We start from the raw sequence: 56,071 nt of genomic DNA on the forward strand, positions 1-56,071 counted from the left end.
GTGGACGAAGAAAAGCATGCCATGGATGTGGTGGTGGACGAGGAAAACCTCGCGATCGCCATTGGCCGTGGTGGTCAGAATGTGCGTCTTGCCTCCGATCTGACGGGGTGGAAGATCAACATCATGGACGCGGCCGAATCGGCCCAGAAGCAGGAAGAAGAAACCAGCACTTCCCGCAAGCTGTTCATGGAAAAGCTGGATGTGGATGAAGAAATCGCTGACATCCTGATCGAAGAAGGTTTCTCCAGCCTGGAAGAAGTGGCCTATGTGCCGCTGCAGGAAATGCTGGAAATCGAGAGCTTCGACGAAGAGACCGTCAATGAGCTTCGCACGCGCGCCAAAGATGCGCTGCTGACGATGGAAATCGTCCACGAAGAGAGTGTTGCCCGTGTTTCCCAAGCGTTGCGTGATCTGGAAGGGATGACGCCTGAGTTGGTAGCCCAGCTGGAAGCTGGTGGAATCCACACGCGTGACGACCTGGCCGATTTGGCCATTGATGAATTGACCGAGCTGACCGGACAGTCTGCCGATGACGCAAAAGCCTTGATCATGAAGGCTCGCGAACATTGGTTTGATGGACAGGAATAAGGTCAGGAGGCACGGAACAAGATATGTCGAGTAATACTGTCGCCGAGTTCGCTGTTGAACTCAAGAAATCACCGGATACATTGCTGGAACAACTGCAAGCCGCAGGCGTGTCCAAGCACGATGCATCCGATGCACTGACTGAAACGGACAAACAAGCGCTGTTGTCCCATCTGCAGGCCGCCCACGGCGCTGCAGACCGCAAGAAGATCACATTGACCAAGAAATCTACCAGCGAGATCAAACAAGCCGACGCCACGGGCCGGGCACGCACCATCCAGGTGGAAGTGCGCAAAAAACGCACCTTCGTCAAGCGTGACGAAGTGGCTGAGGCCGATTCCGACGAAGCACTCAAGCACGCCGAAGCCAAGCAAAAGGAAGCCGAACACAAGGCTGACCTGGTCAAGCGCGAAGAGGAAGCCCGTCGCGAAGCCGACCTGATCGGCAAGCAAGAAGCTGATCTGGTGCAGCAGCGTGCCGAGCGCGCTGAGCGCGAAGAGCGCGAGCGCAAGGAGCGTGAGGCTGAAGAGCGCGCCGCTGCCTACGTGGCCAAGACGCAAGAGCGCAAGGCCCAGGAAGCTGCCGAGCAGGAAGAAGCTGCGCGCCGCCACGCCCAGGAGCTGGCCGCCCGCAACGAAGCCCAGGCTGAAGCCAAGAAAAAGGCCGAAGACGAATCCAAGGCCCGTGAGGCGGAGGAAACCGCGCGCGCTGTCGATCTGGACGAGCGCCGCCGCAAGGCCCTGGCCGAGGCCGAAGCCATTCGCGCCATGATGAACGCGCCCAAGAAGGTGCTGGTGGCCAAGAAGCCTTCGGAAGAGAAGAAGGAAGTCAAGGCCGCTGATGCCAAGAAGGGCACCTTGCACAAGCCTGCCACGACCGGCACTGGCGCGGCCAAGCCTGCCGCTGGTGCAGCGCCTGGCAACAAGGAAGTCAAGTCGGCCAAGCTGTCCTCGAGCTGGAGCAACCAGAACGACAGCAACGGCAAGAAGAAAGAACTCAAGACCCGTGGTGATTCCTCGGGTGGTGTGGCCGGTCGCGGCAACAACTGGCGTTCGGGCCCCCGTGGCGGCCGTCGCGGCAATGACCGCAACGACCACCGTGGCGCGCAATCGGCTGCGCCGGTGGAAGCACGCGTGCTCGACGTCTATGTGCCCGAGACCATCACCGTGTCCGAGCTGGCCCACAAGATGGCCATCAAGGCGTCCGAAGTGATCAAGTCGCTGATGAAGATGGGCCAGATGGTCACCATCAACCAGCCGCTGGACCAGGACACCGCGATGATCGTCGTGGAAGAAATGGGCCACAAGGCACATATTGCCGCACTGGACGATCCGGAAGCGTTCACCGCCGAAGAAGAATCCCAGGCCGAATCCGAAGCGCTGCCACGCGCGCCGGTCGTGACCGTGATGGGCCACGTCGACCACGGCAAGACCTCGCTGCTGGACTACATCCGCCGCAGCAAGGTCGCTGCGGGCGAAGCCGGCGGCATTACGCAGCACATCGGTGCCTACCACGTGGAAACCCCACGCGGCATGATCACCTTCCTGGACACCCCTGGTCACGAGGCCTTCACGGCCATGCGTGCCCGCGGTGCACAGTCGACCGACATCGTGATTCTGGTGGCCGCTGCCGACGACGGCGTGATGCCCCAGACCAAGGAAGCGATCAAGCACGCCAAGGCCGCTGGTGTTCCTATCGTGGTGGCCATCACCAAGGCCGACAAGCCCGATGCCAACCCCGAACGCGTCAAGCAGGAGCTGGTGGTCGAGCAGGTGGTGCCCGAAGAATACGGTGGTGACTCGCCTTTCGTGGCCGTGTCGTCCAAGACCGGCCAAGGCATTGACGAGCTGCTCGAGCAAGTGCTGCTGCAGGCCGAAGTGCTGGAACTCAAGGCGCCGGTGCAAGCCAATGCCAAGGGTCTGGTGATCGAAGCCCAGCTGGACAAGGGGCGCGGCCCGGTGGCCACAGTGCTGGTGCAGTCCGGTACCTTGAAGGTGGGCGATATCGTGCTGGCCGGTCAAACCTATGGCCGCGTGCGTGCCATGGTCGACGAAGACGGCAAGGTCGCCAAGGAAGCCGGTCCATCGCTGCCCGTGGAAATCCAGGGTCTGTCGGATGTGCCGCAGGCTGGTGACGACTTCATGGTGCTGCCCGATGAGCGCCGCGCCCGTGAAATCGCGACCTACCGCGCTGGCAAGTTCCGCAACACCAAGCTGGCCAAGCAACAAGCGGCCAAGCTGGAGAACATGTTCGCCGAAATGGGTGCGGGCAACGTGCAGTCGCTGCCGATCATCATCAAGGCCGACACCCAGGGTTCGCAAGAAGCACTGGCTGCCTCCTTGCTCAAGCTGTCGACCGACGAGGTCAAGGTGCAGATGGTCTACACCGGCGTGGGCGGTATCAGCGAGTCGGATGTGAATCTGGCGCTGGCCTCCAAGGCGATCGTGATCGGTTTCAACGTGCGTGCCGATGCGCAAGCGCGCAAGACCGCCGAGAGCAACGATGTCGATATCCGCTACTACAACATCATTTACGACGCTGTCGATGAGTTGAAGGCGGCCATGTCCGGCATGCTCGCTCCCGAGCAACGCGAAGAGATCATCGGTATGGCCGAGATCCGCACCGTGTTCGTGGCCTCCAAGATCGGTACGGTGGCTGGTTCGTACATTACCCAGGGTCACGTTACCCGCAATGCACACTTCCGTCTGCTGCGCGACAACGTGGTCATCTACACCGGTGAGATCGACTCGCTGCGCCGTCTCAAGGACGACGTCAAGGAAGTCAAGGAAGGCTTCGAGTGCGGTATCAAGCTCAAGAACTACAACGACATCAAAGAAGGTGATATGTTGGAAGTCTTTGAGATCAAGGAAATCGCTCGTACGCTGTAATTTCCGATGGCAACTCGCAAGAAAACTGCTGCGCCCAATCGCAGCTTCAAAGTCTCCGACCAGATCCAGCGCGATCTGTCGGAGCTGATCGCCCGTGAGTTGAAAGACCCACGTGTGGGCATGGTGACGCTGCAAGCCGTTGAGGTGACGCCTGACTATGCCCACGCCAACGTCTATTTCAGCTTGCTGATCGGTGACCCCGACCAGACCCAGGACGCACTGAACCAGGCAGCTGGCTTCTTGCGCAATGGACTGTTCAAGCGCCTGCATATCCACACCGTGCCGACCTTGCACTTCATCTACGACCGCACCACCGAGCGTGCCGCCGACATGAATGCCTTGATCGCCAAGGCCGTGGCATCGCGCGGACCCGAGGAAGGCTGATCGCATGCATGCCTCTCGCACACGGGTGCAGCGGCGCCCTGTGCACGGGGTGTTTCTGCTCGATAAACCCATTGGCTTGTCCAGCAACGACGCTTTGCAAAAAGTGAAGTGGCTGCTGCGCGCCGAAAAAGCGGGCCATACCGGCACGCTCGACCCATTGGCTACGGGTGTGCTGCCGCTGTGTTTTGGCGCGGCCACCAAGTTCAGCCAATTGCAGCTCGATGCCCCCAAGACCTATGAGGCCTTGGTGCACCTGGGTGCTACCACCACCACCGGCGACGCCGAGGGCGAGGTGCTGCAGACCTGGGAGGTGGATGGGGAGGCGCTGACGCCCGAGACCCTGGACGCCGTGGCAGCCCGGTTTACCGGCCCCATCAGCCAGGTGCCGCCCATGTACAGCGCGCTCAAGCGCGATGGCAAGGCACTCTACGAATACGCCCGCGCCGGCATCACGCTCGAGCGTGAGCCGCGTGCTGTCACCATCTTGCATCTGACGCTGTCGCGTGTGCAAGAAGAGCAGGACTTTGTCGCGCTCAAGATGACGGTGCGCTGCAGCAAGGGCACCTATGTGCGTACGCTGGCCGAGGATATTGGCCAGGCGCTGGGCTATGGCGCGCATTTGCGCAGCCTGCGCCGCATAGAAACCGGTGGGATCGACCTGTCCCGCTGTATCAGCCTGCAAACCCTGGAAGCGACGCCCGATGCGGACCGCCTGCACACCGTGTTGCCTGTCGACACGTTGCTGGCAGCGCACACCCGTGTCACGCTCGATGGTGATAATGCAGGCAGATTTTTGTCCGGCTTGCGCCGGCGGGGTGAATGGGCCGATGCCGATGCAGTGGCCGTTTATGGAGAAGAGCCTCCTGCGCTTTTGGGTGTGGCACACATCCGGGCGCGCGAGCTCATTCCCGACCGCCTCCTAAGCCCCGTCGAGATTCAACAAATTTTGGAAGGAACGCCGCGCCCACAAGCCAGCGGCATTTTGGAAACATCATGAGCAAACAAATCCGCAATATTGCGATCATCGCCCACGTTGACCATGGCAAGACGACCATGGTGGACCAGCTGCTGCGCCAGTCTGGTACCTTCGCCGAACACGAAAAAGTCGTGGACACCGTGATGGACAACCACGCCATCGAGCGTGAGCGCGGCATTACCATCCTGGCCAAGAACTGCGCCGTGTCCTGGAACGACACCCACATCAACATCCTCGACACCCCCGGTCACGCGGACTTCGGCGGTGAAGTGGAGCGCGCGCTGTCCATGGTGGACGGTGTGGTGCTGCTGATCGATGCGCAAGAAGGCCCCATGCCCCAAACGCGTTTTGTGACCAAGAAGGCCCTGGCCCTGGGTTTGAAGCCCATCGTCGTGGTCAACAAGGTCGACAAGCCCGGTGCCAACCCTGACAAGGTCGTCAACGCTGCGTTCGACCTGTTCGACAAGCTGGGCGCGACCGATGAACAGCTGGACTTCCCCGTGGTCTACGCCTCGGGCATCAACGGCTGGTCGTCCAAGGAAGAAGGCGAGCCAGGCGCGCAATGGGGCCCCGACATGTCGGCCCTGTTCGAAACCATTCTGGAACACGTGCCATCGGTGCAGGGCGATGCGACTGCACCGCTGCAGATGCAAGTCTCGGCGCTGGACTACTCCACGTTCGTGGGCCGTATCGGCGTGGGCCGTATCACCCAGGGCACGCTCAAGCCAGGCCAGCAGGTGGCCGTGATGGCCGGCCTGGATGGCAAGAGCTACACCGGCAAGATCAACCAGGTCCACACCTTCCAAGGTATTGACCGCGTGCAAGCGACCGAAGCCGGTCCTTCCGAGATCGTGCTGATCAGCGGTATCGAAAACATCGGTATCGGTGAGACCGTGACCGACCCGACCAACCCCCAGCCGCTGCCGATGCTCAAGATCGACGAGCCGACGCTGACGATGAACTTCTGCGTGAACACCTCGCCTCTGGCAGGTCGTGAAGGCAAGTACGTGACTAGCCGCCAGATCTGGGACCGCCTGCAAAAGGAACTGCGCTCCAACGTGGCCCTGCGCGTCAAGGAAACCGACGAAGACGGTATCTTTGAAGTGGCTGGCCGTGGTGAACTGCACCTGACCATTCTGCTCGAAGAAATGCGCCGCGAAGGCTACGAGCTGGCCGTGTCCAAGCCACGCGTCGTGATGCAAATGATCGACGGCGTGCGCCATGAGCCTATCGAGCTGGTGACGGCTGACATCGAAGAAGGCCACCAAGGCGGCGTGATGCAAGCGCTGGGCGAGCGCAAGGGCGAGCTGGTGAACATGGAACCCGATGGCCGCGGTCGCGTCCGTCTGGAATACCGCATTCCGGCCCGTGGCCTGATCGGTTTCACCAACGAATTCCTGAACCTGACCCGCGGTTCCGGCCTGATCGCCAACATCTTCGACAGCTACGAGCCGCACAAGGGCGAAATCGGCGGCCGCAAGAACGGTGTGCTGATCTCGATGGACGACGGTGAAATCTTCACCTACGCGCTGGGCAAGCTCGACGACCGTGGCCGCATGTTTGTGAAGCCCAACGACCCCGTGTACGAAGGCATGATCGTCGGTATCCATAGCCGTGACAACGACCTGGTGGTGAACGCTACGCGTACCAAGCAGCTGACCAACTTCCGCGTGAGCGGCAAGGAAGACGCGATCAAGATCACGCCTCCAATCGAGCTGTCGCTGGAATACGGCGTGGAGTTCATCGAAGAAGACGAGCTGCTGGAAATCACCCCCACCAGCCTGCGCGTGCGCAAGCGCCACCTGAAGGAACACGACCGCAAGCGCGCATCGCGCGAAAACGCATAATCTGCGCTGCGACGTGATCCAACACCAGCAAAGGCCGCATCTGCGGCCTTTTTTGCGTTCTGGAGGAGTCAGCCCATGGGCTGGAGCTTGAGCAGCAGCTCCTTCAAACGCTGGGCCGTGGCCACTGGTTGGCGCTGGTTCAGCGCCAGCGCAATGCCGATCTGGGGCAGGTGCTGGGTGTCGGTCAGCTCGCGGAAGATGACGCCTGGTGTCGCGGCCTTTGCGACCACGGCCGGCACCAGCGCCACGCCCAGGCCTGCGCCCACCAGGCTCACCAAGGTCTGGGCCTGCACGGCATGCTGCTTGATCTGCGGCATAAAGCCGGCGTTCTGGCAGGCCAGCACCACCAGCGCATGCAGGCCCGGCACTTCGCTGGGGCGGTAGTTCACAAAGGGCTGGTCGGCCAGGTCGATCAGCTGCAGGCTGTCCTTGATCTGCAGCGGGTTGCCAGCGGGCAGGGCGGCAATCAGGCGGTCAGGCTCGACGGGGGTGATGGACAGCTCGGTGGCCTGCGTGACGGGATAGCGCAGCAGACCGGCATCAAAATCACCGCTGGCCACCTGGGCGCAGATCTCGCGCGTCGTGGATTCGGTCAGCACCAGGTCGATCGCCGGGTAGGCGGCGCGAAACGCCTGCACCAGCTTGGGGATCAGCGAGAACGTGGCCGAGCCGATAAAGCCGATATGCAGGCGCCCGAGCTCGCCACTGGCGGTGGCCTGCGACACGGCCTGTACCTGCCGGGCATGGTAGAGCGCTAGCTTGGCGCTCTCCAGCGCAGCCCGGCCTGCATCCGACAGCACCGTGCCGCGCCGGTCACGCTCGAACAGCTGTACCCCTAGGTCGTCTTCGAGCTTGCGGATCGACTGCGACAGCGGCGGCTGCGACATATGCAGCTGCTCAGCGGCCTGGCGGTAGTTCAGGGTTTGCGCCAGGGTGACAAAGTGGCGCAGTTGGCGCAAGTCCATTGATATCTCCTGTGTATCAGTACCTGTCAATTGCGACATAGACACAGTTGTGAAACATATCAAATAATGCCATTCATCGCTATCACCACAACGACGGAGACAAGCCTTGAGTGCATTGACAGGCCTGCGGGTGCTGGACCTATCCAGCGTGATTTTCGGGCCGCTGGCCAGCCAGGTGCTGGCCGATTACGGCGCCGAGGTGATCAAGATCGAGCCGCCTGGCGGCGACTCCACACGCTACACCGGGCCGGCGGCCGAAGCCGGCATGTCCGCGCTGTTCATGGGTTCGAACCGCAGCAAGAAGAGCGTGGTGCTGGATCTCAAGGCGCCCGAGGCCCAGGCGGCGCTGCATGCGCTGCTCAAGACTGCCGATGTCTTCATGCACAGCATGCGGCCGCAAAAGCTCGCCAAGCTGGGGCTCGACCCAGTGCGGCTGCGCGCCCAGTACCCGCGCCTGGTCTATGTGGGCCTGCATGGCTTTGGTGAGGACGGCCCCTATGCCGGCCTGCCAGCCTACGACGATGTGATCCAGGGCATGAGCGGCCTGGCCGACCTGATGGAGCGCCAGACCGGCGAGGCCCGCTACCTGCCCACGATTGCGGCCGACAAGACCTGTGGCCTGGTCGCAGCGCATGCGGTGATGGCGGCCTTGTTCCAGCGCGAGCGCACGGGAGAGGGCAGCTTTGTCGAGGTGCCGATGTACGAGACCATGGTGGGCTTCAACCTGGTCGAGCATTTCTACGGCATGCATTTTGAGCCCGCGCTCAGCGGCGCTGGCTACCCGCGCGTGATGGCGCCCTGGCGCAAGCCCTACAAGACGCTGGACGGCCATGTCTGCATGATGCCCTACACCGATGGCCATTGGCGCCGCTTTTTTGCTGCCGTGGGCCAGCCCGCGCTGGCGCAGGACGAGCGCTTTGCCACCCAGGCCCAGCGCACCCGCCATATCGCGATCCTGCTGGAGACCATGAGCAGCTATGTCGCGCAAAAAGACACCGCCTACTGGCTGCAAACCTGCGAGGAGCTGGAGATTCCTGCGGCGCCTGTCGCGCGCATGGACGACCTGCCGCGTGACCCGCACCTCAAGGCCACCGGCTTTTTTGTCGAGCAGCACGACCCCGCCATGGGCACCGTGCGTTTTCCGCGCTCTTCCGTGCGCATCGATGGCGCGCAGGCGCCCATCGGCATGCCGCCGCGCCTGGGTGAGCACACCGAGCAGCTGCTGCGCGAAGTGGGTTGGGACGATGCCCGCATTGCGGCGTTGCAGCCCTCCATCGCTGAATGAACCTCTGAGAGTAACAAGGCCATGACCGCCCAAAACTGGATTTCTTCAACCGACAACCGCGCCGCCGCACTGGCAGGCACTGCCCGCATGGGCCAGGGCTTTGTCTGGCAGGACCTGCAGGTCGGCCAGCAGCTGCGCACCTTCCGCCGCACGGTGACGGAGACCGACCTGGTTAACTTCATCAATACCACCGGCATGCTCGAGGCCATCTTTATCGAAGACGGCTACGACGGCGGCGCGATCCGCGGCCGGCCGGTGCCCGGTGCACTCACCTATACCTTGATCGAAGGCTTCATCCTGCAAAGCATGATCCAGGGCACGGGCCTGGCGATGCTGGAGTTGCACCAGAAGATCCTGGGCCCGGTAGTGGTGGGTGACACGATCGAGGCGCTGGTGGAGGTGACCGATATCAAGCCGACCAGCAAGGGCGGCCGGGCGGTGGTGACCTCGCGCATCGAGGTCTATAACCAGCGCCAGGAGCAGGTGATGGTCTATACCGCCGTGCGCCTGCTCGCTGGGCGCTAGGCGATCACAGCAACCCGCGTGAGATGAAAAAACACATACAGGAGACAAAGATGCAATATGGTTTGGTACGTCGTTCCGCCTTGCTGGCCCTGGCGCTGGTTGCTGTTGGTGGGGCTGCGCAGGCGCAGGACCCCTGGCCCAGCCGGCCGATCACCCTGGTCGTGCCGTTCCCGCCGGGCGGGCCCACCGATATGGTGGCGCGCGTGCTGGCCCAGCAGGTGGGCCAGCAGCTGGGGCAGACGGTCATCGTCGACAACCGGCCCGGTGCCAACGGCAATATCGGCAATGCGCTGGTGGCCAAGGCGGCGGCCGATGGCTACACGGTGCTCTACAACACCTCGTCGATTGCGCTCAGCCCCTCGCTGTACAAAAAGCTCAGCTATGACGTGGCCAAGGACCTGCGCCCGGTCGCATTGACCGCGGTGGTGCCGCTGGGCCTGGTGGTCAACCCCAAGGTGCCCGCCAACACCGTGCAAGAGCTGGTGAAGTACGCGCAGGACAACAAGGGCAAGCTCTCCTACGGCTCGGCCGGCAACGGCAATGTCACGCACCTGGCCGCCTTTCAGGTGGTGCAGCACTATGGCATCGACGCCAGCCATGTGCCCTACAAAGGCAGCGCCCCGGCTGATGTGGACCTGGTAGCGGGCCAGATCGAGTTCATGACCGACACCATCAACTCGGTCGCGCCCTTCATCAAGGACGGCAAGCTCAAGCTGCTGGCAGTCAGCACGGCCCAGCGCATTCCGAATTTTCCCAACGCTCCCACCTTGGCTGAGAGCGGCATGACCGGCTTTGAGGCTGGCGCCTGGCAGGGCGTGATGGTGCCGGCCAGGACGCCCGATGCTGTGGTGCAGCGCCTCAATGCTGAAATCTTGAAGGCGCTCAAGGACCCCGGCGTGCTGGAAAAACTGCGCTTGCAGGGCACCGAGCCGCTGGGCTCCACGCCGCAGGCCTATGGCGACTATATCCAGAGCGAGATCAAGCGCTGGGCCGGCGTGGTCAAGAGCACGGGCGTGTCCCTGGATTGAACGAAAGCGAAGAACATGACGATTTTGAACGGACTGGCGCTGACGCGCATTCCGCCCGAAGGCGAAGCGCTGCGCGCCCAGGTGCGGGCCTTTTTGCAAGAGGCGGTCAAAGACATTCCTGCCCATATCCGCGCCAAATCCTGGAGCGGGTATGACCCGGCCTTCAGCCGCAAGCTGGGCGAGAAGGGCTGGCTGGGCATGACCTTTCCCACCGCCTATGGCGGCCACGCGCAGGGTGCGTTTGCGCGCTATGTGGTGGTCGAGGAGCTGCTCAATTTTGGCGCCCCGGTCGGCTCGCACTGGATTGCCGAGCGCCAGAGCGCGCCCTTGATCCTGAAATACGGCACCGAGGCGCAAAAGCAGCGCTATGTGCCGCAGGTGGCGCGCGGCGAGAGCTTTTTCTGCATCGGCATGAGTGAGCCCAATGCTGGCTCGGACCTGGCCAGCGTGCGCACGCGCGCCACGCCCAACGATGCGGGTTGGCTGCTGAACGGCCAGAAGATCTGGACCACCAACGCTCAGCACTGCCAGTACATGATTGCGCTGGTGCGCACCTCGGGCGAAGCAGCGGACCGCCAGAAAGGCCTGTCGCAACTGATCGTCGATTTGAGCCTGCCGGGCGTGACGGTGCGGCCCATCGAGGACATGTCGGGCGACCGCCATTTCTGCGAGGTCTTCTTTGACAATGTGCAGCTCGCACCCGATGCGCTGGTGGGCGCCGAAGGCCAGGGCTGGGAGCAGGTGACGGCCGAGCTGGCCTTTGAGCGCAGTGGGCCCGAGCGCCTGTTCTCGTCGGTGGTGCTGCTGGACCAGTGGCTGGCCTTTTTGCGCACGCAAGCGGCGCCGCGCGCCGAATCCCTGAAGCTGGCAGGCCAGATCCTGACGCGCCTGGCGCCGCTGCGTGCGCTGTCGGTGGCGGTGCAGGAAAAGCTGGTGCAGGGCCAGAGCCCCATCGTCGAGGCCGCCTTGGTCAAGGACCAGGGCACGGTGCTGGAGCAGTTCATACCGGCTGCGATTGCCGATGACCTGATGGCGCTGGAGGGCGAAGCCGTGCCGCACGAGCTGCTGCTGACCCTGAACTACCTCACCCTGGTATCGCCGTGCTACACGCTGCGCGGCGGCACCCGCAGCATTTTGCGCGGCATGATCGCGCGCGGCCTGGGCCTGCGTTGAGCGCAAGGAGAAGATGATGGACCATTTGATTACCGAGGCCCTGCGCGACCTGCTGACCGGGCAATGCACGCCCGCTGTGGTGCGCGCGATCGAGAGCGAAGTGGCTGCCGGCCAGAGCCCTGCCGCTGCGGCGCTGTGGCAGCAGATTGAAGACACCGGCTTTGCCGACCTGCTGCTGAGCGAAGAGGCTGGCGGCGCCGGCCTGGCCTTGCGCGATGCCTTTGGTGTCTGGGATTTGCTGGGCCAACACGCGATGCCGCTGCCGCTGGCAGACACCATGCTGGCGCGGGCCTGGCTGGCAGCTGCCGGTGTGGCGCTGCCGCAGGGCGCCATCGCCTTGACGCCAAAGCTGGCGGCAGCCGAAGGTGGCCTGCGGGCCAGCGGTGTGCGCGGCGCCCGCGTAGCGTCCTGGGTGCTGGGCCAGCAGGGCGCTGATCTGTGGCTGCTGCCGGTGGCCACCGCGCAGGTCAGTGCCAGCATTTTTGTGCTCGATGCGGATCTGCACTGGCCCGAAGCCGCGCTGGCCTCGGCCACACGGGTGCCGGCCGCAGCGTCGTTGCTGGTCGCCCAGGCCGGGCTGGTGTCGGCCTTGCTGGCGGGCAGCCTGCTGACGGTGTTTGAGAGCACCTTGAACTTTGCCAACGAGCGCCAGCAGTTTGGCCGCCCGATTGGCAAGTTCCAGGCGATCCAGCATGAGCTGGCGGTGATGGCCGAGCATGTGAGCGCCGCGCGCATGGCCGCGCAGATCGCCTGCGAGGCCGATGGCGTCGCGGCAGACCCGCTCAAGGTGGCCGTGGGCAAGGCGCGCACCAGCGAGGCTGCGGTGGAGGTGGCATCGCTCGCGCATTCGATCCACGGCGCGATCGGCTTTACCACCGAGTTTGATCTGCAGCTCTACACCCGCCGCCTGCACCTGTGGCGCCAGACGGCTGGCAGCGAAAGCTATTGGCAGCTGCAGGCCGGCCAGGCGCTGCTGGCTGCTGGCGGCATGGCCCTGGATGTGATCCGCGAGATCACGGACAGCCGCGCCGCCGTAGCCTGATTTGGCACCTGATTGACCGCAGCCCGCGCCGTTTTTCGGCTATGGTGGCGGTTGTTTTTTAGAAGAATCAGGAGTCATGCTTATGTCGGTCTACACCGAAGATGTGCAAAGCGAAGTGCGTGGTCAGCTGGGCTTGATCACGCTCAACCGGCCTAAGGCGCTGAACGCCTTGTCGCTGGCCATGGTGCGCGAACTGCGCGATGTGCTGCTGCGCTGGCAGCAGGACGAGAAGGTGCTGGCCGTAGCGATCCGGGGCAGCAACAAGGAGGGCGCCTTTGGCGCCTTCTGCGCTGGCGGCGATATCCGCTTTTTGCATGCGGCCGGCATGGCAGGCAATCCCGAACTGGAGGATTTCTTCAGTGAGGAATATGCGCTCAACCACCTGATCCACCATTTCGGCAAGCCCTATATCGCCTTTATGGATGGCATCGTGATGGGCGGCGGCATGGGCATCAGCCAGGGCGCAAGCCTGCGCATCGTCACCGAGCGCACCAAGATGGCCATGCCCGAGACCGCCATTGGCCTGTTCCCCGATGTGGGCGGCGGCTACTTTCTCTCGCGCTGCCCTGGCCATGTGGGTGAGTACCTGGGCCTGACGGGACAGATGATTGGCGCGGCCGATGCGCTGGCCTACCAGCTGGCCGATGGCTACCTGGAGAGCGCGCAGCAGCAGGCGCTGTGGGACGGGCTGGCCAGCGGCAGCTTTGCCAACGGCCAGGCCGTAGAAGCCTTTGTCAAAGCCGCTTTGGCGTCCGCACCAGAACGTGCTAACAACCCCGATGCCGAGATCGCGCAGTACTTTGGCCTGGCTGATGTGCCGGCCATCATCGCTGCGCTGGAGGCGGGCAGCAGCGACTTTGCCCGCACCACCGCCGAGACCCTGCGCAAGCGCTCGCCGCTGATGCTGTTTGTCGTGCTTGAGCAGATCCGCCGTGCACGCGGCATGGGCCTGGCCGAAGACCTGCGCATGGAGCGCGACCTGGTGCGCCACTGCTTCTATTTGCGCCCCGACCGCAAGAGCGAAACGCTCGAAGGCATCCGCGCGCTGGCGGTCGATAAGGACCACCATCCCCGCTGGAGCCCCGCCCGCATTGAAGTGGTGGACCTGCAGGAAGTGGCGCAGATGTTTGCCAGCCCTTGGCCGGCTGAGGCGCACCCGCTGCTGGCGCTGAACTAAGAGCCGCTACCACAACCCTTGATACGTCGTTGCCGCGCCGGCCGCGCCAAGCCTTGTCGTACGTCTGTACTGCCTGCGGCTTGACGCCTAGTCGGGGACGCCTAGTCTCAACCGCAAACCTTCGGTTTGCTGGGTCGTGTTAGCAGCTCTAAGCCATCAGGGCTTGCGAGCCATACGAGGGCCTGCGTGAATACGTAGGCCCTTGCCGACTGTCAAAGGCCCTGGCGAATCGGTGTGCTATACCTTGGCATGTGATCCTCAGGTATCCATGAAAGGCAAGACCATGACGCATGCAGACTCCCAGGCCTCCTCAATCCGCGTGGAGGCCAACATCGGCGAAGGCTTTTGGCGCAAGGGCCCGCAAGACAGCCTGCCACCACCGGACATGATGGGCGCCTATATGCGCAACCGGCCGGTGCTGGGCGCGCCGGTCGTGGGGCGCAAGGCCTGGATCATCGGCAGCGGCATTGCCGGCCTGGCAGCCGCCTTCTACATGATCCGCGACGGCGGCATGGCGGGCGAAGACATCACCATCCTGGATACGCTCGATGTGACTGGCGGCTCGCTCGATGGCGCGGGCAATGCCGAGCAAGGCTATATCGTGCGCGGCGGCCGCGAGATGAACTGGAACTACGACAACTTCTGGGACCTGTTCCAGGATGTGCCGGCGCTGGAGCTGCCCGAGGGCTACAGCGTGCTCGACGAGTACCGCTTCGTCAACGACAACGACCCGAACTGGTCCAAGGCCCGGCTGATGCACCAGCAGGGCAAGATCCGCGATTTCTCGACGCTGGGTCTGACCAAGGCGCACCAGTGGGAGATCGTCAAGCTGCTGCTCAAGCGCAAGGAGGAACTCGACGACATCAGCATCGAGTCCTATTTCAGCGCCAGTTTTCTGGAGACCAATTTCTGGTACCTGTGGCGCTCGATGTTCGCGTTCGAGAACTGGCAAAGCCTGCTGGAGATGAAGCTCTACATGCACCGCTTCCTGGACGCCATCGATGGCCTCACCGACATGTCGGCGCTCGTGTTTCCCAAGTACAACCAGTACGACAGCTTTGTCGTGCCGCTGACGCGCATGCTCAAGGACAAGGGCGTCAAGGTGCAGTTCAACACCCGTGTCTATGACCTGGACATGCGCGAGGAAGCAGGCAGCCGCACGGTGACCGGGATCCGTTGCAAATCGGCGGGTCAGGAGGTTCAGATTGACGTCGGCCCCCATGATGTGGTGTTTGCGCTGACCGGCTCGATGACCGAAGGCACGGCCTATGGCGACCTGGACACCGCGCCGGTGCTGGCGCGCGGCAATGAGGAGCCGGGTGAGGACAGCGACTGGACCCTGTGGAAGCGCTTGGCGGCCAAGTCGCCGGTGTTTGGCCGGCCCGAGAAGTTCTATGGCGATGTGAAGGGCTCGATGTGGGAGTCGGCCACCTTGACCTGCAAAGCCTCACCGCTGATCGACAAGCTCAAGGAGCTGTCGGTCAACGATCCGTACTCCGGCAAGACGGTGACCGGCGGCATCATCACCTTCACCGATTCGAACTGGGTGATGAGCTTTACCTGCAACCGCCAGCCGCATTTTCCCGACCAGCCCGGCGATGTGCTGGTGCTGTGGGTGTATGCGCTGCTGATGGACAAAAAGGGCAACCATGTCGCCAAGACCATGCCCGAATGCACGGGCCGCGAGATTCTGGCCGAGCTGTGCTACCACCTGGGCATTGCCGACCAGATCGATGCGGTGGCGGCCAACACCAAGGTGCGCCTGGCCTTGATGCCTTACATCACGGCGCAGTTCATGCCCCGCGCCGCCGGCGACCGGCCCCATGTGGTGCCCGAGGGCTGCACCAACCTGGCCTTGGTCGGCCAGTTTGTCGAGACCAGCAATGACATCATCTTCACGATGGAAAGCTCGGTGCGCACCGCGCGCATCGGTGTCTACACCTTGCTGGGCCTGCCCAAGCAGGTGCCCGACATCAGCCCTACGCAGTACGACATCCGCAACATCATCAAGGGCGCGCGGGCGCTGAACGGCAACCAGCCCTTTGTCGGCGAGCGTTTGCTGCACCGGGTGCTGGGCAAAACCTATTTCGCCCACATCCTGCCGCCGCTGCCCGAGAACGAGGAGACCTTGCGCGAGCGCGCGGAATCGGAGCTGGCTCAACTGCTGGGCAAGGGCGGCCAGGCCTTGAGCAAGGTCTCCACTTGGCTGGAGCGCTACAGCAGCAATCTGCGCGACAAGTCCAAATAAGCAGCGCGCTGGACAGAGCGCCCCAACGCAAAGAGGTGGCCGTAAGGCCACCTCTTGTTGTTTGCACTAAAGCTGAAGGGCGTTAGCCGATCAAGGCTTGGCCAGCTTCCACACACCGCCGCCCATGCCATCGCCACGCTTGTCGCCTGCCTGGCTGTCTTTGGCAAAGTAGTACAGTGGCCAGCCCTTGTAAGCCCATTGCTGGGTGTTGTCGGTGCGGGTGATGATGCTGAAGTCACCAATCGGCTTGGCACCTGCAGCCACGCCCAGTGGCGGCCAGTTGGTGGCGCACTGCTGGTAGCAGGTGGATGCACCGCTGCCAGCGGTGTCCTTGGTGAAGGTGTAGAGCGTGCGGCCATCGGGGCCGACGAGCACGCCATCTGCGGATCGCACTGGCGTGCTCGTATCCGACGCTTTGTGGTGCATGGAGCCACAGGCGGTCAAAAGAACGGCGGACAGCGGAATGGCCAGTACAGCAAGCTTGGAGAACATAGACGGCACCCAGGTTGGTTGATGGTGTCCTCAATATAGGTGGGGGCGCTGGCCCGCCATGTCGGACAGATGCCCATCCTCGAACACACCGCGCTCAGCTGCCGGCCCGCTGTGTCGGGTCTTATCGCATGCGCTTGCTGGCAGTCATGCCTTGGGCGGCGACCAGCAGCCCACTACCCAGCACCACAAAACCCAGCGCAATCGTGGCCGCATAGGCCGCCACACCCCCGAAACCACCGACATGGGCCGGGTTCAGGAAGGGGTAGGGATACCAGCCCGTCAGCTGGCCGCGCAGCAAGGTGTAGAGGAGGTAGAGCGCCGGCAGGACCAACGCCTTGCCCAGGACCTTGCGTGCCAGCGGCGCGGCCGGCGGGGCGAGCAGCCAGTCGAGCACCACGGCGACCGGCATCAGGTAGTGCAGCACCCTGTTGATCCAGGCCTGCATCAGGCCGACATCCAGGTTGCGCAGCAGCAAGGCAAACACCAGGCCGACAATGGCCATGTTGAGCGCAGAGAAAAAACGCAACTGGCTGAGCCAGGGGCGCTCAGCACGCGCCGGTGTGCAGGCACCGAGCACCAGCACCAGCGCCGCCAACAGATTGGACAGCACCGTGAAATAGCTGAAGAAGTTGGCAAAACGCAGGCCGTGCGCGGCATGCAGGGACAGCTGTTGGCCGATGGCTGCGAGCACCAGGGCGGCCAGGCCAAAGCGTGCAAGCCGCAGCAGTGTGTGCATGGCGGGGTCTCCAGTCAGGATGGAGCCGCTATCTTAGAACCTGTTCAAAGTCTCTACGCTGGCGCCCAGGTGCAACCGCCATTGGGCCATCTGGTCTATCAACGGTTATGCACCTTCATCGCGCGCTCTACCTCGCGCTTGCCTTCGCGGTCCTTGATCACATCGCGCTTGTCATGTTCGGCCTTGCCCTTGGCCAGTGCAATATCGCATTTGGCCAGGCCGTTTTTCCAGTGCAGGTTGATGGGGACGAGGGTGTAGCCCTTTTGCTCGACCTTGCCGATCAGGCGCTTGATCTCGTCCTTCTTCATCAAGAGCTTCTTGATGCGTGCGGCATCGGGGCTGACATGGGTGGAGGCGGTCTTGAGCGGGTTGATCTGGCAGCCCATCAGAAAGAGCTCGCCATTCTTGACCAGCACATAACCATCGGTGAGCTGGGCCTTGCCCTCGCGCAGCGCCTTGACCTCCCAGCCGTGCAGCACCATGCCCGCTTCGAAGCGTTCCTCAAAGAAATAGTTGAATGCAGCCTTCTTGTTATCGGCTATGCGGCTGTTGGTGTTGTTCGTCTTCGACATAATTGCAATATTAGGGGCAAAACGGCTTTCCCAAGTCCATAGGGCTGCTGGGGGCTGCGCTTTTTGTTCTGGTCTATGATTTTATGAATGTTTCGGGCGGCAGCCGGTTTGCTGCTGCGGCCCTCCCTCCTGTCTGCATGAAAACTGTCAACAAGTCCGTCCTGATCTGGTACAGCCCCCAGGAGATGTTCGATCTCGTGGCCGATGTGCCGCGCTATCCCGATTTTCTGCCCTGGTGTGACCACGCGCGCGTGCTCGAGCAGCACGCCGATGGTGTGACCGCCGAGGTCGGCATTGCGCTGGCGGGTATCAAAAAATCCTTTGTCACCCGCAACACCTATGAGCCGGGCAAGCGGCTGCAGATGGCCCTGGTCAAGGGGCCGTTCTCGCAGCTGCAAGGCGACTGGCGCTTTGAGCCGGTGGGCGATGGCAGCCAGCGCGCCTGCAAGGTGTCGCTGAGCCTGAGCTATGGCTTTGACAGCATGGCGCTCGCCGCCGTGGTCGGACCCATTTTTGACAAGATCGCCGCCACGATGATGGAAGCCTTTATCCAGCGGGCCGAGAAGATCTATGGCTGATACCGCAGCGGGCGCCGCGCTGATGCAGATTGAGGTGGTCTGGGCCCAGAACGGCCAGCCCCAGACGGTGCAGCTGCAGCTGGCCGCCGGTGCCAGCCTGGCCCAGGCCCTGGCAGCGGCTGGCCAGCAAACCGGCCAGGTGTTTGCCGATGCGCAGGATGCGGGCATCTGGGGCCGGGTGCGGCCCCGCAGCCAGCTGCTGGCCGATGGGGATCGGGTGGAGCTGTACGAAGCCCTCAAGGTCGACCCCAAGAAAGCGCGCCGTGAGCGCTTTGCCAAGCAGGGCGCCCGTGGCGCCGGCCTGTTTGCCCGGCGCAGGCCGCAGTCCAAGGCCGGTTACGGCGCTTAAAGAAAAGGTTCACCGCCATTGCGCGGCCATCGCCGCATGGAAAAAAGCCAAGCATCTGCTTGGCTTTTTGGTGTGGGGCACGGGCGATCAGCAGTTGTTGAAGATCACCTCATCGGTGCGCTTGATCTCGGCGGCGCGCTGCTCGGCGCTCTGGAACACCATCTCGCCCTTTTCATTGGGTGCGCGCACGGCCTTGCCGGTGTCATACATCGCCTTGGCCTGCTGGGCGCGCTTGCAGTTGTCGGCCTTGGCTGCCGCTTGCTTGGCTTTTTCTGCGGCTTCGGCATCGGTCTTGGCTTTGGCGTCAGCGGCCTTTTTGGCTTCGAGCTCCTTGTCCTTGCCAGTGGCGGCCTTGGCAGCGGCGGCACCGCCAGCCGGGGCGGCCCCAGCAGCGGGGGCGGGTGCTGCTGCGCCATCGCCAGACTCGCCCTCCTGGGGCGCGGGTGCGACCTCGCGCAGCGCAGGGCCTGTGCCCGAGGACTGCACGCCCTTGAGCGAGCCATAGCCCTTGGGGCGCTTGAGGATGTTCTTCTCCGGCACCTCCAATCCCGGTGGGCGGTCGCTGAAGACCTTGCGGCCGTCTTTGTCGACCCACTGCCATTGGGCCATGGCGGGCGCGCCAATGCCAATGGCTACCGAGAGGAGAAGGAGCTTGATGAGTTTCATAGAAGGCGAGTGTAGCTTGCCGATTGTCAACGCCAGACGAAGTTGTTGGTTGCAGATAACAGGCTTGCGCCGAAGGGATGTAATACGGCTGCCCTGCAAGCTGTTTACAAAAGACGGTAGAATCTTTCTTTTGGAGCCTTCACAATGCGCCTGATCGGAAAAGCGCTCACCTTCGACGATGTGTTGCTGGTGCCCGCATACTCCCAAGTCCTGCCCAAGGACGTCTCTCTCGCCACCCAATTCTCCCGCAATATCCGCCTGAACCTGCCCCTGGTGTCTGCCGCCATGGACACGGTCACGGAAGCCAGACTGGCGATTGCCATCGCTCAGGAGGGCGGTATTGGTGTGATCCATAAGAACATGACCGCCGAGCAGCAAGCTGCCGAGGTCTCCAAGGTCAAGCGCCATGAATCGGGCGTCGTGCACGACCCGGTGGTGATCACGCCTGAGCACACGGTGCTGCAGATCATGCAGCTGTCCGAGGAGCGGGGCATCTCCGGCTTCCCGGTCTGCGACGGCGGCAAGGTGGTTGGCATTGTGACCAGCCGCGATCTGCGCTTTGAGACCCGCTACGACGTCAAGGCGCGCGACATCATGACGCCGCGCGACAAGCTGGTGACCGTCAATGAAAAAGACGACACCACGCCCGCCGCTGCCAAGGCTTTGCTCAACAAGCACAAGCTCGAGCGCATTCTGGTGGTGAACGATGCCTTTGAACTCAAGGGCCTGATCACCGTCAAGGACATCACCAAGCAAACCACCTTCCCCAATGCCGCACGTGACCGCGCTGGCCGTCTGCGCGTGGCGGCGGCCGTTGGCGTGGGCGCTGGCACCGAAGAGCGTGTGGACCTGCTGGTCAAGGCCGGTGTGGACGCCCTCGTGGTGGACACCGCCCACGGCCACAGCCGTGGCGTGATCGAGCGCGTGCGCTGGGTCAAGCAAAACTACCCCCAGGTAGATGTGATCGGCGGCAACATCGCCACCGGCGCAGCGGCGCTGGCGCTGGTCGAGGCAGGCGCTGATGCGGTCAAGGTCGGTATCGGCCCAGGCTCCATCTGCACCACGCGTATTGTGGCCGGTGTGGGCGTGCCCCAGATCATGGCTGTCGACAGCGTGGCCCAGGCGCTTCAAGGCACCGGCGTGCCTTTGATCGCTGACGGCGGTATCCGCTTCTCGGGCGATATCTCCAAGGCCCTGGCCGCTGGCGCATCGACCATCATGATGGGCGGCATGTTTGCCGGCACCGAAGAAGCACCCGGCGAAGTGATCCTCTACCAAGGCCGCTCATACAAGAGCTACCGCGGGATGGGCTCGATCGGCGCGATGCAGCAAGGCTCGGCCGACCGCTACTTCCAGGAATCGAGCACCGGCAACCCCAATGCCGACAAGCTGGTGCCCGAAGGCATCGAAGGCCGCGTGCCCTACAAGGGTTCGATGGTTGCCATCGTCTACCAAATGGCCGGCGGCGTGCGCGCATCGATGGGCTACTGCGGTTGCGCATCGATTGCCGAGATGAACGAGAAGGCCGAGTTTGTGGAAATCACCGCAGCCGGTATCCGTGAGTCGCATGTGCACGATGTGCAGATCACCAAGGAAGCTCCAAACTACCGCGCTGACTGATGGTCCCGAGAATGGCTGCCGCTGGCAGCCATTTTTTTGAACTCCTTCCAAGGAATGCCGATGAAGCTTGCCGAAGCCCTGTTGCTCAGAGCCGACCACAAGAAAAAGCTGCTCTCCCTGCGTGAGCGCATTGCCCGCAATGCCATCGTGCAAGAAGGCGAGCAGCCCAAGGAGCGAGTCGAAGACCTGCTCACTGAGGCCACCTCGACCTTGCTCGCGCAGCAGCAGCTGGTGCGCGCCATCAACACCGCCAACGAGACGGCCCGCTTGGCTGATGGCCGCCCGCTGGCCGATATCCTGGCCCAGCGCGATACCCTGGTCGCCCAGCATTCGCTGCTGGTCGCCACCATCGCCGCCACGCACAAGGATGTGGACCGCTACAGCCAGCGCGAGATCAAATGGCTGCCGCAGATCAATGTGGCCAGCTTGCAAAAGCAGGCCGATGATCTGTCGCGCCGCATCCGCGAGACCAATGTGGTGCTGCAATCGGCCAACTGGCAGATCGATGTGGCGGCATAGCCTTTCACTGACCCCATAAAGGATCACCATCTAGTTTTTGGAGCGCCACGGGCGAGTGCAAAGACCCCGGCTGGGAGCCAGGGGGTTGAAAATATTCTGGGTCCCATCTGGATGCGCGGAGGGCAGCGCAAACGTGCTCAATACACGGCTTACCCATCAGCCCGGAACCACGTACCCTGTACCTTTGACAGCGTATACCTCACCACCTTGCACTGACGCGGCGCTCCTCCTTTCGAGGCGAGAACACAACCCTTGATGCGTTGTTGCTTGCCTTTTCGTACTTCAGTACTGCCTGCGGCTGCGCGCCTAGCCTCAACCGCAAACCTTTGGTTTGCTGGGCTGTATTCTCACCTCTTGTGCCAGCTATTGGCATAAAACTGGTCTGAATGCTAGAATCTGGTCTGAATTGATGTTCAGGACAGATTTTTTGTCACCCACTTCCATGCACAGCGTCGGTATCTACGAAGCGAAAACCCGTTTCTCTGCCTTGGTCGAGTTGGTCGAGCAGGGCGAGGAAGTGCGCATCACGCGCCACGGCAAGGAAGTGGTGCGCATGCTGCCGATGCGGCGCAAGCCGGTGATCACCGACGAGCAGATTGCCCGGGAGCTGGCGCAGATCGAGGCGTTGCAGGCCAGTATTGCGCCGGCGTCTGATGCGGATGCAGTCCCCCAGCTGCGCCGCAGCGGCAGGAGCGCCGCATGAGCGCCGCCTTCAGCGCCTTTGTGCTCGATGCCTCGGTCACCGCCGCCTGGCTGCTGCCCGAAGCGGCGAGTAGCCATACCCAGCGCCTCTACGCCCGCATTCGCCGCCATGAGGTGGATCCGCAAGCGCCCAACCTGTGGTTCTGGGAATGCAGCAACCTGATTGCCACCGGGGCCAACAGCGGCCGTGTCCCGCTGGGCAGTGTCGAAGGTCTCTGGGGCGTGCTCGATGCGATACGCCACCGGGTGGAACTCCATGACCTGGCCCCCGCCCAGCACAAGGCCGTGCTGGATGTGGCCTTGGCCACCGGCCTGCCGGTCTACGATGCCGCCTACCTGTGGCTGGCGCAGTCGCTGCGCTTGCCGCTGGCCAGTTTTGATGCCGCGCAAGTGGCAGCAGCCCGCCAATGCGGCATCACCGTGCTGGCGGCCGACGATTTTTGACCCATCCACCCCGTTTTTCCACCATCCAAACCCAACGATCCTGCTATGCAACACCACAAGATCCTCATCCTTGACTTTGGCTCCCAAGTCACCCAACTGATCGCCCGCCGCGTGCGCGAAGCCCATGTCTACTGTGAAGTGCATCCCTGCGATGTGAGCAGCGACTGGGTGCGCGAGTTTGCCGCAGACGGCAAGCTCAAGGGCGTGATCCTGTCCGGCAGCCATGCCAGCGTCTACGAAGTGGACGACCGCGCGCCGGATGCCGTGTTCGAGCTGGGCATTCCCGTGCTGGGCATCTGCTACGGCATGCAGACCATGGCCACCCAGCTGGGCGGCAAGGTCGAAGGCTCCAACAGCCGCGAGTTTGGCTACGCCGAAGTACGCGCCCATGGCCACACCGAGCTGCTCAAGGGCATCGAGGACTTCGTCACCCCCGAAGGCCACGGCATGCTCAAGGTCTGGATGAGCCACGGCGACAAGGTCACCGCGCTGCCGCCAGGCTTCAAGGTCATGGCCTCGACGCCATCCTGCCCGATCTCCGGCATGGCCGACGAGGCCCGCCGCTACTACGCGGTGCAGTTCCACCCCGAGGTAACGCACACCGTGCAAGGCCAGGCCTTGCTCAACCGCTTTGTGCTCGACATCTGCGCCACCCAGGCCGACTGGATCATGGGTGACTACATCGAAGAAGCTGTGGCTAAGATCCGCGAGCAAGTCGGTGACGAAGAGGTGATTCTGGGCCTGTCCGGCGGTGTCGATTCGTCCGTCGCTGCCGCGCTGATCCACCGCGCCATTGGCGACCAGCTGACCTGCGTGTTTGTCGACCACGGCCTGCTGCGCCTCAACGAAGGCGACATGGTCATGGAGATGTTCGAAGGCAAGCTCCACGCCAAGGTCATCCGTGTGGATGCGTCTGACCTGTTCCTGGGCAAGCTCGCTGGCGTGAGCGAGCCAGAAGCCAAGCGCAAGATCATCGGCGGCCTGTTTGTCGACGTCTTCAAGGCCGAGGCCGCCAAGCTCAAAGCAGGCGACGGCGGCCACAAGGGCGCGACCTTCCTGGCCCAGGGCACCATCTACCCCGACGTGATCGAATCGGGCGGCGCCAAGAGCAAGAAGGCCGTCACCATCAAGAGCCACCACAACGTGGGCGGCCTGCCAGAGCAGCTGGGCCTCAAGCTGCTCGAGCCGCTGCGCGACCTGTTCAAGGACGAAGTGCGAGAGCTGGGCGTAGCCCTGGGCCTGCCGCGCGGCATGGTCTACCGCCACCCCTTCCCCGGCCCAGGCCTGGGGGTGCGCATCCTGGGCGAAGTGAAAAAGGAATACGCCGATCTGCTGCGCCGCGCCGACGCCATCTTTATCGAAGAGCTGAACAACTGGGTGGACGATGCCACCGGCAAGACCTGGTACGACCTGACCAGCCAGGCCTTCACTGTCTTCCTGCCCGTCAAGAGCGTGGGCGTCATGGGCGACGGCCGCACCTACGACTACGTCGTGGCGCTGCGCGCGGTGCAGACCAGCGACTTCATGACGGCGGACTGGGCTGAGCTGCCTTATGGGCTGCTCAAGCGGGTGTCGAACCGGATCATCAATGAAGTGCGCGGGATCAATCGCGTTACGTATGATGTGTCTAGCAAGCCGCCTGCGACGATTGAGTGGGAGTGAGCTGGCTTTAGAAAGTAAGCCAGAATTAGCTTGAAGGCATTCCCTGCTGAGCCCGCTGTATAGCGGGCTTTTTTACGCCCTTCAGGCATCTAGGTCTGTCATTTGCCGCTGGGTGCAAGGCCAGTAGCCACGGGATCTGCGGGCGCATTCTCAGCCAGATTAATACTGGCGGCGGCGCGTCCAACCAAAGAGCGCAAGCAGGGACGAAAGAGCAACGGTAGCCCAGATACCGAGGGTTGGCACCGGTGTGGGAGCTGCAGTTGCTTGCACCGCTGTGATTTCTATCGTGAACGACTTGGTATCGCTGAGCGACGTGGGGCTACTGGCATCCGTTGCGGAAATATCCACCGTGAATGTGCCGCTCTGTGTAGGTTTGCCAGATAAGACGCCGGTTACCGGGTCAAGAAGAAGTCCAGCAGGAAGATTGTTTGCGCTCCAAGTCAACGGAGCGAGTCCGCCAGTTGCTTCTACCGTAAATGGTAAATAGTCTTTGCCATGCATTCCTGCTGGCAGACTTGCAGTGGCGATAGAAACCGGCGGAATCACCTGGGCTGCAGTGCCAGCAGTTAAATCATCAAAGCCAAAGATATCCGTTGCATTACTGTTATTAAAAACAACAGAGACAAATGGATTGTCCATATCTATGAGGCCATAATAAAATACTGAGCCATCTGTGGCGGGATTGCTATGTGGGACGGCAACTGTACTGGATGTGCCATCTGAATAGGTGATGCTCAACTGTCCGCCAAAATCGGATATGTCTGTCGCATAGAATCCAAAAGCGGTCTGTGGCAATGAGAAGCTAATGGTAAAGTTGGTGCTGGTCTCTATAAAGTTGAAGCCGGACGTAGCAAATCTGCCACTTCCCAAAAAGTTGGTAACCGTTGCTGATCCGGAAAGAGTTGCGGTTCCAGATGCGCCCATGTTCACAGAAAATGGCGCCGGCGTGCCTGCACTGATCGCATCAAAATTCTCAGTGTTTGCGCCATTCAGTCGCGCAATAAATGCATCCCGCGCGGCATCGGATTGAGGTCTGGGTGCGCTGGCAGATCCATTAACAGCATCCTCTCCGAAAAATGTCTCTACGGCAGCATTGGCCAAGCCTGCTGATGCCAGCCCTGCAGAAAGAATACCGATCCTGAGAGTATGAAGAACGCGCATTGTTTAGCCTCTTATATAAAAAATAACATTTGATATAAGAGTTCTTTTACGTGCAATCCCCAAAATTAGTGATTTTCACAGTGAAAGGTTGGTGGGCAAATATTCCATGGAGATGCCCTTGGTTCATTAGATCCATAAAAAATGTGTCTCCGAGCGTCAATGTGCAGAGCCGAGGTGCAGCTTAAGGATGGGCTTGAACCAGCGTCGCCAACCACTCCCGAGGCCACACCCCCACCTTCCCCGCAAACGCCCGCGACAAGGCGGACGGATTCGCATACCCCAGCTCCTCCGCCAGCACCTTGATCGAGCGCCTCTCGCGCAGCCCGTTCTGGGCCAGTGCCACACGCCAACCTGTCAAATAATCGGCAGGCGTTTGCCCCACCAGATCGCGAAAGGTGTTGGCAAACGCGGTGCGCGACATGCCCGCTTGCGCTGCCATGCGCTCCAAGGTCCAGGCGTCGCCTGGGGCTTCGTGCATGGCGACCAGGGCGCGGGCCAAGCGTGGGTCGGACATGCCATTGACCAGGCCAGGGCGGATGCCCGCGTCCTGCGGGTGGTCCAGCAGCCAGCGCAGCAGCTGGATCACGACGACTTCAAACAGACGATCGACCAGCAGGCGCTGGCCGCAGCGCAGCTGGCCGGTTTCGGACAGCAGCAGTTGCAGCGCCATGTCCATGCCGGGCACCTGGGCCAGCGGCAAAGCTATTAAAGGCGGCAGTGAGCGGGCGAGCGGGTTGGCCGACCCGCCTTCAAACACGAGGCGCGCGCAGCTGAAGTCGGCGCCTTCTTGCGGCGGGTTGTGGAAGCGATGCGTGAACGGGGCAGGGTAGAGCAGCACGGTGGGCTCGTCAAAGCGCAGCAATTGCGGCACATCGCGGGCACCGGGGTGGCTCACTTCCAGCTCGCCACGGCGCAGCACATGCAGGTAGCCAAAGCCCTCACCGGCATCAAAGTGGGTCAGTCCGCACAACGCGCCGGAGTGGTGCAGCTGCGCCTTGACGCGAAAGCGCTCCAGGATGCTGGAGAGGCGGTCGATAGGGGCTGGGGGCTGCATGATGTACGAATTGGTGTTATTTGTGAATTAGTTAGTCCAAATTATACATTTGGGGCACGCATACTGGCTCTGCGTTTCAACCCCTTCAGGAGTCTTTCATGTCCCGCGTTTCTACCGACAACACCCCCGCCGCCAGCCAAGCCGTGATGGCCCAGATCCACAGCGCCTTTGGTGCCACGCCCAATATGTTCAAGGCGGTCGCCAACTCTCCCGCTGCGTTGCACAGCATGTGGGCCGCCTTTGGCGCGCTGGGCAAGGGCAGCATTGGTGCGAAGCTTGGCGAGCAACTGGCGGTTGCCATTGCCAACTACAACCGCTGCGAATACTGCCTGGCCGCCCACACGGTGCTGGGCCAAAAGGCCGGTGCCAGCCTGGCCGATATGTCGGCCGCCCAGGTTGGCCATTCGGGTGATGCCAAAACCGCAGTTGCGTTGGCGTTTGCGTTGAAGGTGGTGGCGCAGCGTGCGCAGATCAGCGATGCCGACATTGCCAGCCTGCACCAGGTCGGTTTTGGCGACGAGCAGGTGGTTGAGATCATCGCGCATGTGGCTTTGAACCTGTTCACCAACTACATCAATGTTGCCTTGGATGTGCCAGTGGATTTTCCGAAGGTTGCGCTGAAGTGAGCTCTGCACCTGCGCTCCCCATCGACCTGTTGCTGCCCAAGAGGTACTGAATGAAGATTGCTGTGTTTGACACCTATGTGCTGCGGCCCGATGGGCGCAGAATGCATTTCGATATCCTCGTGCGTGACCAGGAGCCCGATAAGGGGATCGATGCCGTGTTGGCGCATGGGCGCCGCTATCTGGCCGCCAAGCAGCTGCCGGCTGAATCGTTGACAGCGCAGGCATGCCGCTTTTGCCATGTCCAGGCGGCTGCGCCAGCGGTGGAGCAAGAGATCGCGCGCAGTGGCTTTGCCATCATCGAGCTGCAGCATTGCGATTGATGCACCGGCAGATTCGCACCTACGCACCAGAGAAAGCATCGGCATGAAAGCACACAGTCAGTTCACTACCGCGACCCGGCATGACCAGCATGGCCGCTGGCCACAGGCCGAGTCCGTCGATGACTTTCGCCACAACCTGGCCATCGTCCAGGCCCGCATCGCGGCGGCCTGCCAGCGGGTGGGGCGCGACCCGGCGGCAGTGCGCCTGTTGCCTGTGAGCAAGACCAAGCCCGAGTCCAGCCTGCGCCTGGCCTATGCCGCCGGCTGCCGCATGCTGGGCGAGAACAAGCCGCAGGAGGCCTATGGCAAGTGGGAGGCAATGCAGGATTTGCCCGATCTGCAGTGGTCGGTCATCGGCCACCTGCAAACCAACAAGGCCAAGCTGGTGGCGCGTTTTGCAACCGAGTTTCAGGCGCTGGACAGCCTGCGTGTGGCCGAGGCGCTCGAGCGGCGCCTGCAAGTGGAAGGGCGCAGCTTGGATGTCTTTGTGCAAATCAACACCTCGGGCGAGGCGAGCAAGTATGGCCTGCCGCCTGAGGAAGCTGCTGCATTCGTCAAGGCGCTGCCCGCTTTCTCTGCGCTGCGTGTGCGCGGGCTGATGACCTTGGCGCTGTTTTCTGCCGAGGCCGCGCAGGTGCGCCAGTGCTTTGTGCGCCTGCGTGGCTTGCGCGATCAGCTGCGACAGGACGCGCCGGCCGGTATCTGCCTGGATGGGCTGTCGATGGGCATGTCGGGGGACTACGAGATGGCGGTGGAGGAGGGTGCTACCGTCGTGCGTGTGGGGCAGGCGATTTTTGGTGCGCGGGCCATGCCGGACAGCTATTACTGGCCGGTGGCTGGCGAGTGCGCTGCCACTTGATGCCAAGTGACTTCTGTCCGGTGATGGCTGGGATTTCTGCGCGGCGAGGCGGCCTTTCAGCGGGGTCAGCGTTGAAGTTCCCTCCGGATAACCCGATGCAGCCAAGATCGGCAGGGTGTCCACGCTGATGTCGAGCATGGGGTAGCGCGGAAATGCTTATTCGTTGAATTTTCAGCGATATCGATAGCTTTTCGCTTTTTTGTAGGCCAGGTGCTGGTACTCAAGGGTGAAATACATGCTTGGCTACATAAATATCACTATTTTTGGGGATGGTAAAAATAGTAAATACCCACTAAATTACGCGCACGTCAACTTGCAACAAAATGATGCGCACGCAACATTTTGCTATGTGACGACTCTTTAACCGCAAGGTCTCCCATGCGCATACCCAATGTATTACGCGATGCATCTGCAGCGAAACGCAGTGTTCCCCCTATGTCGCAGAGGGGCCTGCAAAGAGGTGCTTCATGGCTTCTCGGTCTTGCTGCTTTGCTGGGTGTTGCATCGGTCAACGCACAGAGCTGCGCAGTAGGTGAGACGCCTGCGGCCTTCGGATTCACAGGCGGAGAGCAGACCGTCACAGTGCCTGCCGGTGTCTTTAGCCTCACGGCCTACCTCAGCGGAGCGCAGGGTGGTTCAGGCCGTAGCGGAGCGGGGACCATTGGCGGTAGCCCCAATTCGCCCGGCGGCAGTGGCGGACTTGGCGGGCGTGTGCGAGGCACTGTGGCTGTTACTCCTGGTGCCACCTTGTCCGTCTGGGTCGGTGGGCAGGGATCGCAGGCCGTCAACCCTGGCGGCATTGGCCAGGGGGCTGATGGTATTGGCGGTGGGGCGACAGACCTTCGCATAGGCGGTAATGGCATCGGCAACCGGGTTGCAATAGCAGGCGGAGGCGGTGGTGGCGGCAATGCGGGCTGGAGCACCGCCAATGTCATTGCCGGTGGCAATGGCGGTGTAGGTGGAGGTGGAACTGGCGGCGCAGGTGCCACAGTACCTGGTGGCCCTGGCCCCTTTGGCGGCGCAGGCGGCACGGTAGGCACCGGTGGTACTGGCGGTGGAGGGTGTGGTACCTTCCCCGCTACGCCCGGCAACGCCAGCAATGGCGATGGTGGTGACTCGTTCAACTTTTCTGGTTCGTTCAGCGGCGCCGGGTTTGGCGGCGGTGGCGGTGGCGGTGCCACTGTAGGTGCAGGCGGTGGCGGCGCCGGTGTAGGTACCACAGCTTGCCAGCAAAACTGGAATGGTGGTGGCGGCGGCGGTGCCGGTGGCTCCTCAGGGGCTACCGGTATGTCGGCAGTCACTATTAACAATGGCGTGCAGGCCGGAAATGGCGCAGCACTTCTTTGTTTTGCGCCAAGTACATTCTCTGTGGGCGGAGCTGCTTCAGGGCAGACTGCCAGCGTCACATTGCAGCTCAATGCAACCAATCCTGCTAGTTCCCAGCAAGTCGTGGTGGCGCAAGCCGCTAGCAGCTACAACTTTGCTACGCAGCTTCCACAAGGTGCCAACTGGAGTATCAGTGTTTCAAGTGCGCCTTCGGGGCAGCTGTGCAGCGTGGCCAATGCATCCGGTACTGCCATCAGCAGCAATGTGGTCAACGCCAATCTGAGCTGTGTGACCGTAGCCGTCGGCGTCAATCCGGCTACCTTGCCCAACGGCGCGTTCAATGGCGCGTACTCGCAGACCCTGACGGCAACGAGCGCTAATGGTGGCACTGGTCCCTACACCTTCTCGGTAACGGGAGGCACAATGCCCACTGGGCTGACGCTCTCTCCTGCAGGCGTACTGTCCGGAACAGCGACAGCGGCAGGTTCGTTTAACTTCACGGTGCAAGCGACGTCCAGCAACGGCTTCAGTGGTTCACGGGCTTATACCGTGACCATCGCACAAGGCAGTCAGGCCATCAGCGGTTTTGCGGCAATCCCCGGCAGCCCTGTCTATGCCCCAGGCGGCACATTTACCGTCACGGCCACTGGCGGTGGCTCTGGCAACCCAGTGGTATACAGCTCGACGACCCCAAGTGTATGCACCGTCGCAGGCAGCACCGTCACTATGGCTGCCAGCGGCGTTTGTGCGCTTCAGGCCAACCAGGCGGGTAATGCCAACTACAGCGTGGCCAGCCAGGCCTCATTGAATGTCACCATCGGCAAAGCCGCGCAAGCTATTTCCGCCTTTATTGCGACCCCTGCCAGCCCGGTGTACAGCGCCGGTGGTTCGTTCTCGGTGGCTGCCACTGGCGGCGCCTCCGGTTTGCCAGTGGTCTTCAGCGTGGCAGCGTCCAGCAGTGCAGTGTGTTCGATCAGTGGCAACACCGTCTCCATCTTGGGTAGTGGGGTCTGTGCTTTGTTGGCCAACCAGGCCGGCAATACCAATTACAACGCTGCCACTGAGGCAACTTTGAATGTCACCATCACCAAAGCTGCACAAGTGATTTCCGCGATCGATGTGACTCCCGCTGCTCCGGCCTACAGTGAGAACGGCACCTTCTCGGTGGCGGCTACCGGTGGAGCCTCGGGCCTGCCGGTGACGTTCAGTGTTGCGCCGGCCAGTGCTGCGATCTGCTCGTCAGGCGGGGCCAATGGCTCGGTCATCACCATGGTTGCTGCGGGGGTCTGCACGGTCCAGGCGGACCAGGCTGGCAATGACAACTACCTGGCCGCCCCGCAAATACAGCGGAATGTGACCGTTAGCAAGGGTGCGCAGGTGATTAGTTTTAGCTCCAACGTCCCTGCGACACCCAAGGTCGGTAGTTCCTACACGGTGACAGCCACCGGCGGTCAATCCGGCAATGCGGTGACTTTTGCGATTGACGCTGCAAGTGCTTCTGTCTGTAGCGTGACTGCGGCCGTGGTGGAGTTCAACGGCGTGGGCAACTGCGTGATCAATGCCAACCAGCTGGGCAATGCCAATTTTGATGCGGCTGAGCAGGTGCAGCAGACCATTGCAGTCGGCCAAGGGGGCTCGTCGATCACGGTCTCGTCCAGCCTCAATCCCTCGCAGCCTGGTCAGAACGTGACCTTTGGCGTAGCGGTAGCCTTTGATGCTGCCAAGCGTGCTGCGCTGCAGACCAAGGCTGCGCCTGTGCCCACGGGCAGCTTGGAAGTGTTTGACGGCACCACTTCGCTGGGCGTTGCCCCCTTGGTGGATGGCGCAGCCAGCCTGACCACGAACAAGCTGTATGCGTTGGGGGCACATGAGATTGTGGCGCGGTACAGCGGTGATGCAAATTACCCGGCAGAGGACAGCCAGGTCTTTGTGCAAACGGTCGTCGCGCCTACACCGGTGCCTAGCGTCAGCACATGGGGCATCTTGCTGGCCTCCGGCCTGCTGGCGGCGATGGGCATGGTCGGTGTGGCAGGCAAGGGCCGCCGTCGCGTATAGCGGCTCGGGCTGTCGCCCTCACAAGCCGCCTTCGGGCGGCCTTTTGCTGGGAAACGGGGGTGTGGGTTCATCACGGCACCAAAGCGATGGCGTACACATGTAAGCGGCGGTTCGCATGCAGCGCGGTTGCGTGTCGCATCTGCAAAGGCGAGTCCCGTGCTTGGGCGCAGAAGGCGGGCATGATCTGCCGCAAGGCGTGGTCAGCACTCGAAGTCTGCAGACGCTGGCCCCCATCCGTTTTATTTTGTATGATGAATGAATCTATACCACCACCGATTCCCATGTCCTTATCGTCACAGCCCGGCAGCAGTCTGCACCACCAGGTGATGGACAGCCTGGGGCGGCTGATTGCCAGTCCCGAGTACGGACCTGGCGCCACCTTGCCCAATGAGGAGGAGCTGTGCGAGCGGCTGGGGGTGAGCCGTACTGCGGTGCGCGAGGCGATCAAGGCGCTCAGCGCCAAGGGCATGCTGGAGGCGCGGCCCCGCACCGGTACGCGCGTGCGGCCGCAGGAGCAGTGGAGCCTGTTTGATGCCGATGTGCTGGGTTGGCTCTGCAGCCAGGGGGTGGACCAGGAGCTGGGCCGGCACCTGATGGTCATGCGCGGCATTCTGGAGCCGGCCGCTGCCTCGCTGGCAGCGCGCATGCACAGCGATGCGCAGTTGCTGGCGCTGCAGCAGGCCTTTGCGGCGATGGAGGCCGCAACGTCCATTGATGAATGGGTGGTCGCCGACCTGGCCTACCACCAGAGCATCTTGCAGGCCACGGGCAACCCCTTGCTGATCTCGCTGGGCGGCATTGTGGCCTCGGCGCTGGAGTCCTTGCTCACCGTCAATGCCCAGCAGGCCGGGCAGTTCAATGATGGTCTGCTGATGCACGGCAAGGTGCTGGCGGCGATTGAGCGGCGCAGTGCCGATGATGCGCAGCTGTGGATGCGGGCACTGCTGGCCGACACGATTGCCCGTTGGGGCGCACCCGCCTGAAAGCCTGTACATCCAGGTTTCGCGCGGCTGTCGCGCAAAGCGCAAGGGTGGCGTATTTCCTAGGGTTTGCTCTGATTCAATCATCATACAAATAAACCGATGATGGCGACTTCTGAAATTCTCAAGGTCGCCATTCCATGTCTCGTTCCCTGTTTGATCTGTCGGGCCGTACGGCGCTGATTACCGGCTCCTCGCGCGGCATTGGGCTGGCGCTGGCCCAGGGCCTGGCGGAATCGGGGGCAACGGTGGTGGTCAACAGCCGCCAGCAGGCAGCAGTGGATGCGGCTGTGGCGCAGTTGCAGGGCATGGGCCTCAAAGCCCAAGGGGCGGCCTTTGATGTGGCCGACCAGGCGGCGGTAGAAGCGGCCTTTGCTGCGTTCGATGCCCAAGGCCTCGCGATCGATATCGTTGTCAACAATGCCGGCATCCAGCACCGCGAGCCTCTGCTCGATGTGTCGCTGGAGGACTGGAGCCGGGTCATCAACACCAACCTGACGGCGGCCTTTGTGGTGGGCCGCACCGCAGCGCGCCGCATGATCGAACGCGGGACGGGCGGCAAGATCATCAATATCGGCTCGCTGACCAGCGAGGCGGCCCGTGCCACGGTGGCGCCGTACACGGTGGCCAAGGGCGGCATCAAGATGCTCTCCAAGGCGATGGCCGCTGAGTGGGCCATGCATGGTATCCAGGCCAACTCGATCGGCCCGGGCTACATCCTCACCGACATGAACGAGGCGCTGGTCAACAACGCCGCGTTTGATGCCTGGGTCAAGGCCAGCAACCCCACGCAGCGCTGGGGCCGGTCCGATGAGCTGGTGGGCACGGCCATCTACCTGGCCTCGGGTGCATCCAACTACGTCAACGGCCAGATCATCTATGTGGATGGCGGCTGGCTGGCGGTGCTGTAAGCGGGCGCGGCACCATGGCTACCCTGATTACCGACGTCAAAGTCATCGCGACGGCGCCCGAGGGAATCAACCTGCTGGTCGTCAGGATCGAGACCAACCAGCCCGGCCTCTTCGGCCTGGGTTGCGCCACCTTTGCCTACCGCCATCTGGCAGTGCAGTGCCTGGTCGAGCAGTACCTGCGCCCGCTCCTCATCGGCCGCGATGCGAGCCAGATTGAAGAGCTGTGGCAGTTGATGCACCAGAACGCTTACTGGCGCAACGGCCCCATCGAGAACAATGCGATCTCGGGCGTGGACATGGCGCTGTGGGACCTCAAAGGCAAGCAGGCCGGCATGCCGCTGTACCAACTGCTGGGCGGCAAGCTGCGCGAGGGCGTGCCCATCTACCGCCATGCAGATGGGCGGGATCTGGAAGAGCTCTGCGACAACATCCAGAAGTACCGCGAGCAGGGCATCACCCATATCCGCTGCCAAAGCGGCGGCTATGGCGGTGGCGGTTTTGGCGCGGCGCCCGGCACGGCGCCCCGGGGCGCCGCTGACGGCATCTATCTGGATGCGCGCAAGTACATGCGCGAGACGCTCAAGATGTTTGACGCCATCCGCAGCCGCATCGGCTTTGAGGTGGAGCTGTGCCATGACGTGCACGAGCGCTTGAAACCCGCCGATGCCATCCGCTTTGCGCAGGCGCTGGAGCCCTATGAGCTGTTCTTTCTGGAAGACGCGATTGCGCTGGAGGAGGGCGACTGGCTGCGCCAGCTGCGCGACAAGACCAATGTGCCGCTGGCCCAGGGCGAGCTGTTCAACCACCCCTTTGAATGGCGCGGCATTATCGCCGAGCGGCTGATTGACTTTATCCGCGTGCACCTGAGCCAGGTGGGCGGCATCACACCGGCGCGCAAGCTGCAGCTGTTTGCCGAGCAGTACGGCGTGCGCACAGCCTGGCATGGCCCGGGCGATATGTCGCCGCTGGCGCATGCGGCCAATATCCATATCGACCTGGCCTCGCGCAATTTTGGCGTGCAAGAGTGGTCGGGCACCGAGCCGCCCAATTTTGTGATCCAGGCGCTCAAGGGCCCGCGCGATGCGCTGCTGGCCGTGTTCCCCGGTTTGCCCACATTCCGCAATGGCTATGTCTACGCCAATGACCTGCCCGGCCTGGGTGTGGACATTGACGAGCGCGAAGCGGCCAAGTACCCCTGCAGCAGCGAAGTGACCACCTGGACGCAGACGCGCCTGGCCGATGGGAGCCTGCAGACCCCCTGATTCTCAGCATGCCGGGCCAGCAGCGCCGGCTTTTTTCGATTGACAACAAAGACGGAGACAGACAGATGACCACTCACTTCCAACTGCGCCGCATCGTGCTGGCCACCCTGGCGGCATCGGCAATGGGCGCTGGCGCCGCTTATGCCGAAGTCAAGGCCCGCGTCGGCCATGCGATGCCCGAGAGCCACCCGCAAGCCATCGCGATGAACAAGTTCGCCGAGCTCGCATCCACCTACACCAATGGCAATGTCAAGGTGCAGGCCTACCACAGCGCGGTGCTGGGCAGCGACGAGAAGCAACTGCAGGCCGTGCAGGCTGGCACGCAGGATCTGTACATCGGCACCCTGGCGCCGCTGTCCTCGCGGATCAAGGAAGTGCAGGTCTGGGATCTGCCCTTCATGTTCCGCAACTCGGCCGAAGTCTATGCGGTGCTCGATGGCGCCTCGTCCAAGAAGATTTTCGAGAAGATCGCACCGGCCAACCTGGTGGGCCTGACCTGGACCGGCATGGGCTTTCGCAACCTGTCCAACAGCAAGCACCGCGTGGCCAAGCCCGAGGATGTGAGCGGCCTCAAGATCCGCGTGATGACCAACCCGGTGGCCCTCGATACCTGGAAGACCCTGGGCGCCAATGCCACCCCGATGGCCTTTGCCGAGGTGTTCCCGGCGCTGGAGATCAAGGCGCTCGACGGCCAGGAGAACCCGCTGCAGCACATGTGGGCCAACAAGATGCAGGAAGTGCAGAAGTTCATCACCATAACCAACCACGTCTACACGCCGTCGGCCCTGGTCGCATCGAAGAAGTTCTGGGATGGCCTCTCGCCCGCCGACAAGGCCGGTGTGCAAAAGGCCGCGACCGAAGCGGGCCTGCTGCAGCGCAAGCTGCTCGATGAAGGCGACAGCCAGGCCATCGACAACTTCAAGAAGGCCGGTGTGACGGTGGACACCATGCCCGCTGCCGAGCTGGCACGCATGCAGGACAAGATCAAGCCCGTGCTGGCCAAGTTCTCGCCGCAGATCGGCGATGAGTTCGTCAAGGGCTTCTTTGCCGAAATCGAGCAGGCGCGCAAGGCCCAGTAAGGCCCAGGAAGGGTATGGGCCCAGGCCGGCATAGGCTGGGTCCGCTCCCTGCATTTCTTTTCAAGGTTCTGGCAGCGCCTCATGGCGCGGCGCTGCCGGCATAGACATACAAGCATTCAGGTGGCGGCACGGCACAAGGCCGCGCTGCCGGGAAAGGTGTTGCCATGGGCAAGGTACTCAAAATGCTCGCCGACGGGCTGACGCGCGCGCTGGAAATCGCCATGGTGCTGTGCATGCTCGTCATGCTGGTGATGGTGTTCGGCAATGTGATGCTGCGGCTGTTTTTCAATACCGGCATTGATCTGTCCGAAGAGGTGCCGCGCTTTGCCTTTGTGTGGCTGACCTTTCTGGGCGCCATCGTGGGCATGCGCAAGCGCGCCCATCTGGGGGTGGACCTGATGGTGCAGATGATGCCGCTGGCCGGCCGCCGCGTGTGCTGGGGCCTGAGCCAGGCCATCATGCTGCTGTGCTGCGTCTATATCGTCTACGGCACCTGGCTGCAGCACGACATCATCGCGGGCAATGCCTCTCCGGTGGCCCAACTGAGCATGCTCTGGGTCTACGGTGTGAGCTATTTCACCGGGGCGGCCATTGGCTTCATCTGCCTGTCGAACCTGGTGCGTCTGGTGCTGGGCAAGGTGGCGGACGATGAGCTGATCGATGTGCAGGAAGAGGGCATGGAAGAGGCACGCGAGGCCGAGCACGCCATGCAGGAGCAGACCCCATCGCAGGCCCGGTCCCAAGGAGGTCGCGCATGACCATCTTCATTTTTATCTCGTCGCTGCTGGGCCTGATGGCGCTGGGCATGCCCATTGCGTTTGCGCTGATCGGCTGCGGTCTGGCGCTGATGTACTACATGGGCTTTACCGATCCGCAGATCGTGGTGCAGAACATGTGGGATGGCGCCAACAGCTTCCCACTGCTGGCCGTGCCGTTTTTCATGCTCGCGGGCGAATTCATGAACGCCGGCGGCATGACGCGCCGCATCATCCACATGGCCATGGCCTGGATTGGCCATATCCGGGGCGGGCTGGGCTATGTGGCCGTGGGCGCTGCGGTCATCATGGCCTCGCTCTCGGGCTCGGCCGTGGCCGATACGGCGGCACTGGCCGCCGTGCTGGTGCCGATGATGCGCAAGGCCGGCTATGAGGTCAACCGCTCCTGCGGCTTGATCGCCTGCGGCGGCATCATCGCGCCGGTGATTCCGCCATCGATCGCAATGATTCTGTATGGCGTGACCGGTGGCGTGTCCATCACCAAGCTGTTCATCGCCGGCATTGTGCCGGGCCTGTTGATGGGTGCCGCGATCTTGCTGGCCTGGCGCTGGTGCATTGGCCGTGACCCGATCGTCACCGAGCCCAAGCGCAGCACGGCTGAACGCCTGGCCGCCACACGCCAATCGCTGTGGGCGCTGGTGCTGCCGGTGGTCATCATCGGTGGTCTGAAGTTCGGCTGGTTCACCCCGACCGAGGCCGCCGTCATGGCTGCGATGTACTCGCTGCTGGTGGGCATGTTCGTCTACCGCGAGATCAAGCTGAACCAGCTGTTTGGCCTGATCTACCGCGCAGCTGAGACCACGGCCATCATCATGTTCCTGGTGTCGGCCGCCGGTGTATCGGCCTGGCTGATCACCACCGCGAACATTCCGCAGCAGCTGGCCGCGCTGGTCGAGCCGCTGATGGACAACAAGATGCTGCTTACCTTTGCGCTGATGGTGCTGGTACTGCTGGTGGGCACGGCGCTGGATTTCACGCCCACGGTGCTGATCATGACGCCCGTGCTGATGCCGGTGCTCAAGCAGGCGGGCATCGACCCGGTCTACTTCGGCGTGCTGTTCATCATGAACAACGCCATCGGCCTGGTCACCCCTCCGGTGGGCACCGTGCTCAATGTCGTCTGCGGGGTCGCCAAGATACCGATGAGCGGCGCCATCAAGGGGGTGATTCCGTTCATGGTGGCCCAGACGATTGTGATGTTCCTGCTCGTGGTGTTCCCGCAGATCGTGATGTGGCCGCTGGAGATGATGAGCCGCTAAGCCTCAAACCGTCACCCCAAACCCATTCATTGAAGAGCCTTGGGCGCTTGCAAGCAGCAAGCGCCAAGGGCGGGCTTTGCCCAAAAAAGACAAGGAGCCAACCATGAAATTGATTCCACGCCGCAGCCTCGTTGCAGGCCTGGCCTGCGCCACCTTGGTGGTGCTGGGCCTGGCGCCCGCGCAAGCCCAGGAGGGCAAGCGCGCACGCCTGGGCCATTCCTTTGCCGATTCGCACCCCCGCGCCATCGCGATGAAGCAGTTTGCCGCCGATGTCGCCAAGTCCACCGATGGCAAGGTGCAGATCGATGTGTACAGCAGCGCCACCTTGGGCAGCGAAGACAAGATGCTGATTGCAGTGCAAAGCGGCACGCAGGACCTGTACATGGGCGCGCTCTCGCCCATCGCCGCGCGCAAGAAGGCGCTGCAGATTTTTGATTTTCCGTTTCTGTTTGCCAGCGATGCCGAGGCCGCCCATGTGCTCGATGGCCCCGTGGGCCGCCAGATGTTGGGCGACATTGCCGATATGAAGATGCGTGGCCTCGTCTGGGCGGGCGGCGCCTTCCGCAATATGTCCAACAGCAAGCGGCCGCTGGCGACGCTGGCGGACATGAAGGGTTTGCGCGTGCGCGTGATGCAAAGCCCGATGGCGCTGGCCAGCTTCAATGCCATGGGCATGAACGCCGTGCCGATGGCCTTCTCCGAGGTCTATCCCGCGCTGGAGATCAAGGCGCTCGATGGCTATGAGCACCCGGTGGTCGACATGTATGCCAACAAGATGTACGAGGTGCAGAAGTACCTGACCATCACCAACCATGTATACACGCCCGTCGCACTGATCGCGTCCGAGAAATGGTGGTCGGGCCTGACGCCCGCGCAGCAGCAGGCCGTGCAGCAGTCCGCCGAAAAGGCCCGCACCCTGCAGCGCAGCGAAGAGCTGCGCCAGGCTGGCGAGGTGGTCGCCCAGCTCCAATCGCATGGCATGCAGGTGGGCGAGATGCCCGCTGCCGAGCTGGAAAAGATCCGCGCTGCGGTGCAGCCGGTGATCGACAAGAACCAGGCGACCGTCGGCCAGGAGTTTGCCCAGTCGTTCTATGCAGCGCTGGCCATCTACCGCAATACCAAACGCTGATCCTTCAGTGCGCCATCACACACCAACCTAGGAATTTCTGATATGGAAGCGCTCGTTATCCACGCACCCGGCGATCTGCGGGTGCAATCCGTCCCCGCGCCTGCGCCTGGGCCTGGCCAGATGCTGGTGCGGGTGCGCTGCGGCGGCATCTGCGGCTCTGACCTGCATTACTACCAGCACGGCGGCTTTGGCACGGTGCGCATCAAGGAGCCGATGGTGCTGGGCCATGAGGTCTCGGGCGTCATCGAATCGGTAGGCGCTGATGTGCAAGGCTTTTCTGCCGGCCAGCGCATCGCAGTCAGCCCCAGCTGGCCCTGCGGCCAGTGCCGCTTTTGCCAGATGGGCCTGCAAAACCACTGCCTGGACATGCGTTACTACGGCAGCGCGATGCGCACGCCCCATGTGCAAGGGGCGTTTCGCCAGCAGATCGTCATCGAGGCGCACCAGGCCCATCTGCTGGCCGCGCAGGTGAGCGATGCCGAAGGGGCCATGGCCGAGCCGCTGGCAGTTGCGCTGCATGGCGTGCAGCGGGCCGGCCCGCTGCTGGGCCGTAAGGTGCTGGTGACGGGATGTGGGCCGATTGGTGCGCTGGCCATCATCGCCGCGCGCCGCGCAGGCGCCGCGCACATTGTGGCTACCGACATGAGCGCGCACCCGCTGGCCAAGGCCTTGCAGGTGGGCGCCGATGAGGTCGTGCATGTGGGCGAGTCGTCCGATGGCCTGGCCCGTTATGCGGCCGACAAGGGCCAGTTCGATGTGCTGTTCGAGGCCAGCGGCAACCCGCATGCCTTGCGCGGCGCCTTCGATGTGCTGCGCCCGCGCGCCACCATCGTGCAGCTGGGGCTGGCCGGTGCCGAGATGACCTTGCCGATCAACACGCTGGTGGCCAAGGAATTCGACTGGCGCGGCTCGTTCCGCTTCCATGAGGAGTTTGCCACTGCGGTGGCCCTGCTCAACAAGGGGCTGGTCGATGTGAAGCCGCTGATCTCCGCCACCTTGTCCTACCGCGATTCGGCCCGCGCCTTTGCGCTGGCGGCCGACCGCTCGCAGGCGATGAAGGTGCTGCTGGACTTTGAGTGAGCCTGCGCACCAGCCCCAGCCACCACTGCTGATTCCCACCCTCATTTTTCTCAGTTCTTCCCATGAAAATCGTCAAGCTCACCACCTTTATCGTGCCACCGCGCTGGTGCTTTCTCAAGATCGAAACCGACGAGGGCATCGTTGGCTGGGGCGAGCCGGTGGTCGAAGGCCGCGCCCACACCGTGGCTGCAGCGGTCGAGGAACTCTCCGACTACTTGGTGGGCCGCGACCCGCGCAACGTGCAGGACCTGTGGAATGTGATGTACCGCGCCGGCTTCTACCGAGGCGGGCCGGTGATGATGAGTGCTATTGCTGGCGTCGACCAGGCGCTGTGGGACATCAAGGGCAAGGCGCTGGGTGTGCCCGTGCATGAGCTCTTGGGCGGCAAGGTGCGCGACCGTATCCGCGTCTACTCCTGGATTGGCGGCGACCGCCCGGCTGACACGGCGGCGCAAGCGCAAGCCGCCGTGGCGCGGGGCTTTACCGCCGTCAAGATGAATGGCACCGAGGAGATGCAGTACATCGACAGCCACGCCAAGGTGGAGCAGGCTGTGGCCAATGTGGCGATGATCCGCGAGTCGGTGGGCAAGCACATCGGCATTGGCGTGGACTTCCACGGCCGGGTGCACAAGCCCATGGCCAAGGTACTGATGCGCGAGCTGCGCGACTTCAACCTGATGTTCATCGAAGAGCCCGTGCTCAGCGAGCACCTGGAGGTGATCCCCGAACTCGCCGCCCTTGGCGCCGCTCCGATTGCACTGGGCGAGCGCCTCTATTCGCGCTGGGATTTCAAGCGCGTGTTTGCGCAGGGCGGTGTCGACATCATCCAGCCCGATCCGTCGCATGCCGGTGGCATCACCGAGACCTGCAAGATCGCCGCAATGGCCGAGGCCTACGATGTGGCCGTTGCGCTGCATTGCCCGCTGGGCCCGATTGCGCTGGCGGCCAACCTGCAGATCGATGCGGTCTGCTACAACGCCTTCATCCAGGAGCAAAGCCTGGGCATCCACTACAACCAGGGCAATGACCTGCTCGACTACGTGCACAACCGCGATGCCTTTGACTACCAGGACGGCTATGTGGCGATGCCCGGCGGCCCGGGCCTGGGCATCGAGGTGAACGAGGCCTATGTGGCCGAGCGCGCCAAAGAGGGCCACCGTTGGCGCAACCCAGTATGGCGCCATGCCGATGGCAGTGTGGCGGAGTGGTGAGGCAAGGCGCCTCAACCCGGGTGTCTTGCAGAGTGGGGTGGCGATTTAGGCCACGCCGCCATTGGCGCGCAGCACCTGCCCGTTGATCCAGCCCGACTCCTTGCTCGCCAAAAAGGCGACCACGGCCGCGATGTCCTCGGGCTCGCCCAGGCGCTCCAGCGGCGGCATCTTGGCAAAGTGCTCAATTTGCGCCTCGCTCTTGCCGGCAAAGAACAGCTCGGTGGCGACCGGGCCGGGGGCTACCGCGTTGACGGTGATCTGGCGGCCGCGCAGCTCCTTGGCGAACACGCGGGTAAAGGCCTCGACTGCAGCCTTGCTGCCGTTGTAGATCGCGTAGCCGGGCAGGTTCAGCGCCAGCGCGGTGGTCGAGAGGTTGATGATGCGCCCGCCTGTGTTGAGGCGCGTGGCCGCTTCGCGCAGCGTGTTGAACACGCCCTGGGTGTTGATCGCAAAGGTCTTGGCAAACAGCGCGTCGCTGGTCTCGGCCAGGGTGCTGGTGGCGAGCACGCCGGCGTTGTTGACGAGCACATCAATCTGGCCCAGCTGCTTCTCGACGGCGCTGAACATCGCCTGCACTTGGTCAGCCTGCGAGATATCGGCGCGGATGGCCATCGCTTGGCCACCTTCTTGCACCAGCGCCTGGGCCATTGCTTCGGCCTCTTGCGCGTTGTTGGCGTAGTTGATGGCGATGGCATGGCCGTCGTGGGCCAGGCGCCGGGCAATGGTGGCACCGATGCCGCGCGATGCGCCGGTGATCAGGGCAATGGATGTGGGCTTGGTCATGTCTGCTTTCATATCGTTGATCGAATGGCTGGATTTTTCACTATTCCATTCAAAAGATCATTGCACTGATTTGAATTTTATAATTCGGTTTACTTTAATAATCTACGCCGCTTTGGGTTGGCGTTGCTGCGATGGACCGCTTTCAGGAAATGCAGGTATTTGTGCGGGTGGCCGACCGCAGCAGCTTTGCGCAGGCCTCGGATGATTTGCAGATTCCGCGTGCCACGGTGACCAACCTGGTCCAGCGGCTGGAAGCGCGGGTGGGCGCGCGCCTGCTGGACCGCACCACGCGCCAGGTGCGGCTGACGGCCGAAGGAGAGGACTACTACCGCCGCTGCACCCGGCTGCTGGCCGATCTGCAGGAGGCCGAGAGCGCCTTTCGCCATGCGCCGCCGCAGGGCTTGCTGCGGGTCAACCTGCAGGGAACCTTGGCGCGCTTTTTTGTGATGCCGCATCTGGGGGCGTTTGCGGACCAGTACCCGGAGGTGCAACTGCACATGGCCGAAGACGACCGGCTGGTGGACCTGGTACGCGAAGGGGTGGACTGCGTGCTGCGGGCCGGCAGCCTGCAAAGCTCATCGCTGATCGGGCGCCAGGTGGCGTCGCTGCGCCAGGTGACGGTCGTCAGCCGTGCCTATGCCCAGCGCCATGGCCTGCCGCAGTCGCTCGATGACCTGGCGCAGCATGCCGCTGTGGCCTATGTCTCCAGCGCCACGGGCCGGCCGGTGGCGCTGGAGTTTTGCGTGGGCAAGCAGGTGGTCGAGCGCCGCTTGAGACCTAGCATCACCGTCAACGGCGCCGATCTGTACACCGGCGCTGCGCTGGCAGGCTTGGGGATGGTGCAGGTGCCGCGCTACCGCATTGCGCAGGCGCTGCAAGAGGGCGAGTTGCTGGAGGTGCTGCCCGATCTGCCACCGCCGCCGATGCCCGTCTCGGTGCTGCACCCCTACAGCCGCCAGCCGTCGGCGCGGCTGCGGGTGTTTATTGACTGGCTCGCAGAGCGATTTGTGGATGTAACTTAGTGGCGCATTGGCTGGTGTCGAAAGGCAAGGCAGCCCAGCCATCTGGCCGGGCACTTGCGTGAGCGCAGGCGGACAGCGGACAAAAAACAGGCCCACAGCCTGGTGGGCGGTGGGCCTGGGTTCAGCCAGCAGCAGCTGGCATCTCCGGTCGCTTAGCGGTTCGACCGGGTCGCAATACCGGCTACCACATGGGCTGGCGCTTCGGTGTAGCGCTTGAACTCCATCGTGTAGGTGGCGCGGCCCTGCGTCATCGAGCGCAGCTGCGTGGCATAGCCAAACATCTCGGACAAGGGGACCTCGGCCTTGATGCTCTTGCCGCCACCGGCGATGTCATCCATGCCCTGGACCATGCCCCGGCGCGATGACAGGTCGCCCATCACCGTGCCGGCATAGTCCTCGGGCGTTTCGACCTCGACGGCCATCATCGGCTCCAGGATGACCGGGTTGGCCTTCTTCATGCCTTCCTTGAAGCCGAAGATGGCCGCCATCTTGAAGGCCTGCTCGGACGAGTCCACATCGTGGTACGAACCAAAAGTGAGGCGCACACGCACATCCACCACCGGGTAGCCGGCCAGCACGCCGGTTGCCAGCGCCTCGCGCACGCCTTTCTCAACGGCGGGGATGTACTCGCGCGGCACCACACCGCCCTTGATCTCGTCGACAAACGCAAAGCCTTCGCCGGACGCCATCGGCTCCAGGGTGAAGACCACATGGCCATACTGGCCCTTGCCGCCCGACTGGCGCACAAACTTGCCGTCCACATCCTTGACCGTGTTGCGGATGGTCTCGCGGTAGGCCACCTGGGGCTTGCCCACATTGGCCTCCACATTGAACTCCCGCTTCATGCGGTCGACGATGATCTCCAGGTGCAGCTCGCCCATGCCGGCGATGATGGTCTGGCCCGATTCCTCATCGGTGCGCACGCGGAACGACGGATCCTCGGCGGCCAGGCGCGACAGCGCAATGCCCATCTTTTCCTGGTCGGCTTTGGTCTTGGGCTCGATCGCTTGCGCGATGACGGGCTCAGGAAAGGACATGCGCTCCAGGATGATGGGCGCGCTCGGGTCGCTCAAGGTCTCACCGGTGGTCACCTCCTTGAGGCCCACGCAGGCGGCAATATCGCCGGCGCGGATCTCGTCGATTTCCTGGCGCTCATTGGCATGCATCTGCACGATGCGGCCAATGCGCTCCTTGCGGCCACGGATCGGGTTGTAGACCAGGTCGCCCTTGCTGAGCACGCCCGAGTAGACGCGCATAAAGGTCAGCTGGCCCACAAAGGGATCGGTCATCAGCTTGAAGGCGAGGGCAGAGAACTTCTCGCCATCGTCGGCGCGGCGCCTGAGCACCGTGCTGTCGTTCTCGTCTTCGCTGTGGCCGGTCACCGCAGGCACATCCAGCGGCGACGGCATGAGCTCGACCACGGCGTCCAGCAGGCGCTGCACACCCTTGTTCTTGAAGGCCGAGCCACACAGCATGGGCTGGATCTCGGTGGCAATCGTGCGCAGGCGCAAGCCGGCAATGATGTCGGCCTCGGGCAGATCACCATCGCTCAGGTACTTGTCGGTCAGCGCTTCGCTCGCTTCGGCAGCGGCTTCCACCATCTTGGTGCGCCACTCCTGCGCCGTCGCCTGCAGCTCGGCGGGAATCTCCCGGTACTCGAACTTCATGCCCTGCGAGGCCTCGTCCCAGATGATGGCCTTCATCTTGATGAGGTCGATCACGCCCGAGAACTCGGCCTCGGCACCAATCGGAATCACGATGGGCACAGGGTTGGCTTTGAGGCGGTCCACCATCATCTGGCGCACGCGGAAGAAGTCCGCACCAATGCGGTCCATCTTGTTGACAAAGGCCAGGCGCGGCACCTTGTACTTGTTGGCCTGGCGCCAGACGGTTTCGGACTGCGGCTGCACCCCGCCCACCGAGTCATAGACCATGACGGCGCCGTCGAGCACGCGCATGGAGCGCTCGACCTCGATCGTGAAGTCCACGTGACCGGGGGTGTCGATGATGTTGATGCGGTGCGCCGCAAAGTTGCGTTCCATGCCCGACCAGAAGGCCGTCGTCGCGGCCGAGGTGATCGTGATGCCGCGCTCTTGCTCCTGGGCCATCCAGTCCATTGTGGCGGCGCCATCATGCACCTCGCCCAGCTTGTGGCTCACCCCGGTATAGAACAGGATGCGCTCGGTCGTCGTGGTTTTTCCGGCATCGATGTGCGCAGAGATGCCGATGTTGCGATAGCGTTCTATGGGGGTATGGCGGGCCATGTTGACCTCCTTGGGTCGGTTTTTCAGCTGGACTCAGCTGCTTGTTACAGCCCTGCGCGCTCCCACTTTGCGACATCCGGCGCCTTCAAGACAGCACCGGCACAGGGCCAGAAAAGGATGATATTAATAGTACGAAGACAATCGTACTGTTAACATGGGTATTGCCCGATTGGGGACAATAGGGCCCATCTTGCTGCCGGGCGTGAAGACGCAGGCAGAATGGCGCCCTTTGAACTGGCCTGGCAGGCCGATGCACGCGCCTCGTTGGCGCATGGACCCCGGATGATCCCTCACCACCCTGAAGCTGCGCAGATCCATTTGGAAAATGTGCTCACCGCCCTGGGCAACCCCACGCGCCTGGCGGTCGTGCGTGTGCTGGCCGATGGCCAGGAGCGCAGCTGCACGGCGCTTTTGCGCGACCAGACCAAATCGACCATGACGCACCACTGGCGCGTGCTGCGCAGCAGCGGCGTGATCTGGCAGCGCCCCGTGGGGCGCGAGAACCTGCTGTCGCTGCGGCGCGAGGACCTCGATGCCCGTTTTCCCGGCCTGCTCGACGCGATACTCTCGGCCACGCGCAGCGATGCGCTCACCGATGCCAGCACGGCCTGGGGCGGGCGCTGAGTCTGGCCCCTGCCAACACAAGCCTGGTTTTTTGATTTTTGATGGATGGAGAAGCGCAGCATGCAAGACGCCAAGGCGCTGGTACTTTTTTCGGGTGGACAGGATTCCACCGTCTGCCTGGCTTGGGCCTTGAGCCGCTATGCCCAGGTCGAAACGATTGGCTTTGACTACGGCCAGAACCACCGGGTGGAGCTGGAGTGCCGCAGCACCGTGCTGGCTCACCTGCGCGCGCAGTTCCCGCAGTGGGCGGCGAAGCTGGGTGAGGACCACCTGCTCAATATTGATGTGCTCGGCCAGATCAGCGATACGGCGCTGACCCGCGACGCCGCGCTGACCTACCAGGCCGACGGCCTGCCCAATACCTTTGTGCCGGCGCGCAACCTGGTGTTTTTGACCTTGGCCTCTGCGGTGGCTTACCGCCGCCAGTGCACGGTGCTGGTCGGCGGCATGTGCGAGACCGACTTCTCCGGCTACCCCGACTGCCGCGATAACACGATGAAGGCCATGCAGGTGGCGCTCAGCCTGGGCCTGGGCCGGCAGCTGGTGGTGGAGACGCCTTTGATGTGGATTGACAAGGCGGCCACCTGGCAGCTGGCGCAAGAGCTGGGCGGCGACGCCCTGACCGCGCTGGTGCAGGAAGACACCCATACCTGCTACCAGGGCGACCGCAGCGAGCGCCATGACTGGGGCTATGGCTGCGGCGAATGCCCAGCATGCGCGTTGCGCGCACAGGGCTTCGCGCGTTGGAAGCAAGCGGTCTAGATAACAGCTCCGGTCAGCGCGGCGCCACCAGCGGCGCCTTGCGGTTGGCCATGGCCCGCGCAAACAGCGCCATAAAGCGGGGCGCCACCTTGGCGATATGGTAGGCCTTGCCGGTCTCCAGCGCGGCCAGGGCATAGCGCTGGCGCCGGGCCGGGTCGCGGCGCAGCTGCCGTATCGCCTCAATCCAGTCGTCGTCGTTGTCGGGCAGCAGGAGGCCGTTGACGTTATGGGTGATCAGCTCTGGCGCAAAGCCCCAGTTGGAGCCAATCACGCAGCCCCCGCGCGCCAGGATCTCCATCAGCCCCCAGTTGGCCACGCCATAGCGCAGCGGGTAGAGGAAGAGATCGACCTCGGCGAGCAGCGCCGAGAACTGCGCATAGGGCAGGTGGCCGGGGAACTCGATCACATCGGCGGCGGGGTAGACCTTGAGCAGGTGGTCGCGAAAGCTTTCCACCTTGCCGCCGTAGCGCCGCTCCACCCATTGCTGCTCATAGCCATAGGTAGAGGCCTTGGCATCCCCTATGGCGATAAAGCGGGTGTTCTGGCCATCGCCTTCGCGCACCATGCGGTCCACCAGCCGGATATAGGTCTCAAAGCCCTTGGCGCTCGAGAGATCGCGCGCCGAGAACGCGATCGTAAAGGGCTTGCCGCCGCCGCCCGATTTGGATGCTTCATCGCTGGCCGTGCCGAAATTGCGCAGCGGCGGCTGGATATCAAAGCCCTCGAACTGCACCGCAATCCGGTCCTGCAATAGCGGCGGGAACATCGAGCGCGCATAGGCGCTGGGCACGATGGTCAGGTCGCTGCACAGCACCTGGTGAAAGCTCAGCATTTCGGTGTTGCGGTCGCCCAGGCGCTGGGCCTGGTCGGGCGGGTAGGCGGCATCCCAGCCATGGGCCAGGTAGCTGGGGAACTCGATATAGCTGATGATGGCGGCTTGCAGCTCGCCATAGAGCCAATTGGGCGCGCCCCACAGCGAATGGGCGACGACCACATCGATCTTGCGGCCCTGGGCGGTTTCAAAGTCTTCCAGCGCCTTGAGCACGCCCCGGCAGATGCGCGCCGAGCGCTCGACCTTGTCCGAGTAGTAGTAGCTCTGGGGGCCGACGATCAGGCCGTCGGGCTGGAACGACAGCAGGTGGTCGCAGTGCTTTTCGTGGTTGGCCTTGTGGCCGGGCGTGGTCATGAACCAGGCATCTGCGATGCCCTGGGCACGCAGGTGGCTGCACAGCAGGCTGTACTGGCTCGGGTAGACCGCACCTACAAAAACGATCAGAGGTTTGTCTGTCATGGTCGGCAAAAGGTCGGGGTCAAGGGTCACAGGGGCAGGTGGTCATTGGCATGCGTAGCGGCCGGTGCCAAGGGCACGAGCGGCTCGCCGTCCGAGATCTGGTATTTGCGCATCTTCTCCCACAGCACCTTGCGGCTGATGCCCATCTGCTGGGCGGTGTTCTGGCGCTTCCAGCTGTTGGCATGCAGCGCTTCGATGATGCGGTTGCGTTCTTCCTGGTCCCAGTTGCCGCGCTCGGCCAGCAGCGGTCCGGCCGCAGCGGTCTCCAGCGGAAAGGTCGCCGCCGACAGGCTCTGGGCCTGCTGCAAGAGGCGATCGGTGGCGCCGCCGGCATGCCAGTCCTGGGTCTGGCGGGCGGCTACGCCAATGCGCTCGGCGAGGTTGCGCAGCTCGCGCACATTGCCGGGGAAGTACATCTGCGCAATCGCATCGAGAATGAACATCGGCGGCCCGCCCAGGCGCTCCATCATCTCCTCGCCCACTACCTTGCGCAAGATGCTGTTGAAGATGGCCAGCTTGTCGGCCTCGCCCCGCTCTTCGAGGCTGGGCATCTGCAGCTCGATCACCGCCAGGCGAAAGAACAGATCGGCGCGGAAGCGCCCGGCATGCACCAGCTCGCGCAGCGATTTGTTGGTGGCCGCCACCAGGCGGAAATCCAGCGCCACCGGAGACGTGGCGCCCAGCCGGGTGACCGTGCGCTCTTCGAGCACGCGCAGCAGCTTGACCTGCTGGTAGAGCGGCAGGTCGGCGATTTCATCAAGAAACAGAGTGCCGCCATTGGCCTGCTCAAAAAAGCCCTTGTGCGCCGTCACCGCACCGGTGAACGAGCCCTTGGCATGGCCAAAGAACAGCGACTCAAAGAGGCCGTCGGGGATCGCGCCGCAGTTGACCACGACAAAGGGCCCCTGGCCGTAGTGCGTGTTGCGCTCATGCAGGCGTTCGGCCACGCGCTCCTTGCCGGTGCCCGTCTCGCCAAAGATCAGCACGCTGTGCTCGCAGTCGGCAAAGGTGTCCACATCGCGCAGCAGGGCCAGCATGCACTCGGCCTCGGCGATGATGTCGTCGCCCCGCGGCTGCTTGTGCTTGGTGCTTTGCAGCCGCCGCACAATGCGCACCAGCATCGCGCGCAGCTCGGCGCCGGTAAAGTCAAAGGGCAGCACATGGGAGTACTCGGTGGCATAGGTGCCCGGCCCTTCGCCACGCGGCTTGGCGCTGACCCACAGCACCGGCATGCCGCCAAAATTGCCCTCGATCCCCTGGCGCGTAAAGCGCGCACCTTCCAGCACCGACACACTCACCACGGCAATGGCGTTGCCCCCCTGCGCCACCACGGGCGACAGGTTCAGGCCATCGGCGCGCACCACGTCCACATCCAAGTTGACCATGCAGCGCTCCACGCGCTCTGCAATGTCCGCTTGGCCTTCCCAGACGTAGATGACCAAATCGTTCTGATTCACGTTCTATTCCCTCGGTTCTTCATGTCGCTGCGCTCACTCCTGTCTTCATTGCACGATCTGGGCGGTATCGCACTGGATGCCCAGCAGATCCACGCTGGCGCGGCCCAGCTCGATGCCCAGGCCTTGCAGCAGCAGGTCCAGCGCGCCGCCAATGGTGTTGAGCAGGGGCGCTAGCAGGGCGCTCACGACCGTGACGATCACATTGAGCAGCGCATTGAGCCCGCCGAGCAAACCGCCCAGCAGCCCGCCAAGCAGGCCGCCCAGCACGCCGTAGTACTCGGCGTTTTGCACATCCCCCACCAGTGCCGGCACCTGCTTCAACAAATTGCTGACTGTTGTGCCAAGCCGCAGCCCATTGGGGCCGCTGGAGCGCTCCACGTCCACCTGCATGCCGACCAGGCATTCGTCCACATTGCTGCTGTTGTAGGGGCAGGCCTGGGCATTGGGCGGCGATGTGTAGCTGGCGCCTTGCAGCAGCGACGTAGACAGCTTGCTTTGCACGCGCAGCCCGCCCAGCAGGTTGAGCAGGTTCAGGTCCACCAGCTCGGTCTTTTGGCAAACGCCATTGGCATTGAGCTGGCCAATGCAGACGTCACCAATTGCCGAGCGCACGGAGATATTGGCCCGCCGGTCATTGCGGGCGGGGGTGCACTGGATGGCTTCGAGCGTGCCGGTGCTTCGCACCAGATCGACCTGAATGGGGATGTGCACGCGGATACCCAGCAGGTTACCCAGCAGTGCAGTGAGCAAGCCGGGCGTGCTGACATTCTTTTGCTCACCGATGTTGACGGTCAGGCGCACCTGGGCGCTGCGCGCCTTGGTCTGGCCATTGGCCGGGCCGATGGCATTGCGTGGCGGCTCCACCACGGTGAGGTTGGCGTCCAGAATGCCCGGCAGCCCCAGGCCCAGCGCCACGCTGTTGGTGCCGTTGGCAGCGACCAGGTGGGTGCGCACCAGGTCGCCCAGGCCGATGGCGGCATCGAGTCCCGCGCCGATGGGCGAGGCAGCGCCCCCTGCGGAGATGACGGCCAGCAGGCCCTTGTCACCGCCCAGCGGCAGCTTGATGTTGGCAAGCTGAAAGGCCGCCAGGTAGGCGCGCAGATCGACCAGCGCAGCAATGTCGACGCCGGCATTGAGCAGGCTGTCGCTGCCGGCATTGATCGCCGCGTCGATCAGGTCGATCACCGAGGCATTCACATTGGCCAGGTCATTGGGGGTGAGCAACGCCAGGTCGTTGACGCCAATGGGCAGGCCCAGCACCTTGAGCAGGCCCGAAGGCGTGATCTTGGCATTGGCGATGCCGTCCTTGTCGAGGATGGTGAGCCGCTGGATATCCAGCCCCACCAGCGCGGTGATGCGGCCCAGCAGGCCATTGTTGTTGAAGCGCAGCAGCTGCGAGCCGATCGAGAACGCGGCCACCGGCTCGCTGTCCTTGGCGGCGGTCGCAGCCGCTGCCACCAGGCGCGAGCCCACAAAGGGCAGCAGCTGCAGCACCTCGCCTTGCAGCTGCACGCGCACCGCGTTCATCGGGCTGCTGCCCAGGCCAAAGCGCAGCGCATCGGCCTTGCTGCTGTCCCAGTGGCCGCAGTCGATGCGGCGCTGCTCATTGTCCAGCGACAGGCGTAGCTGGGTGGTCACGCTTTGGTTGGCTGCCGCCTGGCCGAGCCCGCAGGTGGCCGAGTTGCCATAGGTGATGGCATTGACCGCTTCGAGCGCGGCCACATCGGCGATGCGCTGCAGATCGCGTTTGGCGTAGTACATATAGCCAATCTGCACAGTGCCCAGCAAGGTGACCAGCACCGCGGCGAGCAGCGCAAACTGCAGCAGCACGGCGCCGCGCTGGGCCAAGGGCAGGGCGCGTTGGAGGGATAGGGGGCTACAGGCGGACATGGTGCAGATCCTCCTTACAGCAGCGATGCAAAGTGCACCACGCTTTTTTCATAGAGCTGCCGGGGCTCGGTGACCCACACGCTCTGCGTGCCAAACAATGGCGCGAGCTGGTAGCGCAGCTCAAAGGTGGCGCTGCCGGTGCCTGTGCTGGGGCAGGCCGCTTGCCACTGGATGGGGCTGACCGTGAGCTGGTCGGCCACGGTACCGGGTACGTCACTGCGCTCCAGGCTGGAGCGCACCGATTGCAGCACCCGCAGCTGGATGGTGGCGCGGTTGGCTGCGGCCTGCGTGGGGTGGCAGGGGTCGCTGACCCCCGCTGCCAGCACACCCAAAATGGCGCGCGCGCCATCTCCTGCTGCCCGCGTGAGCGACTGCTGCGCCTGGAACGCCCGCCAGTACACCGTCAGGCCCAGCAGCATGACGATCATGAAGACCGCAATCAAGGCAAACTCGATGGCCGCGACGCCACGCTGCGGTCCCGGTGCGCCTGCGCAGCGGCTGGTGCAGGGCTGCTTCATAGCATCCTCCTGTCAACCAACAAGCTGGCCTGGGCCTGCAGGCTGGCCGGCAGTATGAGACCCAGCCCCGGGATCGCCGGCGCAATCGCGCCCTGGCGGTAGTTGGCGATGCGGTAGCTGACCAGCACCAGGCAAGGGGTCTCGATATTGCAGTCGAGCGCGGGATTGAGCGCAGTGTCCTGGTTGCAGGCAGTGTCTGCCAGGTGGCAAAGGGTGAAGTCGATATCGCCCTCGGCGGGCCGCAGCTCGGCGGGCAGCCAGCTGAGCGCATTGGCCGTGGTGCGGCGCGCCTGCAAGCTGCGAAAGGCCCAGGTGGGCGGGTTGCTGCCGATGATCGTGGAGCTGGGGTAGCGCAGTGCCGCCCGGGCGCCTTCTTCGACCGCGTACTGCATGGACTGGCGCACCAGAAAGGTGAGGCCATAGCAGACGATGCCGTAGAGCAGCACAAAAAACACCGGGAAGATGATCGCCCACTCCAACGCATATACCCCGCGCTGCTGGCGCGAACGCCTGCAGCGGTGCATGAACGGGGTGGGGTGCGGGCGCATGGCGGGCTCCTGGGCGGTAAGTGTTACTGCTTCACATCCATGCCGGTCTCAAAGCGCTCGGGGATCTTGGTCTCAAAGCTCTTGAGGTAGCGCTGGTAGCTGCGGCTGGCCTGCTCGCCATCGATGGCGCGGGGGTGTACGCCGGGCGATGCGGTCTGCATGGCCAGCAGGCGCTCGGTGGCGTTGCCGATGATGAGCGGGCGGCTGCGCCAGATGACGGGGTTCTCCAGCGAAGGATTGCTGTTCTCCGTGGCCAGCGGAATATAGGGCTGCGTGGCGGGCGAGGCGCGCTCGGCGATCTCCACCACATGCGCTGGCCGTGTCATCTCCAGGCTGGGCACCTCGGCTTGGACCGATGCCACGGCGCGGCTGGATTCGGCACGCACCGCGGTGACCGAGAATCCCGCACAAGCAGCAAGGCCCAGCAGCACGGAACGCCAGGTGGGGAGAGAAAGGGACTGAGACATGAGTTACTCCTGGTGGTGCTAAGGCGCAATGGGGCGTGCCGGGGTATTGGTGATGTGCGGGCTGTCGTTGCCAGCGGCTGTGCTGCGCAAGGCCGTGGGCACGGCAGTCCCAGGGCCGGCAGCAGGCCCTGCAGATGGCGTTGCAGCCGGCGCCGCGATCGGGTCTGTAGCCACAGCTGGAAGCGGGCTGACCGCAAGTGCTGCGCCGTCCACCAAGGGCGCCGCCGCAGCCGGTACTGGCGCTGGCAGCTCACCCCCGTTGCGCCGGCGCATGGCGGTTTGCACGGTCTGCAGTTGGGCCTGCAAGGTCTGCATCGAGTTCGCGTCGATCAGCGCGGGCACATTCTTGGTGGCGGGCTGGCTCAGGCGTTGCAGCAGTTGCGAGGCCTGTGCCTTCTGGTCGCTGGCCATCAGGTAGAGGGCCAGGTTGAGCTGCACCCGGGCATTGCCCGGGGCCAGCTGCGCTGCCTGCAACACTGGCAGATGGGCGGCCTCGGTCTGGCCGTCCAGCATATGGGCGTAGGCCAGGTCGCTCAGCACATCGGCATCAATGGGGTTGATCTGGCGCGCCATCTCGAGTTGCGCAATGGCATTGGGGTACTGGGCCTGGCTGGCATACAGCAGGCCCAGGCCGCGCCGCGCGCGGGCCACGGTGCTGCTGTCGGGGTCGGCCAGCAGCGCCTGGTAGCCTTGCTCGGCCAATGGGCCCTGGCCGGTATTGCGCAGTGCATCGGCGCGCATCAGCCGGATCTGCGGCTGGCTGCCGTACTGGCGCTCAAAGGCCTGCGTATGCGCCAGCGACGCATACCACTGGTTGGCCTGCTGCATCTGGCGAATCAGGTTCAGATAAGTCTGCTGCGGATCGATCTGGGTCAGCTGCGCGGCCTTTTCCATTTGCTGCTGGGCTTGGGCTGCCGTGCTTTGTTCGGCGGCGCCATAACCTTGCGGGCCTTTGGAGGCGCAGCCGGTCAGCAGCGCAGCGGCCAAGGCCAGCAGCGGCATTGAACTTGTTCGGGTGTTGCTGAGGTGATGGCGCATAGTTATTTCCCTCCTATCGCCGACAGTGAGCGGATCACCGCGGTAAAGCCAGGCCCTGCGGTAATCACGATCAAGGCGGGCAGCAAGGTCAGCACCATCACGCCGGTCATCTTGACCGTGATCGTGCCGATCTTTTCCTTGAAATTGGCCTGGCGCTTCTCGCGCAGGCGTAGGCTGAACTCGCGCAGCGGCTCTTGCACTGCGCCGCCATGCCGGTCCACCTGCACCAGCAGGTTGACCACGGCACTCATGTCGTCGTCCGCGCCCAGCATCGCCAGGCGCTGCAGCGACTGCTCACGCGTGCGGCCCGAGCTGTAGAGCCGATTGGCCAGGCCCAGCTCGGCGCTCAGCACGCGCAGCACACTGCCAAACTCAGAGGCCAGAATATGCAGGCTCTGGTCAATGCTCAGGCCCACGCCCTGCAGCAGGCGCAGCAGGTCAACAAACAGGGGTAGTTCTTCGACGACTTGCTTGCGGCGTGTCGTTGCCTTGGAGCGCAAAATCCACTTGGGCAGCATCAGGCCCAGGCTGAAAGCTACAAAGCCTTGGAACACGGCGGTGGTGCCCTGTGGCTCGAAAATTAGCAGCGCCAACACAGGCAGGGCCAGGCACAGCAAGATGCGGCTGGTGACAAATGTGAAGGCGCCACGTGCCATCTCGATGCCTGCCTGCTCCATGAGCTTGCGGTCCTCGTCCGCAAACAAGGCCTTTGCCAGTCCGGTGTCCAACCAGGCAGGCGGCTTGAGACGATCGATCATCTGCTGGGCCGCTTCTTGCTCACTTTGCGATGCGGAGCTTGGCAGCGCTTGCAGCCCGGGTATGGGGAAGGGTTGAATCACCGCAGCTGTCGCCTCGCGCTGCCGCAGCAACTGCGCGACGCGCAACTCGGTGCGTTCGCTGCGGTGCTGGCGCAGCAGCAGCCTGCCTGCGAGCATCAGCAGCCCCAGCGCAGCCAGCACCAGGCTGGCAATCCACAGTTGATCGCTGGTCATCGGCAATCCTCCGTGCAGCAAACAGGCTCTGGAGGAGGCGAATAACGGCGGTCGTTCAGGAATGTGGGTCGAGACATCAGTCGGACTCCCTATTTCAGGCGTGCCAGCCGGTACAGCAGAAAGGAGCCAAATACTTCCAGGCCTGCTGCGATAAAGATCATTTTTTGGCCGGTACTGTCTTGCCACAGCCGCAGGAAGTAGCCCTGGTTGAGCAGCATGATCAAGCTGCCCACGATGATGGGCAGCAAGGCCAGGATCCAGGCTGAAAGACGCACCTCGGTCGAGAGGGAATGGAGCTCGCGCTCGGCCGATTGGCGGTCGCGGATATAGGCGGACACACGTTCGAGCACCTGGTCCACCCGGCCGCCATAGCGCGTGCTCATGCGGAAGACCGCAGCGAGCAGCCCAAATTCGGCCAGCTTCCAGGTGCGCTCCAGCTGTGTCATCGCCTGGCCCAGATCGGGCGAGACGCTGAGGGACGCATTGACATGCTGCAAGGCGCTGCCCAGCGGCTCGGGCACATTGCCGCTGGCAAACTGGAAGGCGGCGTGGGGCGAGTTGCCGATGGAGATCAGCCGCACCATATTGTCCAGAAAGCCCGGCAGCAGCGAGAGCATCTTGGCGCGGCGCTTGCTCACCCGGTGCCAGATGCCAAACCAGGTCAGCAGCGCATAGACGGCCAGCACCATCAGGCCCAAAAGTGCGCCGGCCTGCATCGCAATCAGCATGGCCAGCACGACGCCCACTGCAGCAATCATGGCCAGACCCCGTGGCGTAATGCCCCAGGCGCCATAGCCCAGATGGTCATACAACCATTGCCGTGCCGAGGCCGAGGCCGAGGGCGTGAGCGCAGCAGGCAAGGCT

The 56,071-nt window shown here is 63.2% G+C and carries 54 protein-coding genes (2 of these 54 cut by a window edge); 35 read left to right on the top strand and 19 right to left on the bottom strand.

Annotated features, from left to right (window positions below):
• The 5 genes in view from nusA to typA are tightly spaced (at most 23 nt apart) and all read left to right on the top strand, a layout consistent with a single transcriptional unit that may run on beyond the window.
• Positions 1-588, top strand: partial view of a transcription termination factor NusA gene (gene nusA, locus ACPEE1_RS10755; protein WP_021027864.1) — the final stretch only. Its footprint begins 897 nt before the window's first position; only the last 588 of its 1,485 coding nucleotides appear in the window; its start codon lies off the left edge, out of view; the stop codon is at positions 586-588.
• A 23-nt stretch (positions 589-611) separates the two neighbouring features.
• A complete protein-coding gene (gene infB / locus ACPEE1_RS10760; RefSeq protein ID WP_116924102.1) occupies positions 612-3,473 on the top strand; it encodes a translation initiation factor IF-2 in 2,862 nt (953 codons plus the stop codon).
• A gap of 6 nt (positions 3,474-3,479) precedes the next feature.
• Positions 3,480-3,857: a 30S ribosome-binding factor RbfA gene (rbfA, locus tag ACPEE1_RS10765; protein WP_423936314.1), complete on the top strand. Its 378-nt coding sequence runs from the start codon at positions 3,480-3,482 to the stop codon at positions 3,855-3,857.
• Between the two features lie 4 nt (positions 3,858-3,861).
• Positions 3,862-4,854: a tRNA pseudouridine(55) synthase TruB gene (truB, locus tag ACPEE1_RS10770; protein WP_423936316.1), complete on the top strand. Its 993-nt coding sequence runs from the start codon at positions 3,862-3,864 to the stop codon at positions 4,852-4,854.
• Positions 4,851-6,680 carry a translational GTPase TypA gene (gene typA, locus ACPEE1_RS10775; RefSeq protein WP_116924100.1) on the top strand — a complete coding sequence of 610 codons (1,830 nt, stop codon included), beginning with the start codon at positions 4,851-4,853 and terminating at the stop codon, positions 6,678-6,680. The genes truB and typA overlap by 4 nt, the downstream gene beginning before the upstream one ends.
• Before the next feature lie 68 nt (positions 6,681-6,748).
• Here the strand turns inward: typA and ACPEE1_RS10780 are convergent, their stop codons facing one another.
• Positions 6,749-7,645, bottom strand: coding sequence for a LysR family transcriptional regulator (locus ACPEE1_RS10780; protein ID WP_423936318.1), 897 nt, complete (start codon positions 7,643-7,645; stop codon positions 6,749-6,751).
• 106 nt (positions 7,646-7,751) lie between these two features.
• Between ACPEE1_RS10780 and ACPEE1_RS10785 the strand changes: the two genes are divergently transcribed.
• The 7 genes from ACPEE1_RS10785 to ACPEE1_RS10815 all read left to right on the top strand — a co-directional run bounded on the left by ACPEE1_RS10785 (position 7,752) and on the right by ACPEE1_RS10815 (position 16,123).
• A complete protein-coding gene (locus ACPEE1_RS10785) occupies positions 7,752-8,930 on the top strand; it encodes a CaiB/BaiF CoA transferase family protein (RefSeq protein WP_182342035.1) in 1,179 nt (392 codons plus the stop codon).
• An 87-nt stretch (positions 8,931-9,017) separates the two neighbouring features.
• Entirely contained in the window at positions 9,018-9,455 is a 438-nt protein-coding gene (locus ACPEE1_RS10790) for a MaoC family dehydratase (protein ID WP_407928857.1), read from the top strand.
• Between the two features lie 50 nt (positions 9,456-9,505).
• A complete protein-coding gene (locus ACPEE1_RS10795) occupies positions 9,506-10,483 on the top strand; it encodes a Bug family tripartite tricarboxylate transporter substrate binding protein (protein WP_182342033.1) in 978 nt (325 codons plus the stop codon).
• 15 nt (positions 10,484-10,498) lie between these two features.
• Positions 10,499-11,656: an acyl-CoA dehydrogenase family protein gene (locus ACPEE1_RS10800; RefSeq protein WP_116924095.1), complete on the top strand. Its 1,158-nt coding sequence runs from the start codon at positions 10,499-10,501 to the stop codon at positions 11,654-11,656.
• Positions 11,657-11,669: 13 nt separating this feature from the next.
• The gene (locus ACPEE1_RS10805) at positions 11,670-12,698 is read left to right on the top strand and encodes an acyl-CoA dehydrogenase (protein WP_260719700.1); all 1,029 of its coding nucleotides are present in this window, start codon (positions 11,670-11,672) and stop codon (positions 12,696-12,698) included.
• A gap of 82 nt (positions 12,699-12,780) precedes the next feature.
• Entirely contained in the window at positions 12,781-13,875 is a 1,095-nt protein-coding gene (locus tag ACPEE1_RS10810) for an enoyl-CoA hydratase/isomerase family protein (protein WP_116924093.1), read from the top strand.
• Positions 13,876-14,158: 283 nt separating this feature from the next.
• The gene (locus ACPEE1_RS10815) at positions 14,159-16,123 is read left to right on the top strand and encodes an oleate hydratase (RefSeq protein ID WP_182342027.1); all 1,965 of its coding nucleotides are present in this window, start codon (positions 14,159-14,161) and stop codon (positions 16,121-16,123) included.
• 90 nt (positions 16,124-16,213) lie between these two features.
• Here ACPEE1_RS10815 and ACPEE1_RS10820 read toward each other — a convergent pair whose 3' ends face one another.
• The 3 genes from ACPEE1_RS10820 to smpB form a co-directional block, all read right to left on the bottom strand.
• Positions 16,214-16,549: a COG4315 family predicted lipoprotein gene (locus tag ACPEE1_RS10820; protein WP_232539365.1), complete on the bottom strand. Its 336-nt coding sequence runs from the start codon at positions 16,547-16,549 to the stop codon at positions 16,214-16,216.
• A gap of 187 nt (positions 16,550-16,736) precedes the next feature.
• Positions 16,737-17,351 carry a Pr6Pr family membrane protein gene (locus ACPEE1_RS10825; protein ID WP_182342021.1) on the bottom strand — a complete coding sequence of 205 codons (615 nt, stop codon included), beginning with the start codon at positions 17,349-17,351 and terminating at the stop codon, positions 16,737-16,739.
• Between the two features lie 98 nt (positions 17,352-17,449).
• Complete coding sequence (smpB, locus tag ACPEE1_RS10830; RefSeq protein ID WP_021027262.1) at positions 17,450-17,923, bottom strand: SsrA-binding protein SmpB; 474 nt, start codon at positions 17,921-17,923, stop codon at positions 17,450-17,452.
• Positions 17,924-18,060: 137 nt separating this feature from the next.
• On the opposite strand from smpB, the gene ACPEE1_RS10835 reads away from it, so the two are divergent.
• Positions 18,061-18,501: a type II toxin-antitoxin system RatA family toxin gene (locus ACPEE1_RS10835; RefSeq protein ID WP_423936323.1), complete on the top strand. Its 441-nt coding sequence runs from the start codon at positions 18,061-18,063 to the stop codon at positions 18,499-18,501.
• Positions 18,494-18,850, top strand: coding sequence for an RnfH family protein (locus ACPEE1_RS10840; RefSeq protein ID WP_116924089.1), 357 nt, complete (start codon positions 18,494-18,496; stop codon positions 18,848-18,850). The genes ACPEE1_RS10835 and ACPEE1_RS10840 overlap by 8 nt, the downstream gene beginning before the upstream one ends.
• 87 nt (positions 18,851-18,937) lie before the next feature.
• On the opposite strand, the gene ACPEE1_RS10845 is transcribed toward ACPEE1_RS10840, so the two are convergent.
• Entirely contained in the window at positions 18,938-19,516 is a 579-nt protein-coding gene (locus ACPEE1_RS10845; RefSeq protein WP_182342018.1) for a DUF4124 domain-containing protein, read from the bottom strand.
• 144 nt (positions 19,517-19,660) lie between these two features.
• Here ACPEE1_RS10845 and guaB point away from each other — a divergent pair, with 144 nt between their 5' ends.
• The 5 genes from guaB to guaA all read left to right on the top strand — a co-directional run bounded on the left by guaB (position 19,661) and on the right by guaA (position 24,463).
• Positions 19,661-21,136 carry an IMP dehydrogenase gene (guaB, locus tag ACPEE1_RS10850; protein WP_021027258.1) on the top strand — a complete coding sequence of 492 codons (1,476 nt, stop codon included), beginning with the start codon at positions 19,661-19,663 and terminating at the stop codon, positions 21,134-21,136.
• 60 nt (positions 21,137-21,196) lie between these two features.
• Entirely contained in the window at positions 21,197-21,655 is a 459-nt protein-coding gene (locus tag ACPEE1_RS10855; protein WP_182342015.1) for a DIP1984 family protein, read from the top strand.
• A gap of 442 nt (positions 21,656-22,097) precedes the next feature.
• Positions 22,098-22,358 carry a type II toxin-antitoxin system Phd/YefM family antitoxin gene (locus tag ACPEE1_RS10860; RefSeq protein ID WP_116924086.1) on the top strand — a complete coding sequence of 87 codons (261 nt, stop codon included), beginning with the start codon at positions 22,098-22,100 and terminating at the stop codon, positions 22,356-22,358.
• On the top strand, positions 22,355-22,801 hold the full coding sequence (locus tag ACPEE1_RS10865; protein WP_182342012.1) for a type II toxin-antitoxin system VapC family toxin: 447 nt from the start codon (positions 22,355-22,357) through the stop codon (positions 22,799-22,801). Before ACPEE1_RS10860 ends, ACPEE1_RS10865 begins: the two co-directional genes overlap by 4 nt.
• A 45-nt stretch (positions 22,802-22,846) precedes the next feature.
• Positions 22,847-24,463 carry a glutamine-hydrolyzing GMP synthase gene (guaA, locus tag ACPEE1_RS10870; RefSeq protein ID WP_423936327.1) on the top strand — a complete coding sequence of 539 codons (1,617 nt, stop codon included), beginning with the start codon at positions 22,847-22,849 and terminating at the stop codon, positions 24,461-24,463.
• A gap of 159 nt (positions 24,464-24,622) precedes the next feature.
• Here guaA and ACPEE1_RS10875 read toward each other — a convergent pair whose 3' ends face one another.
• Together ACPEE1_RS10875 and ACPEE1_RS10880 are read right to left on the bottom strand one after the other, a co-directional pair.
• On the bottom strand, positions 24,623-25,624 hold the full coding sequence (locus ACPEE1_RS10875) for an IPTL-CTERM sorting domain-containing protein (RefSeq protein ID WP_423936329.1): 1,002 nt from the start codon (positions 25,622-25,624) through the stop codon (positions 24,623-24,625).
• 181 nt (positions 25,625-25,805) lie between these two features.
• Positions 25,806-26,678 carry an AraC family transcriptional regulator gene (locus tag ACPEE1_RS10880; RefSeq protein WP_182341846.1) on the bottom strand — a complete coding sequence of 291 codons (873 nt, stop codon included), beginning with the start codon at positions 26,676-26,678 and terminating at the stop codon, positions 25,806-25,808.
• Positions 26,679-26,776: 98 nt separating this feature from the next.
• Here ACPEE1_RS10880 and ACPEE1_RS10885 point away from each other — a divergent pair, with 98 nt between their 5' ends.
• Genes ACPEE1_RS10885 through ACPEE1_RS10895 form a run of 3 tightly spaced genes read left to right on the top strand, consistent with a single transcriptional unit; the run spans position 26,777 to position 28,483 of the window.
• The gene (locus ACPEE1_RS10885; RefSeq protein ID WP_182341843.1) at positions 26,777-27,304 is read left to right on the top strand and encodes a carboxymuconolactone decarboxylase family protein; all 528 of its coding nucleotides are present in this window, start codon (positions 26,777-26,779) and stop codon (positions 27,302-27,304) included.
• Between the two features lie 50 nt (positions 27,305-27,354).
• The gene (locus ACPEE1_RS10890) at positions 27,355-27,624 is read left to right on the top strand and encodes a DUF2024 family protein (protein WP_260719693.1); all 270 of its coding nucleotides are present in this window, start codon (positions 27,355-27,357) and stop codon (positions 27,622-27,624) included.
• Positions 27,625-27,667: 43 nt separating this feature from the next.
• Complete coding sequence (locus ACPEE1_RS10895) at positions 27,668-28,483, top strand: YggS family pyridoxal phosphate-dependent enzyme (protein ID WP_260719692.1); 816 nt, start codon at positions 27,668-27,670, stop codon at positions 28,481-28,483.
• Positions 28,484-29,119: 636 nt separating this feature from the next.
• Here ACPEE1_RS10895 and ACPEE1_RS10900 read toward each other — a convergent pair.
• On the bottom strand, positions 29,120-29,716 hold the full coding sequence (locus ACPEE1_RS10900) for a hypothetical protein (RefSeq protein ID WP_182341840.1): 597 nt from the start codon (positions 29,714-29,716) through the stop codon (positions 29,120-29,122).
• A 321-nt stretch (positions 29,717-30,037) separates the two neighbouring features.
• Between ACPEE1_RS10900 and ACPEE1_RS10905 the strand changes: the two genes are divergently transcribed.
• The 10 genes from ACPEE1_RS10905 to dgoD all read left to right on the top strand — a co-directional run bounded on the left by ACPEE1_RS10905 (position 30,038) and on the right by dgoD (position 41,551).
• Positions 30,038-31,864: an Ig-like domain repeat protein gene (locus tag ACPEE1_RS10905; RefSeq protein ID WP_182341837.1), complete on the top strand. Its 1,827-nt coding sequence runs from the start codon at positions 30,038-30,040 to the stop codon at positions 31,862-31,864.
• A gap of 281 nt (positions 31,865-32,145) precedes the next feature.
• Positions 32,146-32,847 (top strand): FadR/GntR family transcriptional regulator, encoded by a 702-nt coding sequence (locus ACPEE1_RS10910; RefSeq protein ID WP_165841089.1) that lies wholly within the window; start codon positions 32,146-32,148, stop codon positions 32,845-32,847.
• Between the two features lie 137 nt (positions 32,848-32,984).
• Complete coding sequence (locus ACPEE1_RS10915; protein ID WP_423936333.1) at positions 32,985-33,755, top strand: SDR family oxidoreductase; 771 nt, start codon at positions 32,985-32,987, stop codon at positions 33,753-33,755.
• A 14-nt stretch (positions 33,756-33,769) separates the two neighbouring features.
• On the top strand, positions 33,770-35,017 hold the full coding sequence (locus ACPEE1_RS10920) for an enolase C-terminal domain-like protein (RefSeq protein ID WP_116924074.1): 1,248 nt from the start codon (positions 33,770-33,772) through the stop codon (positions 35,015-35,017).
• A 65-nt stretch (positions 35,018-35,082) separates the two neighbouring features.
• Complete coding sequence (locus ACPEE1_RS10925) at positions 35,083-36,096, top strand: TRAP transporter substrate-binding protein (protein ID WP_182341831.1); 1,014 nt, start codon at positions 35,083-35,085, stop codon at positions 36,094-36,096.
• Positions 36,097-36,260: 164 nt separating this feature from the next.
• Complete coding sequence (locus ACPEE1_RS10930; protein WP_116924072.1) at positions 36,261-36,854, top strand: TRAP transporter small permease; 594 nt, start codon at positions 36,261-36,263, stop codon at positions 36,852-36,854.
• Positions 36,851-38,131, top strand: coding sequence for a TRAP transporter large permease (locus tag ACPEE1_RS10935; RefSeq protein ID WP_116924071.1), 1,281 nt, complete (start codon positions 36,851-36,853; stop codon positions 38,129-38,131). The genes ACPEE1_RS10930 and ACPEE1_RS10935 overlap by 4 nt, the downstream gene beginning before the upstream one ends.
• A gap of 103 nt (positions 38,132-38,234) precedes the next feature.
• Positions 38,235-39,260: a DctP family TRAP transporter solute-binding subunit gene (locus ACPEE1_RS10940; protein WP_182341827.1), complete on the top strand. Its 1,026-nt coding sequence runs from the start codon at positions 38,235-38,237 to the stop codon at positions 39,258-39,260.
• 42 nt (positions 39,261-39,302) lie between these two features.
• Positions 39,303-40,340: an L-idonate 5-dehydrogenase gene (locus ACPEE1_RS10945; protein ID WP_182341824.1), complete on the top strand. Its 1,038-nt coding sequence runs from the start codon at positions 39,303-39,305 to the stop codon at positions 40,338-40,340.
• A gap of 62 nt (positions 40,341-40,402) precedes the next feature.
• Positions 40,403-41,551 (top strand): galactonate dehydratase, encoded by a 1,149-nt coding sequence (dgoD, locus tag ACPEE1_RS10950; protein ID WP_182341821.1) that lies wholly within the window; start codon positions 40,403-40,405, stop codon positions 41,549-41,551.
• A gap of 45 nt (positions 41,552-41,596) precedes the next feature.
• Here dgoD and ACPEE1_RS10955 read toward each other — a convergent pair whose 3' ends face one another.
• On the bottom strand, positions 41,597-42,334 hold the full coding sequence (locus tag ACPEE1_RS10955; RefSeq protein WP_423936337.1) for an SDR family oxidoreductase: 738 nt from the start codon (positions 42,332-42,334) through the stop codon (positions 41,597-41,599).
• A gap of 131 nt (positions 42,335-42,465) precedes the next feature.
• Here ACPEE1_RS10955 and ACPEE1_RS10960 point away from each other — a divergent pair, with 131 nt between their 5' ends.
• The gene (locus tag ACPEE1_RS10960) at positions 42,466-43,356 is read left to right on the top strand and encodes a LysR family transcriptional regulator (RefSeq protein ID WP_116924066.1); all 891 of its coding nucleotides are present in this window, start codon (positions 42,466-42,468) and stop codon (positions 43,354-43,356) included.
• 152 nt (positions 43,357-43,508) lie between these two features.
• Here the strand turns inward: ACPEE1_RS10960 and fusA are convergent, their stop codons facing one another.
• The gene (gene fusA / locus ACPEE1_RS10965) at positions 43,509-45,620 is read right to left on the bottom strand and encodes an elongation factor G (RefSeq protein WP_423936339.1); all 2,112 of its coding nucleotides are present in this window, start codon (positions 45,618-45,620) and stop codon (positions 43,509-43,511) included.
• Positions 45,621-45,902: 282 nt separating this feature from the next.
• Here fusA and ACPEE1_RS10970 point away from each other — a divergent pair, with 282 nt between their 5' ends.
• Both ACPEE1_RS10970 and queC read left to right on the top strand, forming a co-directional pair.
• The gene (locus ACPEE1_RS10970; protein ID WP_182345724.1) at positions 45,903-46,244 is read left to right on the top strand and encodes an ArsR/SmtB family transcription factor; all 342 of its coding nucleotides are present in this window, start codon (positions 45,903-45,905) and stop codon (positions 46,242-46,244) included.
• A gap of 60 nt (positions 46,245-46,304) precedes the next feature.
• Entirely contained in the window at positions 46,305-47,006 is a 702-nt protein-coding gene (gene queC / locus ACPEE1_RS10975; protein ID WP_182341812.1) for a 7-cyano-7-deazaguanine synthase QueC, read from the top strand.
• 13 nt (positions 47,007-47,019) lie between these two features.
• On the opposite strand, the gene ACPEE1_RS10980 is transcribed toward queC, so the two are convergent.
• The 9 genes from ACPEE1_RS10980 to ACPEE1_RS11020 form a co-directional block, all read right to left on the bottom strand.
• Positions 47,020-48,297: a glycosyltransferase gene (locus tag ACPEE1_RS10980; RefSeq protein WP_423936341.1), complete on the bottom strand. Its 1,278-nt coding sequence runs from the start codon at positions 48,295-48,297 to the stop codon at positions 47,020-47,022.
• 26 nt (positions 48,298-48,323) lie between these two features.
• Positions 48,324-49,754: a sigma 54-interacting transcriptional regulator gene (locus ACPEE1_RS10985; RefSeq protein ID WP_116924063.1), complete on the bottom strand. Its 1,431-nt coding sequence runs from the start codon at positions 49,752-49,754 to the stop codon at positions 48,324-48,326.
• A 45-nt stretch (positions 49,755-49,799) separates the two neighbouring features.
• A complete protein-coding gene (locus ACPEE1_RS10990; protein WP_182341805.1) occupies positions 49,800-51,644 on the bottom strand; it encodes a TadG family pilus assembly protein in 1,845 nt (614 codons plus the stop codon).
• A 14-nt stretch (positions 51,645-51,658) separates the two neighbouring features.
• Positions 51,659-52,162, bottom strand: coding sequence for a TadE/TadG family type IV pilus assembly protein (locus ACPEE1_RS10995; RefSeq protein ID WP_116924061.1), 504 nt, complete (start codon positions 52,160-52,162; stop codon positions 51,659-51,661).
• Positions 52,159-52,710 carry a TadE/TadG family type IV pilus assembly protein gene (locus tag ACPEE1_RS11000; protein WP_116924060.1) on the bottom strand — a complete coding sequence of 184 codons (552 nt, stop codon included), beginning with the start codon at positions 52,708-52,710 and terminating at the stop codon, positions 52,159-52,161. The genes ACPEE1_RS10995 and ACPEE1_RS11000 overlap by 4 nt, the downstream gene beginning before the upstream one ends.
• Before the next feature lie 23 nt (positions 52,711-52,733).
• A complete protein-coding gene (locus ACPEE1_RS11005) occupies positions 52,734-53,177 on the bottom strand; it encodes a DUF3613 domain-containing protein (RefSeq protein WP_232539363.1) in 444 nt (147 codons plus the stop codon).
• A gap of 18 nt (positions 53,178-53,195) precedes the next feature.
• Complete coding sequence (locus tag ACPEE1_RS11010) at positions 53,196-54,215, bottom strand: tetratricopeptide repeat protein (RefSeq protein ID WP_423936345.1); 1,020 nt, start codon at positions 54,213-54,215, stop codon at positions 53,196-53,198.
• A gap of 2 nt (positions 54,216-54,217) precedes the next feature.
• The gene (locus tag ACPEE1_RS11015) at positions 54,218-55,207 is read right to left on the bottom strand and encodes a type II secretion system F family protein (protein ID WP_116924058.1); all 990 of its coding nucleotides are present in this window, start codon (positions 55,205-55,207) and stop codon (positions 54,218-54,220) included.
• Between the two features lie 89 nt (positions 55,208-55,296).
• Positions 55,297-56,071, bottom strand: partial view of a type II secretion system F family protein gene (locus ACPEE1_RS11020; RefSeq protein ID WP_116924057.1) — the 3' portion only. Its footprint extends 212 nt past the window's final position; only the last 775 of its 987 coding nucleotides appear in the window; its start codon lies off the right edge, out of view — the gene reads right to left on this strand; its stop codon occupies positions 55,297-55,299.

Origin of the sequence: Comamonas sp. 23 (genome assembly GCF_049601575.1) — a bacterium.
Taxonomy (GTDB): Bacteria; Pseudomonadota; Gammaproteobacteria; order Burkholderiales; family Burkholderiaceae_C; genus Comamonas; species Comamonas squillarum.

Coding starts and splice junctions, on each gene's coding strand:
- infB (WP_116924102.1), top strand. CDS start 612: ATGTCGAGTAATACTGTCGCCGAGTTCGCTGTTGAACTCAAGAAATCA.
- rbfA (WP_423936314.1), top strand. CDS start 3,480: ATGGCAACTCGCAAGAAAACTGCTGCGCCCAATCGCAGCTTCAAAGTC.
- truB (WP_423936316.1), top strand. CDS start 3,862: ATGCATGCCTCTCGCACACGGGTGCAGCGGCGCCCTGTGCACGGGGTG.
- typA (WP_116924100.1), top strand. CDS start 4,851: ATGAGCAAACAAATCCGCAATATTGCGATCATCGCCCACGTTGACCAT.
- ACPEE1_RS10780 (WP_423936318.1), bottom strand. CDS start 7,645: ATGGACTTGCGCCAACTGCGCCACTTTGTCACCCTGGCGCAAACCCTG.
- ACPEE1_RS10790 (WP_407928857.1), top strand. CDS start 9,018: ATGGGCCAGGGCTTTGTCTGGCAGGACCTGCAGGTCGGCCAGCAGCTG.
- ACPEE1_RS10795 (WP_182342033.1), top strand. CDS start 9,506: ATGCAATATGGTTTGGTACGTCGTTCCGCCTTGCTGGCCCTGGCGCTG.
- ACPEE1_RS10800 (WP_116924095.1), top strand. CDS start 10,499: ATGACGATTTTGAACGGACTGGCGCTGACGCGCATTCCGCCCGAAGGC.
- ACPEE1_RS10805 (WP_260719700.1), top strand. CDS start 11,670: ATGATGGACCATTTGATTACCGAGGCCCTGCGCGACCTGCTGACCGGG.
- ACPEE1_RS10810 (WP_116924093.1), top strand. CDS start 12,781: ATGTCGGTCTACACCGAAGATGTGCAAAGCGAAGTGCGTGGTCAGCTG.
- ACPEE1_RS10815 (WP_182342027.1), top strand. CDS start 14,159: ATGACGCATGCAGACTCCCAGGCCTCCTCAATCCGCGTGGAGGCCAAC.
- ACPEE1_RS10820 (WP_232539365.1), bottom strand. CDS start 16,549: ATGCACCACAAAGCGTCGGATACGAGCACGCCAGTGCGATCCGCAGAT.
- ACPEE1_RS10825 (WP_182342021.1), bottom strand. CDS start 17,351: ATGCACACACTGCTGCGGCTTGCACGCTTTGGCCTGGCCGCCCTGGTG.
- smpB (WP_021027262.1), bottom strand. CDS start 17,923: ATGTCGAAGACGAACAACACCAACAGCCGCATAGCCGATAACAAGAAG.
- ACPEE1_RS10835 (WP_423936323.1), top strand. CDS start 18,061: ATGAAAACTGTCAACAAGTCCGTCCTGATCTGGTACAGCCCCCAGGAG.
- ACPEE1_RS10840 (WP_116924089.1), top strand. CDS start 18,494: ATGGCTGATACCGCAGCGGGCGCCGCGCTGATGCAGATTGAGGTGGTC.
- ACPEE1_RS10845 (WP_182342018.1), bottom strand. CDS start 19,516: ATGAAACTCATCAAGCTCCTTCTCCTCTCGGTAGCCATTGGCATTGGC.
- guaB (WP_021027258.1), top strand. CDS start 19,661: ATGCGCCTGATCGGAAAAGCGCTCACCTTCGACGATGTGTTGCTGGTG.
- ACPEE1_RS10855 (WP_182342015.1), top strand. CDS start 21,197: ATGAAGCTTGCCGAAGCCCTGTTGCTCAGAGCCGACCACAAGAAAAAG.
- ACPEE1_RS10860 (WP_116924086.1), top strand. CDS start 22,098: ATGCACAGCGTCGGTATCTACGAAGCGAAAACCCGTTTCTCTGCCTTG.
- ACPEE1_RS10865 (WP_182342012.1), top strand. CDS start 22,355: ATGAGCGCCGCCTTCAGCGCCTTTGTGCTCGATGCCTCGGTCACCGCC.
- guaA (WP_423936327.1), top strand. CDS start 22,847: ATGCAACACCACAAGATCCTCATCCTTGACTTTGGCTCCCAAGTCACC.
- ACPEE1_RS10875 (WP_423936329.1), bottom strand. CDS start 25,624: ATGCGCGTTCTTCATACTCTCAGGATCGGTATTCTTTCTGCAGGGCTG.
- ACPEE1_RS10880 (WP_182341846.1), bottom strand. CDS start 26,678: ATGCAGCCCCCAGCCCCTATCGACCGCCTCTCCAGCATCCTGGAGCGC.
- ACPEE1_RS10885 (WP_182341843.1), top strand. CDS start 26,777: ATGTCCCGCGTTTCTACCGACAACACCCCCGCCGCCAGCCAAGCCGTG.
- ACPEE1_RS10890 (WP_260719693.1), top strand. CDS start 27,355: ATGAAGATTGCTGTGTTTGACACCTATGTGCTGCGGCCCGATGGGCGC.
- ACPEE1_RS10895 (WP_260719692.1), top strand. CDS start 27,668: ATGAAAGCACACAGTCAGTTCACTACCGCGACCCGGCATGACCAGCAT.
- ACPEE1_RS10910 (WP_165841089.1), top strand. CDS start 32,146: ATGTCCTTATCGTCACAGCCCGGCAGCAGTCTGCACCACCAGGTGATG.
- ACPEE1_RS10915 (WP_423936333.1), top strand. CDS start 32,985: ATGTCTCGTTCCCTGTTTGATCTGTCGGGCCGTACGGCGCTGATTACC.
- ACPEE1_RS10920 (WP_116924074.1), top strand. CDS start 33,770: ATGGCTACCCTGATTACCGACGTCAAAGTCATCGCGACGGCGCCCGAG.
- ACPEE1_RS10925 (WP_182341831.1), top strand. CDS start 35,083: ATGACCACTCACTTCCAACTGCGCCGCATCGTGCTGGCCACCCTGGCG.
- ACPEE1_RS10930 (WP_116924072.1), top strand. CDS start 36,261: ATGGGCAAGGTACTCAAAATGCTCGCCGACGGGCTGACGCGCGCGCTG.
- ACPEE1_RS10935 (WP_116924071.1), top strand. CDS start 36,851: ATGACCATCTTCATTTTTATCTCGTCGCTGCTGGGCCTGATGGCGCTG.
- ACPEE1_RS10940 (WP_182341827.1), top strand. CDS start 38,235: ATGAAATTGATTCCACGCCGCAGCCTCGTTGCAGGCCTGGCCTGCGCC.
- ACPEE1_RS10945 (WP_182341824.1), top strand. CDS start 39,303: ATGGAAGCGCTCGTTATCCACGCACCCGGCGATCTGCGGGTGCAATCC.
- dgoD (WP_182341821.1), top strand. CDS start 40,403: ATGAAAATCGTCAAGCTCACCACCTTTATCGTGCCACCGCGCTGGTGC.
- ACPEE1_RS10955 (WP_423936337.1), bottom strand. CDS start 42,334: ATGACCAAGCCCACATCCATTGCCCTGATCACCGGCGCATCGCGCGGC.
- ACPEE1_RS10960 (WP_116924066.1), top strand. CDS start 42,466: ATGGACCGCTTTCAGGAAATGCAGGTATTTGTGCGGGTGGCCGACCGC.
- fusA (WP_423936339.1), bottom strand. CDS start 45,620: ATGGCCCGCCATACCCCCATAGAACGCTATCGCAACATCGGCATCTCT.
- ACPEE1_RS10970 (WP_182345724.1), top strand. CDS start 45,903: ATGATCCCTCACCACCCTGAAGCTGCGCAGATCCATTTGGAAAATGTG.
- queC (WP_182341812.1), top strand. CDS start 46,305: ATGCAAGACGCCAAGGCGCTGGTACTTTTTTCGGGTGGACAGGATTCC.
- ACPEE1_RS10980 (WP_423936341.1), bottom strand. CDS start 48,297: ATGACAGACAAACCTCTGATCGTTTTTGTAGGTGCGGTCTACCCGAGC.
- ACPEE1_RS10990 (WP_182341805.1), bottom strand. CDS start 51,644: ATGTCCGCCTGTAGCCCCCTATCCCTCCAACGCGCCCTGCCCTTGGCC.
- ACPEE1_RS10995 (WP_116924061.1), bottom strand. CDS start 52,162: ATGAAGCAGCCCTGCACCAGCCGCTGCGCAGGCGCACCGGGACCGCAG.
- ACPEE1_RS11000 (WP_116924060.1), bottom strand. CDS start 52,710: ATGCGCCCGCACCCCACCCCGTTCATGCACCGCTGCAGGCGTTCGCGC.
- ACPEE1_RS11005 (WP_232539363.1), bottom strand. CDS start 53,177: ATGTCTCAGTCCCTTTCTCTCCCCACCTGGCGTTCCGTGCTGCTGGGC.
- ACPEE1_RS11010 (WP_423936345.1), bottom strand. CDS start 54,215: ATGCGCCATCACCTCAGCAACACCCGAACAAGTTCAATGCCGCTGCTG.
- ACPEE1_RS11015 (WP_116924058.1), bottom strand. CDS start 55,207: ATGACCAGCGATCAACTGTGGATTGCCAGCCTGGTGCTGGCTGCGCTG.